Raw genomic sequence first — 56482 nt, forward strand, 5'->3', positions numbered from 1 at the left:
ATGACTTTTTGTCGATGCCGCGTGGCCAGGGTTATGCGTTTGTCGGGCCTGAGTTGAAGGATCCGAAGTACGTCGGCGAGGGCGCGGGGATTGCGGTGCGCAAGGGCAATGCCGAACTGGTCGGCCAGTTGAATGGCGCCATCGATGGCATTCGCGCGAGTGGTGAGTACCAGAAGATTTCCGAGAAGTATTTCAAGTCCGACATTTACGGCGACTGATAGTCCGTCATCGCTGGCAAGCCAGCTCCCACAGGGATTGAGTCGTACACAGATGTTGTGTGCAACAAAAAAAACTGTGGGAGCTGGCTTGCCAGCGATGGGGCCGGATCAATCACCGCAAATCTCTAGCCCTTCATTTCCTTCAGGTGTTTGTACACCGTCGCCCGCCCCATGTTCAGCACATTGGCCACATAGTTCGAGGCGCTCTTGCCCTTGAACGCGCCCTCGGCGTGCAGCGCCAGCACCAGTTCACGTTTGTGATCGCGAGTCAGCACATTCAAGCTCAATTGACGCTCGCGCAGCCAGGCGTGGAGGAAGGTGTTGATGCGTTCCTGCCAGTCATCGCGAAACAGTGAATCCGGTTGCGGGATCAGTTTGCTCGGTGAGAGGAACAGGTCCAGCGCTGCCTTGGCATTTTCGAACAGCGAAATATTCAGGTTGATGCACAGCACCGCCAGCGGCAGGCCTTCGCCGTCGCGCAGGACGCTGCTCAGGCTACGGATCTTCTGGCCATCCCAATTAAGCTTTTCGTACGGACCGATATTGCGGTCGCTGACATCCTCGCTGAGCATGTCTTCCAGTGACGAGTCGTCGCCGATCTCGCGCTTGGACAGGTTGTTGGCGATGTAGTCGACCTTTTGCGTGCGCAGGTCGTGCAGCACCACTTCGGCGTGGGGAAAGAACAGCGTGGCGATGGCGTCGGCGATGGCGCGGAAGTTATCCAGGGCCGGGTCGAATTCAGGGGCGGTCATGACAGTGGAGCTCCAGGCAGCGTCAACGCCCCCGTGATCAGGAGGCGCTGCGAGTGTGCCGCAATCCGTTGGGCGCGTCATCCGGGTGGACGATCAGGCGAGGCGGGCAGGCGAAAGCATGGCGCTGCTCAGGCCGAAGTTGCGCAAGTGCTCGGGCAGTGGCTCGCCGCGCACCAACGCCGCGCTGGCCTGGCCCATCGCTGGCGAAGTCTGAATGCCGTAACCGCCCTGCGCCGCCACCCAGAACAATCCCGGCACCTGCGGATCGAAACCGCTGAGCAGATCACCGTCGCCGACGAAACTGCGCAGGCCGGCCCAGGTGCGGGTCGGGCGGCGGATGGTCAGCGTGGTGGCTTCTTCAATCTGGTAAATGCCCATGGCGATGTCCAGTTCCTCCGGCTGCACGTCGTGGGGTTCGACCGGGTCGGCGTTGGCCGGTGAACCGAGGAACATGCCGGCATCAGGCTTCATATAGAAGGATTCGTCGAGACTGACCAGCATCGGCCAGTGATGAATGTCTACGCCTTCGGGCCCGGCGAAGATAAAAGCGGCGCGGCGTTTCGGTTGCAAACCCAACGGCCTGGCGCCGGCCAGTGCACCGATCTTGTCGGCCCAGGCCCCGGCGGCATTGATGATTACCGGTGCGCTGAAGGTCTGGCCGTTGGTTTGAACGTGCCATAGGCCGCCGGCGTCGCGGTTCAGGCCGAGCACTTCGCAATCGGTGTGCACTTCGCCGTGGTTACGGCGGATGCCGCGCAGGTAGCCCTGATGCAGGGCGTCGGTGTCGATGTCGCTGGCGCTCGGGTCATAGATCGCGCCGTGGACTTTTTCCCGGCGCAGGATCGGCAGTCGCGCACAGGCTTCATCGGCGCTGAGCAGTTGCATTTCCGGCACGGTGGCTTTGGCACTGAGGTATTGGTTGTTCAGTTCGGCGGCGTCACCGCTGAAGTCGACGGTCATTTCGCCGCGCGGGGTCAGCAGCGGGTGTTCGCAGAAACCGCTGGGCGGGTTGTCGAAAAACGCCCGGCTGGCCTGGGTCAGTGCGCGCACTTGCGGCGTGCCGTACGCGGCGGTGAACAACGCAGCAGAGCGGCCGGTGGAGTGATAGGCCGGGTGCGATTCGCGTTCGAGCACGATCACTTTGCCGTGCGGCGACAGCCAGAAACCACTGGAAGCGCCGGCAATCCCGCCGCCGATGATGATGAAATCTGCCTGGCTCATGAAAGGTCTCCAGTGGGTACGCAATATCAAGGCGTTCGCTATCCCCCCTTGTGGGAGCGAGCCTGCTCGCGAAAGCGGTATGTCAGTCGACATGTTCGGTGAGTGTCAGACCGCATTCGCGAGCAGGCTCGCTCCCATAGGGGATTTGTGGTGTCAGTGAGTCAAGTGGTAAACCGCATTGGCGAGGGCGATGTCTTCCAGGCCCAGGCCGATCGAGCGGAAAAATACGTGACGGTGGTATTCCGGGCGCTGCACTTTCTCGCTGAGCAGATCCGCCAGGTCGCCAACGATCGCATCCTTGCTCCAGCCCTGTTGTTCACTGGCAATCAACATCTCACCCGCCGACCCTGGCGTGGTCAGACGATAGTCGCAGAACACCTGCATGTCGTTGAGGCTCTGCGGTGGTACTTCGTGGGCGCGCGGGGCGTTGGTGCTGATCGAGGTGATCAGGGCCGGTTTGCTCAATGCGGCAGGATCGATGACCGGTCCGGCGGACGAGGTGCACAGCATGATCACATCGGCCTCGGCGATGGCCGCATCACGGCTGTCAGCAATCTTCAGATTGGGCGTGATGGCTTTCAACAGTGCCTGGGTCTGAGCGTCGGCGGACAGGCTTGGCGAATACAGGCTGATGCTTTGCCAGTCACGCAGAGACTTCACGTAATGGAGATGCGCCTGCGCAACCTTGCCGCTGCCGATGATCGCCAGTCGCGTGGCATTCAGCGGCGCGAGGGCGTCGACCGCCACGGCGGTGGTCGCAGCGGTGCGTGCGGTGGTCAGTTCACCGGCATCGCAGAGCAGCAGCGGTTGGCCGGTTTTCATCGACATCAGCAGCGTCCACGCCGTCACCAGCGCACCTTGCTCGCGAACGATGTAAGGCGAGGTCTTCACGCCGTAAACGCCGTCTTCAGCCAGCACGCCCAGATAATTGATGAAGTCACCTGCACCGTGAGGAAACTCCACCAGTTGCTGCGCAGGTTGCACGGCGTGTCCGGCGGCAAGGTCGCGAAACAGTTTGCGCAGGATCTGCGGCACATCGATGCGCGCCAGCAGCTCGCGGGCCTGATGCTGGTCGATCACGTAGGGCGTACTGGACATATCAGGCTCCGAAAACGAAATATAAACTTATTTGTCCATTATGGACTTTTTGTTTTCTCTCGCAAGCACCTGATGAAACGCCGGGCGAAAAAAAAGCGCAGTCCGTTGCCGGCTGCGCTTTTCTTTTAAACGTCGCTTACTGCGGACGCTTGCGCTCAACCGCACGCAACAGATGCGTCGGCGGCGTTTCACAGCTGATCTTGCGACCGAGCTTCTCTTCGATGGACGGCAACTGATAGGAGTCGTCCTCACCGGCGAAGCTGATCGAAACGCCATCGGCGCCAGCACGACCGGTCCGGCCGATGCGGTGCACGTAGTCGTCCGGGACTTCCGGCAGGGTGAAGTTGATCACGTGGCTGATACCGTCGATGTGGATGCCGCGACCGGCCACATCGGTGGCGACCAGTACGCGAATCTTGCCTTCGCGGAAACCTTCCAGGGTCTTGATGCGTTTGTGTTGCGGCACGTCGCCGGACAACTGCGCAGCATTCACACCGTCGCGCACCAGACGCTCTTCGATACGGCGCACTTCGTCCTTGCGGTTGGCGAAGACCATCACCCGCTCCCAGCCATTATCGTTGACCAGGTTGTAGAGCAGTTTGTACTTGTCGGCAGCGGCCACGGCGTAGATGTGTTGCTCGACGTTTTCGCTGGCGACATTGGTGACTTCGATTTCGACGATGGACGGATCGGTGGTCCATTGCTTGGCGAGGTTCATCACGTCTTCGGTGAAGGTCGCGGAGAACAGCAAGGTCTGGCGCTCGGACTTCGGCGGCGTCTGGCGAATGATCTGGCGTACTTGCGGGATGAAGCCCATGTCGAGCATGCGGTCGGCTTCGTCCAGCACCATCACTTCGACCATGTCCAGATGCACATCGCCGCGCTGGTTGAAGTCGAGCAGACGGCCCGGGGTTGCCACTAGAATGTCGCAGTGACGCGCTTCGAGGTGCTTGAGCTGCTTGTCGAAGTCCATGCCGCCGACGAATGTCATGACGTTGAGGCCGGTGTACTTGGTCAGGTCGGCGGCGTCCTTGGCGATCTGTACCACCAGCTCACGGGTCGGCGCGATGATCAGCGCACGGGGTTCGCCCATGTAGCGTTCTTTCGGCGGCGGTGTTTGCAGCAGCTGAGTGATGATCGAGATCAGGAATGCGGCAGTCTTGCCGGTACCCGTCTGCGCGCGGCCAATCGCATCTTTGCCGGCGAGGGTAAAGCCCAGCACCTGCGCCTGGATCGGCGTGCAGTACGGGAAGCCCAGATCCTGTATGGCGTGCATCAGTTCTGGCGAAAGTTTGAAATCGTGGAAGCGGGTTTTGCCTTCCTGTGGCTCGACAACGAAATCTTCGAGTTTCCACGGAATCACCGGTGCCTTGGGCTTCGGTTCGCGGCGCGGTCTGGCCGGTTTCGGCGCTTCGCTGCGGTCAGGTTCAGCGGCGACAGGGGCGGCCGGTGCAGGTTTCGGTGGCTGTTTCGGTGCCGCTACGGGAGCGGGGCGGTCGGCCTGTGGGGCATCGGTGCGATGACCGGGGGCGTGCGACGGCGCACTGGGAACTGGCGCGAGCTGCTCAGCCTCGCTTTTACCGAACATCTTCTTGAGTGCTTCGAGCACGGTCATCTCATCAATTGGTTAAGGAATGTACGCCGGCCAGTGTAATGCAAGAAACGGGCGCGGCGTAGGGGGAGGGATCAAAGGGTGGTTTTAATCTCGACGCTTAGCGCAAACGTTCGCCCAACCAGACACCGATGTCGCGAATTTCCTCGGGTAACACTTCGTGCTCCATTGGGTATTCCTGCCATGTCACGGTGACACCATGCTTCACCAAATGCTCATAGGCACTGCGCCCCATCGAGTTCTGCACCACGCCATCGAACTGGCCGTGCAGGCATATCGCGGGAATGCGCTGCTGACTGGCTGAAAGCTGCATCTCATCATTGAAGGTCGGCGCATACGTCGACAACGCCAGCACACCGCCCAACGGCCCCTGCCATTTCACAAAAGCGGTGTGCAAGACCACGGCGCCACCCTGGGAAAACCCGGCAAGGAAAATCCGCGAGGCGTCTATTCCGCTGGCGCGCTCGTTTTCAATCAATTCGATGATGCGATCGGCCGACGCTTCCAGCTCGTCACGGTCAATCGCCCGCGCAGGGCTCATGGCTTTGATGTCGTACCAGCTCGGCATGGCATATCCGCCATTTATCGTCACCGGACGCGTCGGCGCCTGCGGCAGCACGAAGCGTGTGCTCAACAGGCTTTCCTGCAACGCTTCCGCCACCGGCAAGAAGTCGTAGCGATCGGCGCCGAGGCCGTGCAGCCAGATCACGCAGGCGTCTGCGGGCTTAACAGGCTGAAGAATCAAGGGCTCGGTCATGGCTGCTCCAATTGTGTGCGGGCGCTCTCATTAAGTGCGTGATTCGAGTGCGCGCCCGGTTGATCCGTTAAGAAGATGTCGCAAGGTTACAAGTTTTGCTATTGACCTGTCGCCGAATCGATTCCGCGACAGGTGTGGTACGGGCTTTGCTATGGAAGGTTCTGTACGAAGCGTCCTACGCGTGGCGGTAACACTATCAGTGTACGACCCGCGACGGGATTGCAAAGAATCCGGTGATGGATGTTCGCCAATGGCCGCTACGGGCGCAGCGAACGTGAAAGGGCTACAGCCCGTTCGGCCGATTGGTGAGAAGTGAGTTGTCCATGATGTGGATTTTCTCCTACTAGACTCATAGCGAAGGTCTTACGTCGGTTGACCCCAAAAAAAGCCAACACGGGTCAACAACGCCTCAAAAGGGTGCGACTGGACTCAAGCTCCGACACAACAAGAGCAAAACTGGAGGTTTGAATGAAGATGTTGAAATCCACCCTGGCCATCGTGACTGCAGCAACAGTACTCGGTGTCAGCGGGTTCGCTCAGGCGGGTGCAACCCTGGATGCAGTGCAGAAGAAAGGTTTCGTGCAGTGTGGCGTGAGCGACGGTCTGCCGGGCTTCTCGGTACCGGACGCAACCGGCAAGATCCTCGGGATCGATGCTGACGTCTGCCGCGCTGTGGCCGCTGCCGTATTCGGCGACGCGACCAAGGTCAAGTTCAGTCAGTTGAACGCCAAGGAGCGCTTCACCGCGCTGCAATCGGGCGAGATCGACATCCTGTCGCGCAACACCACCATGACCAGTTCGCGTGACGCGGGCATGGGCCTGAAATTCCCGGGCTTCATTACCTACTACGACGGCATCGGCTTCCTGGTGAACAACAAGCTGGGCGTGAAGAGTGCCAAAGAGCTGGACGGTGCAACCATCTGCATCCAGGCCGGTACCACCACCGAGCTGAACGTTTCCGACTACTTCCGTGGCAACGGTCTGAAATACACCCCGATCACTTTCGACACCTCCGATGAAAGCGCCAAATCGCTGGAATCCGGTCGTTGCGACGTGCTGACCTCCGACAAGTCCCAGCTGTTCGCCCAGCGCAGCAAGCTGGCCTCGCCGAAGGACTATGTGGTTCTGCCGGAAACCATTTCCAAAGAACCGCTGGGCCCGGTCGTACGTAACGGCGACGACGAGTGGCTGGCCATCGTTCGTTGGGTTGGCTACGCGCTGCTCAACACCGAAGAAGCCGGCATCACTTCGAAGAACGTCGAAGCTGAAGCCAAGTCGACCAAAAACCCGGACGTTGCCCGTATGCTCGGCGCTGACGGCGAGTACGGCAAAGACCTGAAACTGCCGAAAGACTGGGTTGTGCAGATCGTCAAACAAGTCGGCAACTACGGCGAAATCTTCGAGAAAAACCTCGGTAAGAGCACTCCGCTGGAAATCGACCGCGGCTTGAACGCCCTGTGGAACAACGGCGGCATTCAGTACGCACCACCAGTGCGCTAATGGTTCTATCACCCGGCGGGCCAACCGCCGGGTGATGTTCTTGTTCCATTTTTTCCGGGGCACTTCATGCAAAATTCAATCGGCGCACCAAAGCAGAGGCTCAGCCTCAGCGATCCACGAGTGCGTGCGTGGCTATTCCAGATCATCACCGTTGTGGCGGTGGTCTCGCTGGGCTGGTACTTGTTCGACAACACGCAAACCAACCTTCAGCACCGGGGCATTACCTCCGGTTTCGGCTTTCTGGAGCGCAGTGCCGGATTCGGCATCGCTCAACATCTGATCGACTATACGGAAGCGGACAGCTATGCCCGCGTCTTTGTCATCGGTCTGCTCAACACCTTGCTGGTGACCGTGATCGGCGTGGTTCTGGCGACGATTCTCGGTTTCATCATCGGTGTAGCGCGGCTGTCGCAGAACTGGATCATCAGCAAACTGGCGACCGTGTATGTGGAAGTGTTCCGCAATATTCCGCCGCTGCTGCAAATCCTGTTCTGGTACTTCGCGGTATTCCTGACCATGCCGGGGCCGCGCAACAGCCACAACTTCGGCGACACTTTCTTTGTCAGCAGTCGAGGCCTGAACATGCCGGCCGCGCTGGCGGCTGATGGTTTCTGGGCGTTCGTGATCAGTATCGTGGTGGCCATCGTCGGCATCGTGCTGATGACCCGCTGGGCCAACAAGCGCTTTGAAGAAACCGGCGTGCCGTTTCACAAGTTCTGGGTCGGCCTGGCGATTCTGCTGGTGATCCCGGCGTTGTGCGCACTGATCTTCGGCGCGCCGCTGCACTGGGAAATGCCGAAGCTTTCAGGCTTCAACTTTGTTGGTGGCTGGGTACTGATCCCGGAACTGCTCGCGTTGACCCTCGCCCTGACCGTATACACCGCAGCGTTCATCGCCGAGATCGTGCGTTCCGGGATCAAGTCGGTCAGCCATGGCCAGACCGAAGCGGCGCGTTCGCTTGGCCTGCGCAACGGCCCGACCCTGCGCAAGGTGATCATTCCGCAAGCCCTGCGCGTGATCATTCCGCCGCTGACCAGCCAATACCTCAACCTGGCGAAAAACTCTTCGCTGGCGGCCGGTATCGGTTATCCGGAAATGGTGTCGCTGTTCGCCGGCACGGTGCTTAACCAGACCGGTCAGGCAATCGAGGTGATTGCCATCACCATGAGCGTGTACCTGGCGATCAGTATCAGCATTTCCCTGCTGATGAACTGGTACAACAAGCGCATTGCGCTGATCGAGCGGTAAGGAAAAGCGCATGAGTACTCATACTTTCAAACCCGACATGCCCCCACCGAACAGCAGCATCGGCGTGGTGGCGTGGATGCGCGCGAACATGTTCTCCAGCTGGCTCAACACCCTGCTGACGCTGTTTGCGTTCTACCTGATTTATCTCGTGGTGCCTCCGATCCTCAGCTGGGCGATTGTCGATGCCAACTGGGTCGGCACCACCCGCGCCGACTGCACCAAGGAGGGCGCCTGCTGGGTGTTCATTCAGCAGCGTTTCGGCCAGTTCATGTACGGCTACTACCCGACGGAGTTGCGCTGGCGCGTCGACCTGACCGTGTGGCTGGCGGTGATCGGCGCAGCGCCATTGTTCATCTCGCGTGTGCCGCGTAAAGCGATCTACGGGCTGAGCTTTCTGGTGCTGTACCCGATCATTGCCTTCACCCTGTTGCACGGCGGTTTCGGCCTGACCAACGTGGCAACCAGCCAATGGGGCGGCCTGATGCTGACCCTGGTGATTGCCACGGTCGGTATCGCTGGCGCCTTGCCGCTGGGGATTGTGTTGGCGCTGGGCCGTCGTTCGAACATGCCGGCGATTCGTGTGGTCTGCGTGACCTTCATCGAGTTCTGGCGCGGCGTGCCGTTGATCACGGTGTTGTTCATGTCTTCGGTGATGCTGCCGCTGTTCCTGCCCGAAGGCATGAACTTCGACAAGCTGCTGCGGGCGCTGATCGGCGTGATCCTGTTCCAGTCGGCCTATGTGGCTGAAGTGGTGCGTGGCGGTCTGCAAGCGATCCCCAAAGGCCAGTACGAAGCCGCCGCCGCGATGGGCCTCGGTTACTGGCGTTCGATGGGCCTGGTGATCCTGCCGCAAGCCCTGAAGCTGGTAATCCCCGGCATCGTCAACACCTTCATTGCGCTGTTCAAGGACACCAGTCTGGTGATCATCATCGGCCTGTTTGACCTGCTCAACAGCGTCAAGCAAGCCGCTGCCGACCCGAAATGGCTGGGCATGGCTACCGAAGGCTACGTGTTCGCCGCCCTGGTGTTCTGGATTTTCTGTTTTGGTATGTCGCGCTATTCCATGCATCTGGAACGCAAGCTCGACACTGGCCACAAGCGTTAGGAGTTGTGTAAATGAGTGAAGCAATCAAAAAGCCTGTAGGTCCTGAAGGCATTATTCAGATGCAGGGCGTCAACAAGTGGTACGGCCAGTTCCACGTGCTCAAAGACATCAACCTCAACGTCAAACAGGGGGAGCGTATCGTCCTGTGCGGCCCGTCGGGTTCCGGTAAATCGACGACGATTCGCTGCCTCAATCGTCTGGAAGAACACCAGCAGGGGCGCATCGTCGTCGACGGCGTGGAACTGACCAACGACCTCAAGCAGATCGAAGCGATCCGCCGCGAAGTCGGCATGGTGTTCCAGCACTTCAACCTGTTCCCGCATCTGACCATTCTGCAGAACTGCACGTTGGCACCGATGTGGGTGCGCAAAATGCCCAAGCGCAAGGCCGAGGAAATCGCCATGCATTACCTGGAACGCGTACGCATTCCAGAGCAGGCGCACAAATTCCCGGGGCAACTGTCCGGCGGTCAGCAACAGCGTGTGGCAATCGCTCGCGCCCTGTGCATGAAGCCGAAAATCATGCTGTTCGATGAGCCGACTTCAGCGCTCGATCCGGAGATGGTGAAAGAGGTTCTGGACACCATGATCGGTCTGGCGGAAGACGGCATGACCATGCTCTGCGTGACCCACGAAATGGGCTTTGCCCGCACCGTGGCCAACCGTGTGATCTTCATGGACAAGGGTGAGATCGTTGAACAGGCGGCGCCGAATGACTTCTTCGATAATCCGCAGAATGAGCGGACGAAGTTGTTCTTGAGTCAGATTTTGCATTGATGGTTTTTGCGTAAAAACAACCCGGCCTTGTGCCGGGTTTGTTTTTTGGTGGGTCAGGAGGTTGTCGCAGATTCCAGTTCAGGGTGACGGGTTGCCATGAGCCGTTTGAGGTCGTTGCCTTGGCTGAGTACCTGTATTTCCGCTAGTAAATGCGGGTGGCGATCCAGAAGCTGCATCAGCGTGAGCAACGGTTGCGGTGGAGAAAGATCTCCGCGTTCATAGCGCGAAAAAGCATTGTGCCCACCCCCGGATAGCAGCTTCACCGCGTTTCTTTGTGTGAGATGGAGCTTGCGGCGAATACGCTTTATTTCGGCACCGATTAGGCGAAGCGAGTCTTCGAGCAACCGGTCGCCGGCATCTACGTAGCGAGTCGCGCTGTCGGTGTCGTTGTCAAAAATGACTTCACCGCAAACCCGGCACTGCCAACCGGCAAGGTTGTGCACGAGCCGCGAAAACTGTTTGTAATTGACGGTCAGACTGCGATCTCGGAAATGACTCATTCCATCATCAGTACCACAGCTGATGCACTGTCTTGTGCTCATATGTTTTTCTCCTTGAAGGAGATCACCGGGGGCCCACCGCTGTGGCAGTAAGTCACTTTGATGTAAATCTCCAAGCCACGAAACGATGTGTGATAAACGTCGTGCCAGTTGCGATGGTTGGCATAGGAAGTCATGGATTTGTAGAGCATTCGACGCTCGAGCGAGCAGACGATCTGCGTCATTAATTCGTATGACATTCCCATGTTCCTGCCGGACTCAAGCGCCTGTCGGGTAAAGGCTTCTTTGCCTCGTCTAACGACATCCGCCTTGATCACCGCCAGCTCATAATGGGGTGTGTTCTTTTCCATAAGAAACCAAAACCCTGTCCCTGAAATTACCCTTAAAGGGTAATTTTGACCAATCGAAAATACCGCTTCATGTGTCTCCGATTGACCCTAGGTGGTTGCCGTCCTACACGGGTCTGACTAACATGTCAGAAAATTCATCCTATGATTGGATGAAAGGGCGAATCCTATGTCAGACATTTCTCCACTCATTAAGCGATCCCTGGTCGATCAGGCCTTGGATCAGCTCCGTCAGCGCATCAACAGCGGCGCTTGGCAGGTCGGCGAGCGTTTGCCGACCGAGCCCGAGCTCTGCGCCGAACTGGGCATCAGCCGCAATACCGTGCGCGAAGCCATGCGCGTGCTGGCGTTTTCCGGACTCATCGAGATTCGTCAGGGCGATGGCAGTTATCTGCGCGCAGTGGTCGATCCGATGGATACCCTGAAAGCGCTGTCGCAATGCTCGCTGGAACAGGCGCGGGAAACTCGCCACATCCTCGAAGTCGAGGCCATCGGCCTGGCGGCGTTACGTCGTACCGAAGAAGACCTCGTCGCATTGCGTGATGCCCTCGGCACCAGCGGCAGCCACTACCACGGCGATCTCGACACCTACATCGCCTGCGATCTGGTGTTCCACCGCCGTTTGGTCGACGCCGCGCACAACCCGACCCTCAGCGAGCTGTACCGCTATTTCTCCAGCATCGTCGGCGCGCAATTACGCCAGACCCTGAACATCGTCCCGCGCCGTCAGGAAGTGTTCGACCTGCACATCGAGTTGCTCGATGCGGTCGAGCAACGCGATCCGGAACGGGCCAAAGCCTTATCGAGGCAATTGATCAATGAACCTTGAAACCGAGAAGTCCATGTCCCGCAGTGAGATATCCACAACCCCCAAACGTACGGCAGAGCTTGAAGAGCTGTTGATCGACGCCGAGGCTGACGACGAGCAAGTGCAGCAAAGCCATCCGCTGATGCGCCGGCCGTGGTTGTTGCTGCTCGGCTTGATTCTGGTCGCGCTGAATTTGCGCCCGGCGCTGTCGAGCATGGCACCGCTGCTCAGTGACGTGTCGAAAAGCCTCGGCTTGTCAGCAGCTCAAGCCGGTCTGCTGACCACGTTGCCGGTGCTCTGCCTCGGTTTGTTTGCGCCACTGGCGCCGATTCTGGCACGCCGTTTTGGCGCTGAGCGGGTGGTGTTGGGGATTCTGCTGACACTGGCTGGCGGGATCATTTTGCGCAGCAACTTCGGTGAAGTCGGCCTGTTCGCTGGCAGCGTCTTGGGTGGCGCGAGCATCGGCATCATCGGTGTACTGCTACCCGGGATCGTCAAGCGCGACTTCGCCAAACACGCCGGCACCATGACCGGTGTCTACACCATGGCGTTGTGCCTGGGCGCGGCGATGGCAGCGGGCTCCAGCGTGCCGTTGAGCGAGCATTTTGGTGGCAACTGGACGATGGGCCTGGGCTTCTGGGTGATTCCAGCGCTGATTGCAGCGGTGTTCTGGCTGCCGCAAGTCGGGCAGAAACATGGCGCGCACAACGTCGCCTATCGCGTACGCGGTCTGCTGCGTGATCCGCTGGCCTGGCAGGTGACCTTGTACATGGGCCTGCAATCATCGCTGGCCTACATCGTGTTCGGCTGGTTGCCGTCGATCCTGATTGGTCGTGGCCTGACGCCGACTCAGGCCGGTCTGGTGTTGTCCGGTTCGGTGATCATCCAGCTTGCCAGCTCGCTGGCCGCACCATGGCTGGCCACTCGCGGCAAGGATCAGCGTCTGGCCATCGTCGTGGTCATGGCGCTGACCCTTGGCGGTCTGTTCGGCTGCCTGTATGCGCCGATCGAAGGTTTGTGGGGCTGGGCGATTCTGCTGGGGTTGGGGCAGGGCGGTACGTTCAGTCTGGCGCTGACGTTGATTGTGCTGCGTTCGCGGGATTCTCATGTCGCGGCGAACCTGTCGAGCATGTCCCAGGGCTTCGGTTATACGCTGGCGTCAATGGGGCCGTTAGCGGTCGGTGTGGTGCATGACTGGACCGGCGGCTGGAATGCGGTGGGCTGGATCTTTGGCATCATTGGCACCGGCGCGATCATCGCCGGGCTTGGCGCCGGGCGTGCGTTGTACGTGCAAGTGCAAAGCGAAAAGATCTGACGCGTAACCCTTTTTTGAGGGCTGTGATATCCAATGTGGGAGCGAGCTTGCTCGCGAAGACGGTGGTTCAGGCACAGATCATGTTGAAAGTGCCGGCCTCTTCGCGAGCAAGCTCGCTCCCACAGTTTTTTGGGGCGCCCTTAAGATCTTGCGTGGTATTCGGTTTGCGAATGCCGATAGTGTTTCTGCGCATTGCAGATTATCGTGCTGGCAATCTGTACCTATTTTGGAGATTGCCCATGAGCGAAGCCCACGCCGCGTTGATCACCCGCTTCTACCAGGCTTTCCAGCGCCTCGATGCCGAAGCCATGGCCGCCTGCTACACCGATGACGTAGTGTTCAGCGATCCTGCCTTCGGCGAACTGCGCGGGCGCGATGCCGGCGATATGTGGCGCATGCTCACCACTCGGGCCAAGGATTTCTCGCTGACCTTCGACAACGTCCGTGCCGATGAGCGCAGCGGCGGCGCGCATTGGGTGGCGACTTACCTGTTCAGTCAGACTGGCAACATCGTCATCAACGATATCCAGGCCCGTTTCGTCTTCCGTGACGGCAAGATCTGCGAGCACCACGACCACTTCGATTTGTGGCGCTGGTCGCGTCAGGCTCTCGGTTTCAAAGGTCTGCTGCTCGGCTGGACACCGCTGGTGCGTAACGCCGTTCGTGCCCAGGCGCTGAAGGGACTGAAGGCATTTCAGGCCGGTCGCTGATAAGATCGCCGCCTGTTTCCTACACGTCCTGATCCCGAAGTGACCAGCCTTAGCGAAAAATCTGTCGAAGTTGCCGAACCAGTGAGCAAGTCCTGGTTCGTCTACCTCGTGCGCGCCGCCAATGGCTCGTTGTACTGCGGAGTCAGCGACGACCCGGTGCGCCGCTTCGCCAAGCATCAAAGCGGCAAGGGCGCGCGGTTCTTCCTCTCCAGCCCGGCGATGGCGCTGGTCTACACCGAGCTGTGCCGAGACAAGAGCGATGCGTTGCGTCAGGAACGCTTGATCAAAAAACTCAGGAAAAGCGCCAAGGAATGTCTGGTTGCGTCTTATCAATCTGACTGATCAGTTCCCATCAGGCAGATCTGTAGGCTGCTAAGCAAATGCACGCTAAGCTGCTGGCTCACTATCTGAGCGGCGGAGCCGAGCATGTCCGAGTTGATTCTCCATCATTACCCGACCTCTCCATTTGCCGAGAAGGCCCGCCTGTTGCTGGGCTTCAAAGGCTTGTCGTGGCGCTCGGTGCATATCTCGCCGGTGATGCCGAAGCCGGATCTGACCGCGCTGACTGGCGGCTACCGCAAAACCCCGGTGTTGCAGATTGGCGCTGACATCTATTGCGACACTTCGCTGATCGCGCGTCGTCTGGAACAGGAAAAAGCCTTGCCGGCGTTCTTCCCCGAAGGTCAGGAATTTACAGCTGCCAGTTTTGCCACGTGGGCTGACTCGGTGGTGTTTCAACATGCGGTGAGTCTGGTGTTTCAGCCGGAATCGGTGGCGGTGCGTTTTGCCAAGTTGCCGCCGGAAGCGATCAAAGCTTTTATTGCCGACCGCGCCGGTCTGTTCAGTGGTGGCAGCGCCACGCGTTTGTCCGCTGAGCAGGCCAAGCATCAATGGCCGACGATCATGGCGCGGCTGGAGCAGCAGTTACAGCGTGAGCAGGGCGACTTCCTGTTTGGCGAGCCGTCGATTGCCGACTTCGCGCTGGCGCATCCGCTGTGGTTCCTCAAGGCCACGCATGTCACGGCTCCGCTGGTGGATGAGTATCCGGCTGTTGCGGCCTGGTTGGGCCGAGTATTGGGCTTCGGTCATGGCGCGGCGAGTGCGATGACTTCTGAAGAGGCGCTTGAGGTTGCACGCAACGCGACACCGGCGGCATTGCCGGATGAGCAGTTCGTAGATCCGAACGGCTTCAAGGCTGGTCAGCAGGTGGCGATCTCGGCGACGGATTACGGGGTCGATCCGGTGGTGGGTGAGTTGCTGTTTGCCGGTAGCGAAGAGTTGATCATTCGTCGCGAAGACGAACGTGGCGGTGTGGTGCATGTGCACTTCCCGCGTTTTGGTTTCCGCATCGAAGTCCGCTGATTCGAGTCTGTTGCAAAACCTGTGGGAGCGAGCTTGCTCCGGGCGGCGTTCCGACGAAGACGCTTGATCATTCAACATTGTTGTTGGCTGATGTACCGCTTTCGCGAGCAAGCTCGCTCCCACAGTTGGTTACTTCAGGGCGGCGAGGATTTCGTCCGGGTCAAACCCGCGAATCAATGTGCCGTTCACGTCGATCAACGGAATCCCGCGCCCACCCAATGCCTCGTACGCCTTGCGCGCCTCCGCATCCTTCTCGATATCGAACTCCTTGAACGGGATGCCCTTGCTGTCGAGAAAGCGTTTGGTCTGTTTGCAGTAGCCGCACCAGTCGGTGGCGTAGAGCACGACGTTGGCCTGCGCGCGCGTCTGCTCGGCAACCATCTGCGACGGGTTCAACACCCGCTCGATCTTGCCCCAGTTCTGATAGACCACGACCACCAGCAGAACCAGCGCAACCTTCTTCAGCACATTGCCGAGCATCAGTTACGGCGCTTCAGTTGATCGGTGAGCGACGTCGGCAAGCCTTTGATCACCAGGGTGCCAGCCTCTTCGTCATACTCGATCTTCGAGCCCAGCAGATGTGCTTCGAAGCTGATCGACAGGCCTTCAGCGCGGCCGGTGAAGCGGCGGAATTGATTCAGGGTGCGTTTGTCCGCCGGAATCTCCGGGGACAGGCCGTAGTCCTTGTTGCGGATGTGATCGTAAAAGGCTTTCGGGCGTTCTTCGTCGATCAGCTCGGACAACTCTTCCAGGCCCATCGGCTCGCCGAGTTTGGCTTGACTGCTGGCGTAATCGACCAGGGTCTTGGTTTTCTCGCGAGCGGAGTCTTCTGGCAGGTCTTCGCTCTCGACGAAGTCGCTGAACGCCTTGAGTAGCGTGCGCGTCTCGCCCGGGCCGTCGACACCTTCCTGGCAGCCGATAAAGTCACGGAAGTACTCCGAGACCTTTTTACCGTTCTTGCCCTTGATGAACGAGATGTACTGCTTGGACTGCTTATTGTTCTGCCACTCGGAGACGTTGATCCGCGCCGCCAGGTGCAATTGGCCGAGGTCGAGGTGGCGCGACGGGGTCACGTCCAGCTCATCGGTCACCGCCACGCCTTCGCTGTGGTGCAGCAGGGCGATGGCCAGGTAATCGGTCATGCCTTGCTGATAGTGGGCGAACAGCACGTGGCCGCCGACCGACAGGTTCGATTCTTCCATCAACTTTTGCAGGTGCTCGACCGCCACTTTGCTGAACGCGGTGAAGTCCTTGCCACCTTCCATGTATTCCTTCAGCCAGCCGCTGAACGGGAACGCTCCGGATTCCGGATGGAACAGGCCCCAGGCTTTGCCCTGTTTGGCGTTGTAGCTTTCGTTGAGGTCGGCGAGCATGTTCTCGATGGCTGCAGACTCGGCCAGTTCAGTGTCACGGGCGTGCAGAACTGCGGGCGTGCCGTCGGGTTTTTTGTCGATCAGGTGGACGATGCAATGACGGATCGGCATGGGCTTCTCGGCTGTTGGATGGGAGGAGGGCAGGCTCCCCCGAAAAAGCGCTAAGTGTACCGCAACCACTGGTTTTGGCGCGGGTTGTAGGGCGAAACCGGGGCGCGCGACCGGGCTTATGCAGTTTTTTAACGATTTAGAGCAATAAAGCTGACCAAATGGGTAGCTAGAGGCGGATATTTCCCCGTCTCTGTGCTAGTTTTGCCCGGTCTTACGCGAAGTCACTGCGTTAAGCGTGCAATCAGCATTTGTCAGGTCGAACCAAACCCTGATTTCGGCATCTATAACCCGACTCGTCGTGGTTATCGCCGAGGGTGCCAGATCCAGAAGATCGGGCTCGATGGCTGACACTGCACTCTGCAATCCATATGAATTTGATAGGGAAGGAACACTACATGGCTCTTACTAAAGACCAACTGATCGCCGACATCGCTGAAGCTATCGACGCGCCGAAAACCACCGCGCGTAACGCTCTGGACCAACTGGGCCAAATCGTTGCCGATCAGCTGGAAAACGGCGGCGAAATCACCTTGCCAGGTATCGGCAAGCTGAAAGTGACCGAGCGTCCTGCCCGCACTGGCCGTAACCCTTCGACTGGCGCTGCCATCGAAATCCCTGCTAAGAAAGTGATCAAGCTGGTTGTGGCCAAAGGCCTGACCGACGCTGTGAACAAGTAAGACGCAGCAATAAAAAACCGTGCACCGGAGCGATCCAGGCACGGTTTTTTTGCGTCTGCGATTTGGTGGCGGACTCATGACCACCATAAACCATTGTGGGAGCGAGCTTGCTCGCGAAGGCGGTGTGTCAGTCAGAGTTGAATTGACTGATGCGCCGCATTCGCGAGCAAGCTCGCTCCCACAATTGATCTGTGTCCGTCGGTGCAGTGTTTAGCGAACCCAGCGCTCGCGGCGCCAGATCTGCTGTTCGGATTTGGTCTGGAAGGTCCAGGCCACAAAGCGGCTCTGCTTCTGGCCCTGAGACATCTCCACGACCTGGCTTTCCAGCACGCCGGCCTTTTTCAGTGCGGTTTCGATGGCTGGCAGGTTCGACGCCTTCGACACCAGCGTGCTGAACCACAGCACTTTGTGCTGGAAGTTCGCGCTCTCGGCGATCAGTTGCGTCACGAAACGCGCCTCGCCTCCTTCACACCACAACTCTGCCGACTGACCGCCGAAGTTCAGCACAGGCAATTTGCGTTTCGGGTCGGCCTTGCCCAGTGCGCGCCATTTGCGCTCGCTGCCCTTGGTCGCCTCATCCATCGAGGCGTGGAACGGCGGGTTGCACATGGTCAGGTCAAAGCGTTCACCCGGCTCCAGCAGACCGATCAGGATGTGCTTGCGGTTTTCCTGCTGACGCAACTGGATGACCTTGTTCAGGTCGTTGGACTGAACGATGGCGCGGGCAGCGGCCACGGCGGTCGGGTCGATTTCCGAGCCGAGGAAGTGCCAGCGGTATTCGCTGTTACCGATCAGCGGATACACGCAGTTGGCGCCCATGCCGATGTCCAGCACATTGACGATCGCGCCGCGTGGCACCTTGCCGTCGTTCATGCTCGCCAGCAAATCCGCGAGGAAGTGCACGTAATCGGCACGGCCCGGAACAGGCGGGCAGAGGTAATCCGCCGGGATGTCCCAATGCTGGATGCCATAAAACGACTTGAGCAGCGCCCGGTTGAACACGCGCACCGCATCGGGGCTGGCGAAATCGATGCTTTCCTTGCCGTACGGGTTGGTGATCACGAACTTAGCCAGTTCCGGCGTGGTCTTGATCAGCGCCGGGAAGTCGTAACGACCCTGATGGCGATTGCGCGGGTGCAGGCTGGCCTTTTCACGCGGCTCGACGGTCTTGGCCGGGGTCGCGGAGTCAGGCTTCTTGCGCGCAGGTTTGGGTGTGCGGGGGGCGTTCATGGGCGTGGTCGATTCGGGTATGGCTGAAAGTGGGGGGTATTGTCCCACATCCAGCCGCTGCGAACTCAATATCAGCAACACCACTGATCTCTGTGGGAGCGAGCTTGCTCGCGAAAGCGTCCTCTCAGTCAACATCACTTTCGCCTGACACGGCCTCTTCGCGAGCAAGCTCGCTCCCACAGGGATTGGCAGTGGATGAAGGAAAGTAGGCAATAAAAAAGGCGCGTCACCCAATCGGGTGGCGCGCCTTTTTAATGCGATTTACCGTTACAGGCTGGCAATCCGCGCGTGCTGCTCGGCCAGTTTGCCCAGGGCCTGTTCAGCCTCGGCCAGCTTGGCGCGTTCCTTTTCGATGACTTCGGCCGGGGCCTTGTCGACGAAACCGGCGTTGGACAGCTTGCCGCCAACGCGCTGGACTTCGCTCTGCAGACGCAGGATTTCCTTGTCCAGACGGGCCAGTTCGGCGCCCTTGTCGATCAGCCCGGCCATCGGCACCAGCACTTCCATCTCGCCAACCAGCGCGGTGGCGGACAGCGGTGCTTCTTCGCCAGCCTTCAGAACAGTGATCGATTCCAGACGCGCCAGCTTCTTCAGCAGCGCTTCGTTCTCGGTCAGACGACGCTGGTCTTCAGCGCTGACGTTCTTCAGGTAGATCGGCAGTGGCTTGCCCGGGCCGATGTTCATTTCGCCACGGATGTTGCGCGTGCCGAGCATCAGTTCCTTGAGCCATTCGATGTCGTTTTCGGCGGCCGGATCAATGCGTTCTTCATTGGCCACTGGCCACGCTTGCAGCATGATCGTCTTGCCCTGAATACCGGCCAGCGGCGCGATGCGCTGCCAGATTTCTTCAGTGATGAACGGCATGAACGGATGCGCCAGGCGCAACGCCACTTCCAGTACCCGCACCAGCGTACGGCGAGTGCCGCGCTGACGTTCAACCGGCGCGTTCTCGTCCCACAGCACTGGCTTGGACAGTTCCAGGTACCAGTCGCAGTACTGGTTCCAGATGAACTCGTACAGCGCTTGCGCGGCGAGGTCGAAACGGAACTGATCCAGCTGACGGGTCACTTCGGCTTCGGTGCGTTGCAGTTGCGAGATGATCCAGCGGTCCGCCAGCGACAGCTCGTAGGCTTCGCCGTTCTGGCCGCAGTCTTCGCCCTTGTCCAGAACGTAACGTGCGGCGTTCCAGATCTTGTTGCAGAAGTTGCGATAGCCTTCAACGCGGCCCATGTCGAACTTGATGTCGCGACCGGTCGAGGCCAGCGAGCAGAAGGTGAAGCGCAGGGCGTCGGTGCCGTAGCTGGCAATACCGTCGGCGAACTCGTCGCGGGTCTGCTTCTCGATCTTCTTCGCCAGTTTCGGCTGCATCAGGCCGGAGGTGCGCTTCTGCACCAGCTCTTCCAGTTCGATACCGTCGATGATGTCCAGCGGGTCCAGGACGTTGCCCTTGGACTTGGACATCTTCTGGCCCTGGCCATCGCGCACCAGACCGTGCACATAAACGGTCTTGAACGGCACCTGCGGCGTGCCGTCTTCGTTCTTGATCAGGTGCATGGTCAGCATGATCATCCGGGCAACCCAGAAGAAAATGATGTCGAAGCCCGTCACCAGCACGTCGGTGGAGTGGAATTTCTTCAGGAACTCGGTCTGCTCAGGCCAGCCGAGAGTGGAGAAGGTCCACAGGCCGGAACTGAACCAGGTGTCGAGTACGTCGTTGTCCTGTTGCAGCGCAACGTCCGGGCCGAGGTTGTGCTTGGCACGCACTTCGGCTTCGTCGCGACCGACGTAGACCTTGCCCGACTCGTCGTACCAGGCCGGAATCCGGTGGCCCCACCACAGCTGACGGCTGATGCACCAGTCCTGGATGTCGCGCATCCACGAGAAGTACATGTTTTCGTACTGCTTGGGCACGAACTGGATGCGACCGTCTTCAACGGCGGCAATCGCAGGCTCGGCCAGCGGTTTGGTCGACACGTACCACTGGTCGGTCAGCCACGGCTCAATGATGGTGCCGGAGCGGTCGCCTTTCGGCACTTTCAGGCCGTGGTCGTTGACGCTGACCAACAGGCCGGCGGCATCGAACGCAGCAACAATCTGCTTGCGTGCTTCGAAACGCTCAAGACCGGCGTATTCAGCCGGAATCGCGCCGTCGATGCTGTCGTTCAGCGTACCGTCGAGGTTGAACACCTGGGCTGCAGGCAGCACGTTGGCGTTCTTGTCGAAGATGTTCAGCAGCGGCAGGTTGTGGCGCTTGCCGACTTCGTAGTCGTTGAAATCGTGGGCCGGGGTGATTTTCACGCAGCCGGTGCCGAATTCAGGATCGCAGTAATCGTCGGCGATGATCGGGATGCGGCGGCCAACCAGTGGCAGCTCGACAAACTTGCCGATCAGGGCTTTGTAGCGTTCGTCGTTCGGGTTCACCGCGACGGCGGAGTCACCGAGCATGGTTTCCGGACGGGTGGTCGCGACGATCAGGAAATCGTTGCCATCAGCGGTTTTCGCGCCGTCGGCCAGCGGGTACTTCAGGTTCCACAGGAAACCTTTCTCGTCGTGGTTTTCCACTTCGAGGTCGGAAATCGCCGTGTGCAGCTTGGTGTCCCAGTTGACCAGGCGTTTGCCGCGGTAGATCAGGCCGTCTTCGTGCAGGCGCACGAACGCTTCTTTAACCGCTTCCGAGAGGCCGTCGTCCATGGTGAAGCGCTCGCGGCTCCAGTCGACGGACGAGCCGAGGCGGCGGATCTGACGGCTGATGTTGCCGCCGGACTGATCCTTCCATTCCCAGACTTTCTCGAGAAATTTTTCGCGGCCCAGATCATGGCGATTCTGGCCCTGGGCTTCGAGTTGACGCTCCACCAGCATCTGCGTGGCGATACCGGCGTGGTCGGTGCCCGGTTGCCACAGGGTGTTGCGACCCTGCATGCGGCGGAAACGGATCAGGGCGTCCATGATCGCGTTGTTGAAACCGTGACCCATGTGCAGGCTGCCGGTGACGTTCGGCGGCGGGATCATGATGGTGTAGGAGTCGCCCGCGCCTTGCGGGGCGAAGTAGTTCTCGGACTCCCAAGTGTTGTACCAGGAAGTTTCAATGGCGTGCGGCTGGTAGGTCTTATCCATGCGCGGCGGGACCCTATTGGCATTAATTCAGGAAAAGCCGACGAGTATAGCGGGGCATGGGGCCGAGGGCGAGCGGGGGAGGCCCGGAGGAGATCTAAATGTAGGAGTGAGCCTGCTCGCGATGCAGGCACTGCGGTTTTTCAGAAAAACCGAGGTGCTGCTATCGCCAGCAGGCTGGCTCCCACAGGGGATTGGGGGTTATTCGTATTGGCTGAGGAGGCGTTCCATTCGCGCATCGAGGCGGCGTTTGATTTCGGTTTCGATGTGCGGCGCGAAGTCATCGATCACGTCTTGCATGATCAATTGCGCGGCGGCGCGCAGTTCGCTGTCGAGGTGGAGCAGGGCGTCCGGGCCTTTGGCGGCGGTCGCAGCCGGTTGCGCGGCGGGTGCCGGGGCAGGCGCGGGTGGTGGTTCGACAGCGGCCGGCTCGTTGCCGACCGAATCGAACAACATCGGAATCTGTTCCTGTTCGCCGTCATCGACCGTGTCGGTCAGCAGTGGCGGTTGCAGGTTATCGTCGCCGAGCAACTGGCGGATCGATTCAAGATCATCCAACAGGTGTGCGGACTTTTGTTGCGGTTTCGGAGTGTCCATTGGAGTGCTCAGAGTCGCTGTAAACGGTGATCTTGCAGAGGATAGCCCTGTTCGCGGTAGAAACGGAAACTCTCCCGCGCGGCCGCTCGAATCGTCGGATCTTCCACCACCACTTCCGCCACCCGGGCGAATTTGTTGGCGAAGGCCGGGACTTTCAGGTCGAGATTGACCAGCAAATCCTGATGCTGACCGCAGTCGTCACCCAATCCCAGCACAATCAAGCCATCCGGTTCGCTGTCAGCCGGGCCGTGAGGCACGAACGTTTCGCCCTTGAACGCCCACAGGCGCGCATCGAGGTCGTCACGCTGGGCGGCATCGCTGCAATGCAGGTAGATGCGATGGCCCATGCGCCAGGCTTTCTCGGTGAGCTTGCAGGCAAAATCCAGGCGAGCCGAAGGATCGGCGCTGGGCAGGATATAGAAGTCGACTTTGGTCATTGCGGTTCCAGAGCAGCAAGCGGCGTCACTCGAAAATGACGCCGCTCGTCAGCGGGTTCAGGCTTTGGCGCGATCCAGCAGGTACTGGGTCAGCAGAGGCACCGGACGGCCAGTGGCGCCCTTGTCCTTGCCGCCGCTGGTCCACGCGGTGCCCGCGATGTCCAGGTGCGCCCAGTTGAGGTTTTTGGTGAAGCGCGACAGGAAGCACGCAGCGGTGATGGTGCCGGCTTTCGGGCCACCGATGTTGGCGATGTCGGCGAACGGGCTGTCCAGTTGCTCCTGGTATTCGTCGAACAGCGGCAATTGCCAGGCGCGGTCGTCAGCAGCTTTACCAGCGCTGAGCAGTTGGCCGATCAGTTCGTCGTTGTTGCCCAGCAGGCCCGAGGTGTGGGCGCCCAAGGCAACGACGCAAGCGCCGGTCAGGGTGGCGATGTCGATGACCGCTTGTGGCTTGAAGCGCTCGGAGTAGGTCAGCGCATCGCACAGCACCAGACGGCCTTCGGCGTCGGTGTTGAGGATTTCCACAGTCTGGCCGCTCATGGTGGTGACGATGTCGCCCGGGCGCGAGGCGTTGCCGCTTGGCATGTTCTCGGCGCAGGCGAGGATGCACACCAGGTTGATCGGCAACTTCAGCTCAAGCACGGCACGCAGGGTACCGAATACGGAGGCAGCGCCGCCCATGTCGTATTTCATTTCGTCCATGCCGGCGCCCGGTTTCAGGCTGATACCGCCAGTGTCGAAGGTGATGCCTTTACCGACCAGGGCGTACGGCTTCTCGGATTTCTTGCCGCCGTTGTATTGCATGACGATCAGGCGCGGTGGCTGGGCGCTGCCCTGGCCGACGGCATAGAACGAACCCATGCCCAAGGATTTGATTTTCTTCTCGTCGAGGACTTCGACTTTCAGATCCTTGAACTCTTTGCCCAGATTCTTCGCTTGTTCGCCGAGGAACGTCGGGTGGCAGATGTTCGGCGGCAGGTTGCCCAGATCGCGGGTGAACGCCATGCCGTTGGCGATCGCAGTGGCGTGATTCACCGCGCGCTGCACTTCGGCTTGCGCTGCCTTGATGGTCAGCAGGGTGATTTTCTTCAGGGCGCGCGGTTCGGCTTTCTGGCTCTTGAACTGGTCGAAGGTGTATTCGCCATCCACCAGGGTTTCCGCCAGCAGACGGGTTTTGCCGTAGCTGTCGCGGTTTTTGACAATAACTTCATCCAGCGCCAGCACGGCATCGCTGCCGCCCAGACCCTTCAGGGTGTTGAGGATGCCGGCAACGATTTTGCGGAACGGACGGTCACCCAGTTCCTCATCCTTGCCCACGCCGACCAGCAGCACACGTTCGGCTTTGAGGTTTGGCAGGCTGTGCAGCAACAGGCTCTGGCCAACCTTGCCGGCCAGATCGCCACGCTTGAGTACGGCGCTGATTGCACCACCGCTCAGTTCGTCGACTTGTTTGGCCGCGACCCCGAGTTTGCGGCCTTCACCGACGGCAACCACCAGGGTGGCGGTTTTCAACGTTTCTGGGCTAACGCTTTTTACAACCAGTTCCATGTCCGGATCCCTGAATGAATGGTCAACACGCAGGCGTTCGACGGTATCCGCAGTCGCCTGCTTATAAAGAGAAGAGGCGCAGGCCAAAGCCTGCGACAAGGGCCGCAGTTTGAACCTCGCTCCCCGCGCCTGACAACCCTAGGGGGCGTTCTCAATTAGTTTTCACACCGCGTTGTCGCCTTAAAGCCAGCCAGGCAAGGCGCGGGCCGCTGGGAATGGTTGTTCCCTTTCCAAGGCCTGCAACGCAGACTGGCCGGCTTTAAGGCACAACCCGAAGGGCCGGGCCTGCTGTTGTGCAGGGCTGCGTTGCTCGAAGCTTATTTGGAATGACCAAACCACGCTTCTCGCGCCTTGCCCTGCACAACAGCAGACCCGGCGCGGTGTGAAAACTAATTGAGAACGCCCCCTAGGTTGTACGATCTGCAAAGGATTACAGACATGGATGAGTGTGCGCAGTGACAGGCGCCCCCAATCACAGGATAATGCCGCATCTTTTTTCGACGGCTCTGCGTTGCGGGCCGGTCGATGTGTTTGCTTGTTTGGCCGCCTTAGCCTGACAACCCTGGAGTGTCTGGTTTGATCGTCTTCCGTTATCTGTCCCGCGAAGTCCTGCTGACCCTCAGCGCCGTGAGTGCCGTGCTGCTGGTCATCATCATGAGCGGTCGCTTCATCAAATACCTCGCTCAGGCCGCTGCCGGCCAGCTCGATCCGGGCTCGCTGTTCCTGATCATGGGCTTTCGTCTGCCGGGGTTTCTGCAACTGATTCTGCCGCTGGGCCTGTTCCTTGGCATCCTGCTGGCGTACGGTCGCCTGTACCTGGAAAGCGAGATGACGGTGCTCTCGGCCACCGGCATGAGTCAGCAGAAGCTGTTTCGCATGACCTTGTTTCCAGCGACGCTGGTCGCTCTGGTCGTGGCATGGCTGAGTCTGGGCCTGGCCCCGCAAGGCGCCAATCAATTCCAGTTGCTGCTGAACAAGCAGGACGCGCTGACCGAGTTCGATACCCTCGAACCAGGGCGTTTCCAGGCCCTGCGTGACGGTACGCGGGTGACCTACACCGAGACGTTGAGCGACGATCGCGTCAATCTGGGCAGCGTATTCATTTCGCAGAAGAACCTCGGAGCCGATCAAAAGGATCGCGGGATTTCCGTGCTGGTGGCGGAAAAGGGCCGTCAGGAAGTGCGTCCTGATGGCAATCGCTACCTGATCCTCGATAACGGCTATCGTTACGACGGCAGTCCGGGTCAGGCCGATTATCGCGCTATTCACTACGAAACCTACGGTGTGCTGTTGCCCAAGCCAGACGTCAGCGAAGAAGTCACCGACCGTGACGCCATGCCGACTTCGTCTCTGCTGGGCAGCGATGACATCCGCTCCAAAACCGAACTGCAATGGCGTTTGTCCCTGCCGCTGCTGGTATTTATCGTGACCCTGATGGCGGTGCCGCTGTCGCGCGTCAATCCGCGCCAAGGGCGTTTCCTCAAGCTGCTGCCGGCGATTCTTCTTTATATGGCTTACCTGACCATCCTGATTGCCGCCCGCGGCGCCCTCGAGAAGGGCAAGATCCCGCCGGCCCTCGGCCTGTGGTGGGTGCACGCGATCTTCCTGGTCATCGGTCTCGGCCTGCTCTATTGGGAGCCGCTACGCCTGAAAATGGCCAGCCGTCGTTCCGCTGCGCTGGAGGTGGCCCGTGGTTAAACTCGACCGCTACATCGGCAGCAGCGTATTCATGGCGATCATCGCCGTGCTGGCCATCATTCTCGGCCTGGCAACCTTGTTTGCCTTCATCGATGAAATGGGGGACGTCAGCGACACTTACACCCTGGTCGATGTCCTCAGCTTCGTTCTGCTGACAGCGCCACGTCGACTCTACGAAATGCTGCCGATGGCGGCGTTGATCGGCTGCCTGATCGGCCTCGGCAGTCTGGCCAGCAGCAGTGAGCTGACGGTCATGCGCGCCGCAGGTGTTTCCATCGGTCGTATCGTCTGGGCGGTCATGAAGCCAATGCTGGTGCTGATGCTGGCCGGTGTGCTGATCGGCGAATACGTCGCTCCGGCGACCGAAAGCATGGCCCAGGCCAATCGCTCGCTGGCGCAGGGCAGTGGCGACGCGCAAAGCGCCAAGCACGGTATGTGGCACCGTCAGGGTGAGGAGTTCATCCACATCAACGCCGTGCAACCGAACGGTCTGTTGTATGGCGTGACTCGCTATCACTTCGACAAGGAGCGCCATCTGCTGAGTTCAAGCTTCGCCAAGAAGGCCGAGTTTGACGGCACCAAGTGGCAACTCACCGACGTTGCCACCACGCTGTTCCATGAGCGCAGCACTGAAGTCGTCAATGCCCCGAGCGAGCAATGGGATGTGGCGTTGAGCCCGCAACTGCTCAGTACCGTGGTCATGGCCCCTGAATCGCTGTCGATCAGCGGTCTGTGGGGTTACATCCACTATCTGTCCGAGCAAGGCCTGAGCAACGGTCGTTACTGGCTGGCATTTTGGGTCAAGGTGTTGCAGCCGCTGGTAACCGCTGCACTGGTGCTGATGGCGATCTCCTTCATCTTCGGCCCGCTACGCTCGGTGACCCTTGGCCAGCGCGTGTTCACCGGCGTGCTGGTGGGCTTCACCTTCCGTATCGTTCAGGATTTGCTTGGCCCGTCGAGCCTGGTGTTCGGTTTCTCGCCGCTGTTCGCGGTGCTGGTGCCGGCCGGTGTCTGTGCACTGGCAGGTGTCTGGCTGCTGCGAAGAGCCGGTTGATGACAGCCGATTGACCTGTGCTTTAAACCTCGAAAACGCCTCGGTCGACAGACCGGGGCGTTTTTGCATGCAATCCGGGTGACAGGCGAACGTGACGCTTGCGCCGTGTATCAGGTACAATTCCCGGCTATTTTTCGGCGGGCTATGCCTGCAGCCTTTTTGAGTGTTGATCCGTGAGTGATTTGAGTCATATCCGCAATTTCTCCATCATCGCCCACATTGACCATGGCAAGTCGACGCTGGCCGATCGCTTCATCCAGATGTGCGGCGGCCTGGCCGAGCGTGAAATGGAAGCCCAGGTACTGGATTCCATGGATCTGGAGCGTGAACGCGGGATCACCATCAAGGCCCACAGCGTTACCCTCTATTACACCGCCAAAGACGGCATCAAGTATCAGCTGAACTTCATTGACACCCCGGGCCACGTCGACTTCACCTATGAAGTCAGCCGTTCCCTGGCCGCGTGTGAAGGTGCTTTGCTGGTAGTCGATGCCGGTCAGGGCGTTGAAGCTCAGTCCGTGGCCAACTGCTACACCGCCATCGAGCAAGGCCTCGAGGTCATGCCGGTGCTGAACAAGATCGACCTGCCGCAGGCCGATCCTGATCGCGTCAAGGACGAGATCGAGAAGATCATCGGCATCGACGCCACCGATGCCGTCACCTGTAGCGCCAAGACCGGCCTGGGTGTCGACGAAGTGCTCGAGCGTCTGGTGCACACCATTCCTGCGCCAACCGGCAACATCGAAGATCCGCTGCAAGCGTTGATCATCGACTCCTGGTTCGACAACTACCTGGGCGTTGTCTCCCTGGTGCGTGTACGTCATGGCCGCGTGAAGAAGGGCGACAAGATCCTCGTCAAGTCCACCGGCAAGATCCATCTGGTCGACAGCGTTGGCGTGTTCAACCCTAAGCACACCGCTACTTCGGATCTGAAGGCCGGCGAAGTGGGCTTCATCATCGCCAGCATCAAGGACATTCACGGTGCACCGGTCGGTGACACCTTGACCCTGAGTTCGACCCCGGACGTTGAAGTGCTGCCCGGCTTCAAACGCATCCAGCCACAGGTTTACGCCGGTCTGTTCCCGGTCAGCTCCGACGACTTCGAGGATTTCCGCGAAGCGCTGCAGAAGCTGACGCTGAACGACTCGTCGCTGCAATACACCCCGGAAAGCTCCGACGCACTGGGCTTCGGCTTCCGTTGCGGCTTCCTCGGCATGCTGCACATGGAAATCATCCAGGAGCGCCTCGAGCGCGAGTACGACCTGGACCTGATCACCACGGCACCGACGGTAATTTTCGAACTGGTGCTGAAAACCGGTGAAACGATTTACGTCGACAACCCATCCAAGCTTCCGGATGTGTCGTCGATCGAAGACATGCGCGAGCCAATCGTGCGGGCCAATATCCTGGTGCCGCAAGAACACCTGGGCAACGTCATCACCCTGTGCATCGAGAAGCGTGGCGTTCAAGTCGACATGCTGTTCCTCGGCAATCAGGTGCAAGTCACTTACGACCTGCCGATGAACGAAGTGGTCCTGGACTTCTTCGACCGTCTCAAATCCACCAGTCGCGGCTATGCTTCGCTGGATTACCATTTCGACCGTTACCAATCGGCTAATCTGGTGAAACTGGACGTGCTGATCAACGGCGACAAGGTCGATGCCCTCGCATTGATCGTGCACCGTGACAACTCGCACTACAAAGGTCGCCAGTTGACCGAGAAGATGAAAGAACTGATTCCTCGTCAGATGTTCGACGTAGCGATTCAGGCCGCCATCGGTGGTCAGATCGTTGCCCGGACGACTGTCAAGGCGCTCAGAAAGAACGTATTGGCCAAATGCTACGGTGGTGACGTCAGCCGTAAGAAGAAACTGCTCGAGAAGCAAAAGGCCGGTAAGAAACGCATGAAGCAGGTCGGCAACGTGGAAATTCCACAAGAAGCCTTCCTTGCCGTGCTCAGGTTGGATAGTTAGGTCCTATGTCACTAAATTTCCCGCTGTTGCTGGTCATCGCCGTGTTCGTCTGCGGCCTGTTGGCGTTGCTTGATCTGTTGATCCTGGCTCCGCGTCGGCGTGCTGCCATTGCCTCTTATCAAGGCAGTGTCAGCCAGCCTGACGGCGTGGTCGTTGAAAAACTGAACAAAGAACCGCTGCTGGTTGAATACGGCAAGTCGTTCTTCCCGGTGTTGTTCATCGTGCTGGTGCTGCGTTCGTTCCTCGTGGAGCCGTTCCAGATTCCTTCGGGCTCGATGAAACCAACTCTGGACGTCGGCGACTTCATTCTGGTGAACAAGTTTTCTTACGGGATCCGCCTGCCGGTGATCGACAAGAAAATCATCGAGGTCGGTGATCCGCAGCGCGGCGATGTGATGGTGTTCCGCTATCCGAGCGATCCGAACGTCAACTACATCAAGCGTGTGGTCGGTCTGCCGGGTGACACGGTGCGTTACACCGCCGACAAGCGTCTGTTTGTGAATGGCGAGTCGATTGCCGAGCAGATGGTCGGCGCCGAGCCGGGCACGCTGGGCAGCGCCGAACTGTACAAAGAAAAACTGGGTGCCGCCGAGCATCTGATCCGCAAGGAAATGAGCCGCTACCGCGCCACGCCGGACCGCTCGTGGACAGTGCCTGCCGGGCACTACTTCATGATGGGCGACAACCGCGACAACTCGAATGACAGTCGCTATTGGGATGATCCGAACATTCCCAAGGACCTGCTGGGCATGGTTCCCGACCAGAATATCGTCGGCAAGGCCTTCGCGGTCTGGATGAGCTGGCCGGAACCGAAACTCAGTCACCTGCCGAATTTCTCGCGGGTTGGCCTGATCAAGTAATCACACACGGCGCTGTTGACCACAGCGCCGAATGCATTTCTGGAGCCGGCACAATCGGCTTCGCAATCGCCAGGATTTAATTTTTGAACACAGCGTTAATTGTCCCAGGCCTGCGCCGCATCCCGGCGATGGCAGTGGAATCCAGCCACGAACTCAGCGTGGGTAAACCGTGAGCGTTTCTCTAAGCCGTCTCGAGCGCCAGCTCGGTTACACCTTCAAGGATCAGGAGCTGATGCTGCTGGCCCTGACGCACCGCAGTTTTGCCGGGCGCAACAACGAACGCCTGGAATTCCTCGGCGATGCCATCCTCAACTTCGTCGCTGGCGAGGCGCTGTTCGATCGCTTCCCGCTGGCCCGCGAAGGCCAGTTGTCGCGTTTGCGCGCACGTTTGGTAAAGGGTGAGACGCTGGCCGTACTGGCGCGTGGTTTCGACCTTGGCGATTACCTGCGACTCGGTTCCGGCGAGTTGAAAAGCGGCGGTTTCCGTCGCGAATCGATTCTGGCCGATGCCCTCGAAGCCTTGATCGGCGCGATCTACCTCGATGCCGGCATGGACATGGCGCGTGAGCGCGTGCTGGCCTGGCTGGCTGGTGAGTTCGAAGGCCTGACGCTGGTCGACACCAACAAGGATCCGAAAACCCGCCTGCAGGAACACCTGCAATCGCGCGGTTGCGATCTGCCACGCTATGAAGTGGTGGATATCCAGGGCGAGCCGCACTGCCGAACCTTCTTCGTCGAGTGCGAAGTTGTCTTACTGAATGAAAAAAGCCGAGGTCAGGGTGTGAGTCGTCGTATTGCCGAACAGGTAGCGGCCGCCGCAGCACTGATTGCCCTGGGCGTGGAGAATGGCAATGACTGATACAAACGCAACTCGCTGTGGCTATGTTGCCATCGTCGGCCGTCCCAACGTCGGTAAGTCGACGTTGCTGAACCACATCCTTGGCCAGAAGCTCGCGATCACTTCGCGCAAGCCGCAGACCACTCGCCACAACATGCTCGGGATCAAGACCGAAGGTGACGTGCAAGCGATCTACGTCGACACCCCCGGCATGCACAAGGGTGGCGAAAAGGCTCTGAACCGTTACATGAACAAGACCGCTTCGGCGGCGTTGAAAGACGTCGACGTGGTGATCTTTGTCGTCGACCGCACCAAGTGGACCGACGAAGACCAGATGGTCCTGGAGCGCGTGCAGTACGTGACCGGCCCGCTGATCGTCGCGCTGAACAAGACCGACCGCATCGAAGACAAAGCCGAGCTGATGCCGCACCTCAGCTGGTTGCAGGAACAACTGCCGAACGCGCAGATCATTCCGATCTCCGCACAGCACGGGCATAACCTCGAAGCGCTGGAAAAGGTTATCGCCGATCACCTGCCGGAGAACGATCACTTCTTCCCGGAAGACCAGATCACCGACCGCAGCAGCCGTTTCCTCGCCGCGGAACTGGTACGCGAGAAAATCATGCGCCAGATGGGCGCCGAGCTGCCGTACCAGATCACTGTGGAAATCGAAGAGTTCAAGCAGCAGGGCAAGACCCTGCACATCCACGCTCTGATCCTCGTTGAGCGTGACGGCCAGAAGAAGATCATCATTGGCGACAAGGGCGAGCGCATCAAGCGTATCGGCACCGAAGCGCGCAAGGATATGGAGCTGCTGTTCGACTCCAAGATCATGCTCAACCTGTGGGTCAAGGTGAAGGGCGGCTGGTCTGACGACGAGCGTGCATTGCGTTCGCTGGGTTACGGCGACCTGTAAATACGCGGTTGTCGCAACACCGAAAAAACCTGTGGGAGCGAGCTTGCTCGCGAAGGGGATGTAACATTCAGCATTGATGTTGACTGTCACACCGAATTCGCGAGCAAGCTCGCTCCCACAGTGGTTTTGGGGTGAATATAAAACCGCGTTTTATCCATGAGAGTTCCATGTCCTCAAACCCGCCTCCCGCCCAACCCGCCTACGTCCTGCACTCCCGCGCCTACCGAGAAACCAGCGCGCTGGTCGACTTCCTCACGCCGCAAGGTCGGCTGCGGGCGGTGTTGCGCAGTGCACGGGGCAAGGCCGGGACATTGGCGCGACCGTTTGTGGCGCTGGAAGTCGAGTTCCGTGGCAAGGGCGAGTTGAAGAATGTCGGGCGCATGGAAAGCTCCGGCACTTCAGCGTGGCTCAATGGTGAAGCGTTGTTCAGCGGTCTCTATCTGAATGAATTGCTGATCCGTCTGCTGCCCGCTGAAGATCCCCATCCGGGCGTATTCGATCACTACGCCGCGACTCTGCTGGCACTGGCAGAGGGTCGACCGCTGGAGCCGCTGCTGCGCTCTTTCGAATGGCGCCTGCTGGACGATCTCGGTTATGGCTTCTCGCTGAACACCGATATCCATGGCGAACCCGTCGCGGCAGACGGTCTCTATCGCCTGCAAGTGGATGCGGGACTTGAACGGGTCTTCCTGCTGCAACCGGGCCTGTTCAACGGCGTTGAACTGCTGGCTATGGCCGAAGCCGACTGGACCGCCCCCGGCGCGCTGTCCGCCGCCAAGCGCCTGATGCGTCAGGCACTGGCCGTTCACCTGGGCGGTCGCCCCCTCGTAAGTCGCGAGCTGTTTCGCAAGCCCTGATATGCTGTGCGCCGAATCTCTCAATTCAGGAGCGCATCCGTGACCACCAGCAATCGCATTCTTCTTGGCGTGAACATCGACCACGTCGCCACCCTGCGTCAGGCCCGTGGCACGCGCTATCCGGATCCGGTCAAGGCTGCGCTGGACGCGGAAGAGGCGGGTGCCGACGGCATCACCGTGCACCTGCGCGAAGACCGTCGGCACATTCAGGAGCGCGACGTTCTGCTGCTCAAGGATGTGCTGCAAACCCGCATGAACTTCGAAATGGGCGTCACTGAAGAAATGATGGCGTTCGCCGAGCGCATCCGGCCGGCGCACATCTGCCTGGTCCCGGAAACCCGTCAGGAGCTGACCACTGAAGGTGGCCTGGATGTCGCGGGGCAGGAAGAGCGGATCAAGGCTGCGGTTGAGCGTCTGTCGAAGATCGGCAGCGAAGTGTCGCTGTTCATCGATGCCGACGAGCGGCAGATTGCGGCGTCGAAGCGTGTCGGTGCGCCGGCCATCGAACTGCACACCGGGCGTTACGCCGATGCAGAAACGCCGACTGAAGTCGCTGAAGAGCTAAAGCGTGTGGCGGATGGCGTAGCGTTTGGTCTGGCCCAGGGTCTGATCGTCAATGCCGGTCATGGCTTGCATTACCACAACGTTGAAGCGGTGGCGGCGATCAAGGGCATCAACGAACTGAACATCGGCCACGCGCTGGTGGCGCATGCGTTGTTCGTGGGCTTCAAGTCTGCGGTATCCGAGATGAAAGCGCTGATCCTGGCCGCTGCGTTGAAAGGCTAAAGGTCAACGCATGACCCCTGTGGGAGCGAGCTTGCTCGCGAAGGCGCAGTGTCAGCCGACATATTCGTTGACTGACACACTGCATTCGCGAGCAAGCTCGCTCCCACATTTGATTTTGGGTGTTAATTAGAGCGGGGCAGGCTCTTGCGCGGGTTTTGATTTGTCGATGCCCGGCACATGCAGATTGCCCTCAGCCACCTGATCACCCTCAAGTTGCGGCTGCGTCACCCAAGTCAGAATGTCGTAATAACGACGAATGTTCGCCACAAAGTGCACCGGCTCGCCGCCCCGGGCGTAGCCATAGCGAGTTTTGCTGTACCACTGCTTTTGCGACAGGCGCGGCAGGATCTTCTTCACGTCCAGCCACTTGTCCGGATTCAACCCTTCCTTGGCCGTCAGCTTGCGCGCGTCATCCAGATGGCCGCTGCCGACGTTGTACGCCGCCAGGGCGAACCAGGTGCGATCCGGTTCCTTGATCGAATCGTCGAGCTGATCCTTCATGTAAGCCAGGTATTTCGCCCCGCCCATGATGCTTTGCTTTGGATCGAGACGGTTGGATACGCCCATCGCCTGCGCGGTGTTCTGGGTCAGCATCATCAGCCCGCGCACACCGGTTTTCGAGGTGACGGTCGGTTGCCACAACGATTCCTGGTAGCCGATTGCAGCCAGCAGGCGCCAGTCGACTTTCTCTTTTTTCGCGTAGTTCTTGAAGTGCTGTTCGTATTTCGGCAGGCGCTGCTGCAAGTGCTGGGCGAAGGTCGTAGCGCCCATATAGCCAAGCACATCGACGTGGCCGTAATAACGATCCTTCAAGCGTTGCAACGTGCCGTTCTTCTGCACTTTGTCGAGATACGCGTTGATTTCGTTGAGCAGGCTGTTGTCTTCGCCCGGGCCAACCGCCCAGCTCTGACTGCGCGCATCGCCGAGGTCGAAGGCCACGCGAATGTTGGTGAAGTACACCTGATTCATCGCCACTTCGTTGGAATCGACCAGAGTCAGGTCAATCTGACCTTCATCGACCATGCGCAGCAGGTCGACCACTTCAACCGCGTCGGACTCTTCGTATTCAATACCGGGGAATTTCTTTTTCAGCTCGGCCAATTGCTCGGCGTGGGTGCTGCCTTTAAGCACCATGATCTTTTTGCCGGCCAGATCACCGGGCTCGGTCGGCCGCGACTGGCCATTGCGATAGATGATCTGCGGGGTGACTTCAAGGTAGGAGTGCGAGAAGCGCACCTGCTGCTTGCGCTGTTCGCTGCTGACCAGACCCGCGGCGGCCAGCACCGGGCCGTTCGGCTTGCCGATCTGGTCGAACAGGTCGTCGAGGTTGTCGGCGGTCTCGATCTTCAGCTCGACACCCAAATCGTCGGCGAAGCGCTTCACCAGCTCGTATTCGAAGCCGGTTTCACCGCTGCGATCCTGAAAGTAGGTGGCGGGGCTGTTACGGGTAATCACCCGCAGCACACCATCCTCCTTTACGCGCTCGAGTGTGTTGGGTTTATCAACACAGCCACCGAGCATCAGGAAGAGTCCGGTTGCGATCAGCCATTTGGCGTACCGCGGACGCAAAGCCGTTGGGAAAAACATCTGCGCAGTATACGCAAACGGCCACGGGCGCCATATCTCGACAGTGCAGGGCGAGTCTGCTAGCGATCACAAAACCGAGCTAAACCCCGCAGAAACGGGCCTTTACGGCTTTTTGTTACAGTAAAAATAAGCGGCCTCTGAATAGCTGATTTACCTGACTCTGAAGTCGGAAACACAGATTGATACCCGAGTGCAACCGTGCGTAGCGTTTCGGGTGATGTTGAGGGCGGTTTAGGCTAGAATGCACGGCCTCAAAGCACACCCCTTCCCGAGGCTGTCCCGAAGATGTTGATCCTGCGCGGCGCTCCTGCCCTTTCTGCCTTTCGCCACAGCAAACTCCTTGAGCAACTGAGCCAGAAGGTTCCAGCTGTCAGCGGCCTGTATGCTGAATTCGCTCACTTCGCCGAAGTCACCGGCGTCCTGACCGGCGACGAACAGCAGGTGCTAGCGCGCCTTCTGAAGTACGGCCCAAGCGTTCCGGTACAAGAGCCGACCGGTCGTCTGTTTCTGGTGTTGCCGCGTTTCGGCACCATCTCGCCATGGTCGAGCAAGGCCAGCGACATCGCCCGCAACTGCGGCCTGAGCAAGATCCAGCGTCTGGAGCGCGGTATCGCGTTCTACGTGGCCGGTCAGTTCAGCGACGCCGAAGCCCAGCAGATTGCCGACGTATTGCATGACCGCATGACCCAGATCGTGCTGGCCAACCTCGAACAGGCCGCCGGTCTGTTCAGCCACGCCGAGCCGAAGCCGCTGACTGCGATTGATATCCTCGGTGGCGGTCGCGCTGCGCTGGAAAAAGCCAACACCGAGCTGGGCCTGGCCCTGGCCGAAGACGAGATCGACTATCTGGTCGACGCCTTCAATGGCTTGAAGCGCAACCCGCACGACATCGAACTGATGATGTTCGCCCAGGCCAACTCCGAGCATTGCCGCCACAAGATCTTCAACGCCAGTTGGGATATTGATGGTGAGAACCAGGAAAAAAGCCTGTTCGGCATGATCAAGAACACCTACGTGATGCACAGCGAAGGCGTTCTGTCGGCTTATAAGGACAACGCCTCGGTGATCGTCGGCAACGTCGCTGGCCGTTTCTTCCCGAACCCTGAAACCCGCCAGTACGGCGCGGTGCAGGAGCCGGTGCACATCCTGATGAAGGTTGAAACCCACAACCACCCGACCGCGATCGCCCCGTTCCCGGGCGCGTCGACCGGTTCCGGCGGCGAGATCCGTGACGAAGGTGCAACCGGCCGTGGCGCCAAGCCAAAGGCTGGCCTGACCGGTTTCACCGTGTCGAACCTGCAGATCCCAGGCTTTGAACAGCCGTGGGAAGTGCCGTACGGCAAGCCTGAGCGCATCGTCACCGCGCTGGACATCATGATTGAAGGCCCGCTCGGCGGCGCCGCGTTCAACAACGAATTCGGTCGTCCGGCCCTGACCGGCTACTTCCGTACCTTCGAACAGTCGATCACCACCCCGCACGGTGACGAAGTTCGCGGTTACCACAAGCCAATCATGCTTGCTGGCGGCATGGGCAACATCCGTGAAGAACACGTCAAGAAAGGCGAGATCGTGGTTGGCTCCAAGCTGATCGTCCTCGGCGGCCCGGCGATGTTGATCGGCCTGGGTGGCGGCGCCGCTTCCTCGATGGCCACCGGCACCAGCTCGGCGGATCTCGACTTCGCTTCCGTACAGCGTGAAAACCCTGAAATGGAGCGTCGCTGCCAGGAAGTCATCGACCGTTGCTGGCAACTGGGTGACAAGAACCCGATCAGCTTCATTCACGACGTCGGCGCGGGCGGCCTGTCCAACGCGTTCCCGGAACTGGTCAACGACGGCGACCGCGGTGGCCGTTTCGAACTGCGCAACATTCCAAACGACGAGCCGGGCATGGCCCCGCACGAAATCTGGTCCAACGAATCCCAGGAACGTTACGTTCTGGCAGTCGGCCCGGAAGACTTCGAGCGCTTCCAGGCCATCTGCGAACGTGAGCGTTGCCCGTTTGCCGTTGTCGGTGAAGCCACCGCTGAACCGCAACTGACCGTGACCGACAGCCACTTCGGCAACAACCCGGTGGACATGCCACTGGAAGTGTTGCTGGGCAAGGCTCCACGCATGCACCGTTCGGTGGTTCGTGAAGCGGAGCTGGGCGATGACTTCGATCCGTCGAACCTCGACATCAGCGAAAGCATCGAGCGCGTTCTGCATCACCCGGCCGTGGCGAGCAAGAGCTTCCTGATCACCATCGGCGACCGCACCATCACCGGTCTCGTGGCCCGTGACCAAATGGTCGGCCCGTGGCAGGTTCCGGTGGCCGACGTTGCTGTCACCGCCACCAGCTTCGACGTCTACACCGGTGAAGCGATGGCGATGGGCGAGCGGACTCCGCTGGCACTGCTGGACGCTCCGGCGTCGGGCCGCATGGCCATCGGCGAAACCCTGACCAACATTGCTGCTTCGCGCATCAACAAGATCTCCGACATCAAACTGTCGGCGAACTGGATGTCCGCTGCCGGTCACCCGGGCGAAGACGCGCGTCTGTACGACACCGTGAAAGCGGTCGGTATGGAACTGTGCCCTGAGCTGGGCATTACCATTCCGGTGGGCAAGGACTCGATGTCCATGGCCACTCGCTGGAACGACAACGGCGAAGAAAAAACCGTGACCTCGCCGATGTCGCTGATCGTGACCGGTTTCGCGCCAGTGGCTGACATCCGTCAGACCCTGACCCCGGAACTGCGCATGGACAAGGGCACCACCGACCTGATCCTGATCGACCTCGGTCGTGGTCAGAACCGCATGGGTGCTTCGATCCTTGCTCAGGTTCACGGCAAACTCGGCAAGCACGCGCCGGACGTCGATGACGCTGAAGACCTGAAAGCCTTCTTCGCGGTAATCCAGGGCTTGAACGCCGACGGTCATCTGCTGGCGTACCACGACCGTTCCGACGGTGGTCTGCTGACCTCCGTTGTGGAAATGGCCTTCGCCGGTCATTGCGGTCTGAGCCTGAACCTCGACGGTCTGGCTGAAACCACCGCCGATATCGCCGCCATTCTGTTCAACGAAGAGCTGGGTGCGGTCATCCAGGTTCGTCAGGACGCCACGCCAGACATCCTCGCGCAATTCAGCGCGGCCGGTCTGGGTGACTGTGTGTCGGTGATCGGTCAGCCGATCAACAATGGCCAGATCAACATCACCTTCAACGGTGACACCGTGTTCGAAGGCCAGCGTCGTCTGCTGCAACGTCAGTGGGCCGAGACCAGCTACCAGATCCAGCGCCTGCGCGACAACGCCGATTGCGCCGAGCAAGAGTTCGACGTGCTGCTGGAAGAAGACAATCCGGGCCTGAGCGTCAAGCTCAGCTACGACGTCAACCAGGACATCGCCGCGCCTTACATCAAGAAAGGCATCCGCCCTCAGGTTGCTGTGCTGCGTGAGCAGGGCGTCAACGGTCAGGTGGAAATGGCGGCTGCGTTCGACCGCGCCGGTTTCAACGCGATCGATGTGCACATGAGCGACATTCTCGCCGGCCGTGTCGACCTGAACGAGTTCAAAGGTCTGGTGGCGTGCGGTGGTTTCTCCTACGGCGACGTGCTCGGCGCCGGTGAAGGCTGGGCCAAGTCGGCACTGTTCAATAGCCGTGCCCGCGATGCGTTCCAGGGTTTCTTCGAGCGTAACGACAGCTTTACCCTTGGCGTGTGCAACGGTTGCCAGATGATGTCCAACCTGCACGAGCTGATCCCGGGCAGCGAGTTCTGGCCGCACTTCGTGCGTAACCGCTCCGAGCAGTTCGAAGCGCGCGTGGCGATGGTGCAGATCCAGGAATCGAACTCGATCTTCCTGCAGGGCATGGCCGGTTCGCGTATGCCGATCGCCATTGCTCACGGTGAAGGTCACGCCGAGTTCTCCAGCGAAGAGGCATTGCTGGAAGCTGATCTGTCGGGTTGTGTGGCGATGCGTTTTGTCGACAACCATGGCAAGGTCACCGAGCGTTATCCGGCCAACCCGAACGGTTCGCCGCGCGGGATTACCGGTCTCACCAGCCGCGATGGCCGTGTGACGATCATGATGCCGCACCCGGAGCGTGTGTTCCGCGCGGTGCAGAACTCGTGGCGTTCGGAAGACTGGAACGAGGACGCACCCTGGATGCGTATGTTCCGTAATGCGCGTGTGTGGGTTAACTGAGGCCTGTGTACAAGCTGGCGTTTTTTGTTCCTGACAGTCATGTCGAGGTGGTCAAAGGGGCTGTGTTCGCTGCGGGTGGTGGGCGGATCGGTGACTATGACCACTGTGCCTGGCAGGTGCTCGGTCTGGGCCAGTTTCGACCTCTGGACGGGAGTCAGCCGTTCATTGGCGAGGCGGGGCAGGTTGAGCGGGTTGAGGAATGGAAGGTTGAGCTGGTGGTGGCGGATGAGTTGATCGTTGCCGTTGTGGCGGCGTTGAAGCTGAGTCACCCGTATGAGACACCGGCTTATGAGGTGTGGCGGCTGGAAGATTTCTGATCTTTTTTGCTGCTGAAACGGGAAACCCGTAGATGAGTGATTGTCTGCGGGTTTTTTGTTGCCTGCGATTTGTTTTTCTGTAGGAGTGAGCCTGCTCGCGATGGCGCCCTGACAGGCGACCATGTTCTGGCTGGCTGGGTGCATATCCGTTTCTTCGGGCGTTGCCGCTGGCGGTTTCGCTCTTACAGCGAGTCCCTTTGGCAAACGCCCCAAAGGAACCAAAGGTCTGTGCCCCAACGTTCGGCCCGCTCGCTAAAGCTCGGGGTTCCTTCGCTCCGGAATTCATCCGGGCGCATCGCCTACGGTTTGCTTCGCTGCACCTCCTCTCGATGCATTTGGCTGCGCCAAACGGTCGCTGCGCTCCCACCCCCGGATAAATCCCTCCACTCAGCCTGCCGACGGGGCCTGTGGATCAAGATCAAGAGCAGGCGAGCTGACACTCGGCCTATTGAGTGGTGAAGAGCACGGAGTGTTCGGCGTTGGTTTTGTGGTGGATTCGGCCCTCATCGGAACGCCGCCCGCCCAGCCCTCTCCTGAGGGAGAGGGAGAGGGAGCTGATTTGTGGGCTTTTCAGGATCTGAATTCGACTCGGTATTTCACGTCTGCGTACATCCACCAAACACCTTGTTCGGTCCCCTCTCCCTTTGGGTGAGGGGAGGGTGATGGCTTTTGATCTGTTTCAGAAGCTGAATTCGACTCGGTCTTTCACGTCGGCGTACATTTACCAAACACCTCGGTCAGTCCTATTGCCCTCTGGGTGAGGGGAGGGTGAGGGGCTTTTGATCTGTTTGAGAATCTGAGTTCGGCTCGGTATTTCACGTCGGCGTACATCCACCAAACACCTCGGTCAGTCCCCTCTCCCTCTGGGAGAGGGCTAGGGTGAGGGTTTGCTTTTGACTGTTTAAAGCTGTGTCGAAATAGCAGAACCTTCCCACAAGGTTTTCAGGTTGTCCGTCGGACGTGCGGTCTCTAGTCTTTGGCTGTCACCGCGAATCGGTGATCGGGTGTGAGAACCCGGTAAGAGGTTTTAATCAAACGTCAGTAGCACCATAATCGCCACCAGCTCATTTGCTGCCGGTGATGTTCTATGGCGGCTGTGTGCGGGCGGACTTCGGTTCGGCCGGGTTGATCTCTTACCGGTTTCTCACTCCGCACATAGCTGCCACCTCTGCGTCGCGTGAGAAACGACCAGTGATGGCTTCAATCATTAATTAGAGATCATTGCAATGACTAAGCCCGTACCCGATCCACCCGAAACCCAAACCCCACTCGAAGAAGCCCTCCGCGCCGAAGACTAGGCCCGAAACCGCGAAGCCATCAAACGCGCCCTCGACTTCTACCTGTGCCCCGAACCCGCAAAGCCACGCCGGCCTAGCACCATGTTCATGGTCTGTCCGCAGGTCGACACCGAAAGCCTGCTCGCCCACGCTTGCGAGTCATTAGCCTCTGCAAGTACCGCGGCCGGCAACTTCGCCAATGAGCTAAACGGTTCTCAGCGCAGCACCGTATTAGGCATCCAGCAAATCGTCATGCTCGCCGAACTGGCGGTAAATCGCGCACTGGATCGGGTAGACCCGCAAACCTGATCCATACCGGGACATCGCAAACAAGCTGGCCCCATTGGGATAGGGGCGAGCCTGCTCAAGCGCATGACTTTGGAGATTGACGTTCGCGGCTCAACTCAGTGGCAGATGTGGCATTGACCGTTTATCGGAAACACCCCTTAACCTGTAATTTCTGACAGTGGCGCGATACCTCCAACTCCTGTCAGATAAGTCTTCCATCCAAACGGGTAAGAAGGAACTTGACTATGTCTGCTGAAAAAAAAGTTGTGCCAGTCATCACCTCTGTGAGAGACGATAAGGGAGAGATTCCCAACGGTGGCGCCACCTCGGCAACTTCTGTGCTATTGAGCGGGGTTGCAGTTGCTGGAGAAAAAGTTGAAATCTTCGATGGTGCTGTTTTGAGGGGGCAAGTAGTTGTCAGTGCTGCAGGACGCTGGGATTTTCACCTGACGGGTCTGATGCTGGGTACTCATTCGGTTATGGCCAAAGGAAGCGCCGGTATGTCATCTACTCGTACGTTTACTGTTGTTGCAGCGAAGTAACTGCCGATAAAAAAGCCGCTGTGCTTCATAGCCCGGCGGCTTTTCATGGGTCAGTAAGGCTGTTGGACTTTTATTGCGGGTAAAACCTTCGCACTTGGCTCACTGCGATTGAGCAGAGCTTCAAGTGCTCCACTCAAACTCGCAGCTTTGTCACCCACTAACAAGTGCCAAACCCCACCCTCCAACTGGCTGACACCCTGACAACCCAGCTCTTTCAACTGCGCGTCGGACAGAGCATTGCCATCTGCTAGCAACAAGCGAATCCGGCTCATGGCAATGCAATCCAGTTGCAGCACGTTGTCGCCGCCACCCAGTGCATTCAGCCATTGCTGCGCTTCCGAACTCGCGACTACAAAAGCTTTCGGCTCTTCAGCAACAACAGCGGTTTCAACCAGTACCGCACGCCCCAGTGAAGGCATGGCGAGGCGAATCTCATCCGCAATGCTGTCCGCCATCGGCCCCACCACCACCTGCAAACTACCGCCCTTGCCCGGTCGCACAACCGCCATCGCCCCCAACGCTTTCAAATCAGCATCGGACGCTTTGTTGCGATCGACCATTTCCAAGCGCAACCGCGTGGTGCAGGCGCCAACCGTCAGCAGATTTTCAGCACCGCCCAACGCCTTGATGTAGGCACTGGCGCGCTCGTTCTCAGTCAACACGGCTTTTTCACTGACAGCGACGTCCTCACGCCCCGGCGTCTTCAAATTGAAACGACGAATACAGAAATCAAACACCGCGTAATACACCACGGCATAGGCCAGCCCGACCGGGATCACCAGCCAGCCATTGGTCGAGCGCCCCCAGCCCAACACCATGTCGATGAAGCCGCCGGAGAAGGTGAAACCGAGGTGAATGTTCAGCGCGTTGGTGATCGCCATCGACAACCCGGTCAGCAGCGCATGCAGCAGATACAACAACGGCGCCAAAAACATGAAGGCGAATTCAATCGGCTCAGTCACCCCGGTCAGAAACGAGGTCAGTGCCATCGACAGGAAAATCCCGCCCATGACTTTGCGGCGCTCCGGCAGCGCATTGCGGTACATCGCCAGGCATGCCGCCGGCAGGCCGAAGATCATCATCGGGAACATGCCGGTCATGAACTGGCCGCCCTTCGGGTCGCCGGCGAAGTAGCGCGACAGGTCGCCGGTCACCAGAGCGCCTGTGGTTGGATCGGTGAAGTTGCCGAACACGAACCACGCCATGTTGTTGAGGATGTGGTGCAGGCCGGTGACGATCAGCAGGCGGTTGAACACGCCAAAGACGAACGCGCCGATGCTGCCGCTTTCCATCATCAGCGCGCCGAAGCTGTTGATGCCGTGCTGGATTGGCGGCCAGATATAGCCGAACACCACGCCCAGGCCGACCGCCGCAAACCCGGTGACGATCGGCACAAAGCGTCGCCCACCAAAGAACGCCAGATACTCCGGCAACTTTATGTCCTTGAAGCGGTTGTACAGCGCGCCCGCCATCAGGCCGCTGACGATACCGGCGAGCATGCCCATGTTGATGCTCGCGTCGAGCACCTTCAGTGTGGAGATCATCACCAGATAACCGATTACCCCGGCGAGGCCGGCGGTGCCGTTGTTGTCCTTGGCGAAACCGACGGCGATGCCGATGGCGAAGATCATTGCCAGGTTGGCAAAGATCACTTGGCCGGCATCGTGAATGATCGCGATGTTCAGCAGATCAGTGTCACCCAGACGCAGCAGCAGGCCGGCAATCGGCAGGATCGCGATCGGCAGCATCAGCGCGCGGCCGAGGCGTTGCAGGCCTTCAATAAAGAGTTGGTACATGGCGTTTGTCCTTGTTGTTTTTGTTAGCGCAGAGGCCAATGTTGATGACAGGCGTGACGCACGGCAGCGGCGCTGCTCAGCTTGAGCAGGTCACGGCTGAGGCGCTGGCATTCGGCTTCCTGCACCTGGCGCACGCGATCCTTGATTTCACCGATCTGTACCGGGCTCACGGAGAGTTCGGTAACGCCCAGACCGATCAACACTGGTGTGGCCAGCGGATCAGAGGCGAGGGCGCCGCAGACACCGACCCAGCGTTTGTGCACCGCCGCGCCTTCGCAGGTCATGGCGATCAGGCGCAGCAGCGCCGGGTGCAGGGCGTCGACGCGGGCGGCCAGACCGGCGTGATCGCGGTCCATGGCCAGGGTGTATTGCGACAAATCGTTGGTGCCTATCGACAGGAAGTCGGCGTGTTCGGCGAGTTGTTCGGCTTGCAGCGCGGCGGCGGGGACTTCGATCATCACACCGATTTCCGGGCGCTGCGTGATGTTCATCTCCAGGCACAACGCATTGACGCGTTGGCGGATGTGCAGCAGCTCCTCGACTTCGGTGACCATCGGCAACAGGATTCGGCAGCGGTGCAGCGGGCTGACTTGCAGCAGCGCACGCAGTTGCTGATCGAGGATTTCCGGACGCGCCTGAGCCAGACGAATACCGCGCAGGCCGAGCACCGGGTTGGCTTCGATCGGCAGCGGCAGGTAGTCGAGTTGCTTGTCGCCGCCGACGTCGATGGTGCGGATGATCACTGATTTGTCGCCCATCGCATCGATCACAGCTTGATAGGCGCTGCGCTGTTCTTCAACATCCGGAGCGGTTTGACGATCGACGAACAAAAACTCAGTGCGCAGCAGACCGACGCCATCGGCACCGTTGGTAAAGGCATCAGCCGCTTCAGCGCTGGAGGCGACGTTGGCGACGACTTCGATGAGCACGCCATTTCGGGTTTCGGCGGGCAAGTGCGCTTTGGCTTGTTGCGCGTCGCGGCGCTGCTGACGGTCGATTTGCGCCTGTTTAACTTCAGCCAAGCGTTCAGCGTTGGGCGTCAGTTCGAGACGACCGCTGTCGGCGTCGAGTACCACAGCTACGCCTTGCGGCTGATCAAGCAGCGCTGAACCCAACGCCACGATGCACGGTAGACCTTTGCCGCGAGCGAGAATCGCCACATGTGAAGTCGCGCCACCCTCGGCCATGCACAACCCGGCGACACCTTGCGCGCTCAGTTGCAGCAGATCCGACGGTGTCAGCTCATGAGCGGCAACAATTGCGCCCGCTGGCACGTCGTAATTCCAAGCCTCCCCGAGCAACGCACGCAGCACGCGTTGTTTGAGATCGCGCAAATCGTTGGCACGTTCAGCCAACAGCGCGCTGCCGGTGTGCTGCAGGATTTCGCACTGCACATCGATCGACTGGCTCCAGGCGTGAGTCGCCGCACAACCTTGTTCGATGGATTGCTGTGCCGCATCGAGCAGTGCCGGGTCTTCAAGCAACGCCAAATGCGCAGCGAAGATCGCTTCTTCATCGGCATTCTTGTGGCTCTTCGCTTGGGCGAGGGTGCCGTCGATTTCGCTGCTGACCTGTTGCAGTGCAGCTTCAAGCACTTGCTGTTGCTGCAGCGGATCGTGATTGCCCGCATCCACCGGCAAGCTGATCGCGTTCAAGCGAAACAGTGGCCCAACGACGAATCCCGGCGCAGCGCAAACGCCGTGCAACACGCCAGCCTCGGCCGGGCGCTTAAGTGGCGCAACACTCACCGGCGCCGCAGCGTGGTGATCATCCGGCAATGCCGTGGCCAATGCCGTGAGCAACGCTTGCAGCGCCGCTTCAGCATCCGGCCCCTGACTGCTGACCTGCACTTCATCTTGCTCGCCAACTGCCAGGCCCATCAAACCGATCAGGCTGTTGCACGGCGCCGATTTACCGGCGAAGTGCAGTTGCGACTGGCTTTTGAAACCTTGCGCCGTCTGCCGAATCAGCGCTGCCGGGCGCGCGTGCAAACCGCCGCGATGCGCCACCAACACATGACCATGAACCTCTGGTCCGCCGACTTCCGCGACATTCGCCGCCACGCTGTTGCGCGCAACAATGTGCAACAACGGCTCGCCAACCTTCACCGCTTTCAGCGTGATCGGTCGTACCTGAAAATCCTGGCTGTTGGTCAGGATCAACAGGCTGACGAGGCTTTTGCATTGCTGGCCAACCTTGTCCAGGTCATAGCGCAGCAACGGCTGGCCCTTGCTGACGCGGGTTCCATCCTTGACCAGCATCGAGAAGCCTTCGCCGTTCAACTCAACGGTGTCGAGGCCCAGATGCAGGAGGATTTCCGCGCCGTTGTCGGCACGTACGGTGAGAGCGTGGCCGGTGCGCGCGACGTGAATGATCACCCCGGCGCACGGCGAGTACAGCGTGTCGTTGATCGGGTCGATGGCGATGCCGTCGCCCATGGCGCCGCTGGCGAACACCGCGTCCGGGACTTTGGCGAGCGTGAGCACCGGGCCGCTGAGCGGGGCGCTGAGGGTCAGCTCTTTATTGTTGTTGTGCATGGCTCGGTCTCATCAGGTGTGCGGTCATTCGGACTTAGTGCGTGCGGGTTACTTTGCTCAGGTGGCGCGGCTGATCCGGATCCATGCCACGGGCCACGGCCAAACCTGCGGCCATCACGTAGAAACTCTGAATTGCCAGAATCGGATCGAGGGCCGGGTGCTCGGCGCGGGTCAGGGTCAGGTCGCGCTCGCTCACATCATCCGGCGCGGCCAGCAGCACGCGGGCACCGCGTTGACGCATTTCTGCGGCGAGGCTCAACAAGCCAGCCTGCTCGGCGCCGCGCGGTGCGAACACCAACAATGGATAGTGTTCATCGATCAGCGCCATCGGGCCGTGACGCACTTCGGCGCTGCTGAATGCTTCGGCCTGAATCGCCGAGGTTTCCTTGAATTTCAGCGCCGCTTCCTGGGCGATGGCAAAACCGGCGCCACGGCCGATGACCATCAAACGCTCGCAATCGCGCAGTGCTTCGATGGCCACGCTCCAGTCCTGTTTCGCCGCTTCACGCAGACCTTCAGGCAAGGCGTTACCGGCTTCGAGCAATTCGCTGTCCTCTTTCCAGTGCGCGATCAAACGAGCGCTGGCGCTGAGAGTGGCGATAAAACTCTTGGTCGCGGCGACGCTGCTTTCAGTGCCAGCGAGTAGCGGCAGGCTGAATTCGCACGCGGCTTCCAGTGGCGAATCGGCGGCGTTGACCATCGACACGCTCAGCGCGCCACGTTTGCGCAACAGACGCAGGCTATTGACCAGATCCGGGCTCTGTCCCGACTGCGAGAACGCGAACGCCACCTGACCGCTGACCTTCAACGGCGCCTGCTGCATGGTCACCACCGACATCGGCAACGACGCTACCGGCACGCCTAGTTGCTGCATGGTCAGGTAGGCGAAGTAGCTCGCCGCGTGGTCGGAGCTGCCGCGTGCGACGGTCATCGCCACTTGCGGTGGCTGACGGCGCAGGCGTCCGGCGATCTCGATCATTGCCGGGTCGAGCTGTTGCAGTTGGGCTTGCACGGCCTCGAAGGAGGACAGCGCCTCCTCAAGCATTTTTGAAGTCAATGTCTTCTCCTTCGACCATGACAGCGGTCAGTGTGAGTGAGCGATCCAGCCGCACGCAGTCGGCCCAGGCCCCCGGTTGCAGGCGCCCGCGTTCGTTGATGCCGAGGTAGTCGGCGGGGAATTGCGACAGACGCTGCGAGGCTTCGGCGATCGGCAAACCGATCTTCACCAGGTTGCGCAGGGCCTGATCCATGGTCAGCGTGCTACCGGCCAACGTGCCGTCGGGCAGGCGCACGCCGCCCAGGCATTTGGTCACGGTGTGGCTGCCGAGCTTGTACTCACCGTCGGGCATGCCGGCGGCGGCGGTCGAATCGGTCACGCAATACAGGCACGGGATCGAGCGCAGGGCGACACGAATGGCGCCTGGATGCACATGCAGTAGATCCGGAATCAGCTCGGCGAATTTGGCGTGAGCCAGCGCCGCGCCAACGATGCCCGGCTCGCGGTGATGCAGCGGGCTCATGGCGTTGTAGAGGTGGGTGAAACTGGTCGCGCCGGCCTCCATTGCGGCAACGCCTTCCTCGTAACTACCGAGGGTGTGGCCGATCTGCATGCGCACGCCACGGCTGCTCAGTTCGCGGATCAACGCGTCGTGACCGGCGATTTCCGGGGCGATGGTGATCACGCGGATCGGTGCCAGCGCCAGATACTCTTCGACTTCGGCCATCAACGCGGTGTGGGCGAAATTCGGTTGCGCGCCAAGTTTGCCGGGGTTGATGTACGGGCCTTCGAGGTGGACGCCGAGGACCCGCGCGGCGCCTTTCGGACGCTGTTCGCAGAATTCTCCGACTTCTTTCAATACGCTGGAGATCTCGCTACTCGGTGCGGTCATGGTGGTGGCCAACAGCGAGGTGGTGCCGAAACGCACGTGGGTTCTGGTGATGGTTTCGAAGGCGCTGGCGCCTTCCATGATGTCTTTGCCGCCGCCGCCGTGGACGTGCAAATCGATGAAGCCCGGCAGCAGATACGGCAAATCATTGCTCGCCGGATCGCAAGGCACGCCTTCGATCGACACGACTTTGCCGTGTTCGTGGACCAGCCGGCCGCGAATCCAGCCGCTGGCGGTGAGGATATTGTCTTCGGACATTTTGGTTCTCGCTTGTGGCTGCGCTTATCGACGCAGCTCTGCAACAAAGTCGTAGTAGTCGTTGCGGCAATAGGTGTCGGTGACTTCGATCGGTGTGTTGTCTTCGAGGTAGCCGACCCGGGTCATCAGCAGCATCGCGGTGCCGGGGGCGATGCCGACCAGCGCGGCAAATTCGTCAGACGCGTTGATTGCCTGGATGTGTTGCAAGGCGCGGACGATCGGTTTGCCAATGCCGTCAAGGTATTCGTAGAGCGAATCGCCGACCAGCTGCGGTTTCGGCATGATCGAGGCGGGCAGGGTGCTCATCTCGATGGCCATCACCGTGTCATCGGCTTTGCGCAGACGCTTCATGCGCGCGACCTTGTCGTTTGGCGACAGGCTGAGGCGGATCAGTTCTTCGTGGGTCGGCAGGGTGATTTCGCGTTCCAGCCATTTCGAGCTAGGCACGAAACCCTTCAAACGCAGCATCTCGCTGAATCCGGAGAGGCGTGACAGCGGTTGTTCCAGGCGTGGGGTGATGAAGGTGCCGGAACCTTGCAGGCGCCGGATCAGGCCTTGATCGAGAAGGACTTCCAGTGCTTTGCGCGCGGTAACCCGGGAGATACCGAGCATTTCGCTGAGATTACGTTCGGACGGCATCGCTTGTTCGGCTTTCCACTGCCCGGCATGAATAGCCGCTTCCAGATTGCGCGCCAGTTGCAGGTACAGCGGCGTCGGCTGGGAGTCATCGGGACGTAGGGCGTGGAGGTCGTTCATGTAGGGCATTTCCGTCGCGAGTATAGGATTGTTGTGGCTCGCTTGTGGGGCGGAAATTAATACCACTTGAATACCATGTCAACGCAGGTAATTGGCCTGTTACCCAATGAAATGGCGGGTTGTAGCGGGTCTGGTTTGAAGTGGTATTAAGGGGTGGCTTTAAACAACAAAAGATCGCAGCCTGCGGCAGCTTCTACAGTGGGAAGTGGTATCACCTCTGTAGGCGCTGCCGCAGGCTGCGATCTTTTGATTTATTTTTTTGTGGGTGACCAGCGGTCGCTGGTTAAGGGCGGATTTCGACCATCGTGCCGTCCGGCACCAGATTCCACACTTCGCGCATATCAACGTTGCGCATGGCGACGCAGCCATCAGTCCAGTCGAGGGTGTGGAACAGGTCTTCCGGGGTTTCTTCCGAATCCGGCGTGCCGTGGATCATGATCATCCCGCCGGGCTCGACACCTTCGCGACGGGCGCGGGCCGAGTCGCTGATGTTCGGGTAGGAAATGTGCATCGACAGATTGAATTTGTCGCTGGTCTTGCGCCAGTCGATCCAATAGAAACCTTCCGGTGTGCGTTTGTCGCCTTCTATCAGTTTCGGGCCTTTTTTCGCGCCCTTGCCCAAGGAAATGCGATAGGTCTTCAGCGGCTTGCCATCGGCGATCAACTGCAGTTGATGAGCCGACTTAAGCACCAGAACTTTTTCGATAAGAGGCGTATTAGACGGCGTCACGGTGGTCACGAATGACGCTTGGGAGACGGTAACGACCGACAGGCAAAACAGGGCAAGCAACCAGCGCATTGAAACGATTCCCCAGGAATGACGCAGATACATGATTTACAGGTGTTGTGCAGACGTGTTCGGGTTATCGGCTGGCCGGCGAAGAAATCAAGTAATTGCAGGCTGAGCAAGCGGCGGAATCGACTCCGAACGAACCGGATACACCTCAACACGCCGATCAGCGAAGAAGCATTCTAAGGTACGCCCCACTGTGCGGAAAGCCAGCTCGTCCCAGGGAATGTCGGCTTCGTCGAATAGTTGTACTTCGAGGCTCTCGGGGCCGGCGGCAAAGTCCAGATCGACCAGCTCAGCGCGGAAGAACACATGCACCTGACTGATGTGCGGCACGTCGATCAATGTGTAGATGCTCAGGTTGCGCACCCGGGCGCAGGCTTCTTCGGCAGTCTCGCGCACGGCGGCCTGCTCAATGGTCTCGCCGTTCTCCATGAAACCGGCGGGCAAGGTCCAGTAACCGAGGCGCGGCTCGATGGCGCGACGGCAGAGCAAGACTTTCGTGCCCCAGGTCGGCACACAGCCGGCGACAATATTGGGGTTCTGATAGTGAATGGTCTGACAGCTGTCGCAGACAAATCGCAGCCGCGAATCGCCTTCGGGAATGCGCTGGGTGACCGGGTTACCGCAGTGGCTGCAAAATTTCATGCTGGGCTTCCTGAATGCTGCGCCTATCTTGGCGTGCAGCGGTGTCGGTCGGCAAGTTGTCGTTTCGCGACATGGCGAGATTCGGGGGCTTGGGCGGCTGCAATGATTGGTGCATGATGCAGGGTAAGGCACTGATCGAGAACACTCATGCTGGACGAGCTACTGCATAGGGTAAGCAACCACACACCGCGCACGCTGGAAACCGACACACGTTTCCCTGAGGCCGCCGTTCTGGTGCCGATCACCCGCAGTGACGAGCCGGAACTGGTGCTGACCTTGCGTGCCAGCGGGCTCTCGACCCACGGCGGCGAAGTCGCCTTCCCCGGTGGTCGCCGCGATCCGGAAGACCCGGACCTGATCTTTACCGCGCTGCGTGAAGCCGAGGAAGAAATCGGTCTGCCGCCCGGACTGGTCGAAGTCATTGGCCCGCTCAGCCCACTGATTTCCCTGCACGGCATCAAGGTCACGCCGTATGTCGGCGTCATCCCCGACTTCGTCGAATACCGCGCCAACGATGCCGAGATCGCCGCCGTCTTCAGCGTGCCGCTGGAATTCTTCCGCAAAGACCCTCGTGAACATACTCACCGCATCGACTATCAGGGCCGCAGTTGGTATGTGCCGAGTTATCGATATGGTGAATACAAGATCTGGGGCCTGACCGCGATCATGATCGTCGAGTTGATCAATCTGCTCTATGACGCCAAGATCAGTCTGCATCAACCACCGAAAAGCTTTATTGATACCTAAGCCATCGCTCGAATGGCCATCACACCGTGAGCCCTGAGGAAAACAAGATGAAATACCGCTTGGGCGACGCCCGTGTCGAGACCCACCCACAGAGCTGGGTCGCACCCAATGCTGTGCTGGTGGGCAAGGTCAAACTGGAAGAGGGCGCTAACGTCTGGTTCAACGCCGTGCTACGCGGTGACAATGAACTGATCCTGATCGGCAAGAACAGCAACGTGCAGGACGGCACCGTGATGCACACCGACATGGGCTATCCGCTGACCATCGGCACCGGCGTGACCATCGGCCACAACGCGATGCTACATGGCTGCACCGTTGGCGATTACAGCCTGATCGGCATTAATGCAGTGATTCTCAACGGCGCGAAGATCGGCAAGAACTGCATCATCGGCGCCAACTCGCTGATCGGTGAGGGCAAGGAAATTCCCGATGGTTCGCTGGTGATGGGCTCGCCGGGCAAGGTCGTGCGTGAGCTGACCGAGTCCCAGAAAAAAATGCTTGAGGCCAGCGCCGCGCACTATGTGCATAACTCGCAGCGTTATGCGCGCGATCTCGTTGAGCAGGAAGAATGACTACGCCCGAAAGACCGGTCGCCTCGCCGTGCGTGAATATTTGTGCGCTGGATGAGGCCGACATCTGTACTGGCTGCCAGCGTACGGTCGAGGAGATCACCCGCTGGGGCCGCATGACCAACGACGAGCGCCGCGTGGTGTTGGGGTTGTGTCATGAGCGGGCGAAGGCGAGTGGGTTGGTGTGGATGATCCCTTCGAAGTCGTGATCGGCATGTGATTGCCCTCACCCTAACCCTCCCCCAGGGGGAGAGGGGACAGACCGGGTTGTTTGGACGAGTCACGCCGACCTGAAAATACCGCGTCGAACTCAGGTCATGAACATCATGGAGATCTGCTCCCTTTCCCCCTCGCCCCCATGGGGGAGAGGGCTGGTGAGGGGGTGGCTCTTGATCTGCGGGTCCAGTAATCTGTGCGCCAATCTGCCAGGTCGCTCCCATGATTTTCCTCATCGCCTACATCAGCAGCGTCGTGCTGATCAACTTCGCCTTCTCCACCGCGCCGCACCTGGACATCATCTGGTCGGCCTGGGGCGGTTTGGTGTTCGTGCTGCGCGACATGGTGCAAACCCGCTTCGGCCACGGCGCGCTCGTGGCGATGCTGGCGGCGTTGGTGCTGTCCTACGTAACCTCCGATCCCTCCATCGCTTTGGCCAGCGCCACGGCGTTCGCGGTGTCGGAAATCATCGACTGGCTGGTGTTCAGCGTCACCAAGCGGCCACTGCGCGACCGCTTGTGGATCAGTTCGGCGCTGAGCATTCCCCTTGATACCTTCATCTTCTTCGGCATGATCGACCTGCTGACGCCACCGGTGATCATCACTGCGCTGCTGTCGAAATTCGCCGGCGTCACCGCCGTCTGGCTGATCATGGCCTGGCGCGATCGTAAACAGGCCGTCGCCGGCTGAAGCCAAACCCTCAGGTTCATGTAAAATGCCGCGCTTTCTCCCCATGGAAAGCGCGTCTGGCGTTGCTTTCCTCGATGATCCGCTTCTTTGAGGACCTGAGATGACCCGTATCGGAACTCCATTGTCGCCAACCGCGACCCGCGTATTGCTGTGTGGCTGTGGTGAGTTGGGCAAGGAAGTGGTGATCGAGCTGCAACGCCTGGGCGTTGAAGTGATTGCCGTCGACCGTTACGCCAACGCGCCGGCCATGCAAGTCGCGCATCGCAGCCACGTGATCAACATGCTCGACGGCGCCGCCCTGCGTGCGGTGATCGAAGCCGAGAAGCCGCACTTCATCGTGCCGGAAATCGAAGCCATCGCCACCGCCACCCTGGTCGAACTCGAAGCCGAAGGCTTCACGGTGATCCCGACCGCTCGCGCTGCGCAATTGACCATGAACCGTGAAGGCATCCGTCGTCTGGCCGCTGAAGAGCTGGACCTGCCGACCTCGCCGTACCACTTTGCCGACACCTTCGAGGACTACAGCAAAGCCGTTGAAGACTTGGGCTTCCCATGCGTCGTCAAACCGGTAATGAGCTCGTCGGGCAAAGGCCAAAGCCTGCTGCGCAGCGCTGATGACGTGCAGAAAGCCTGGGATTACGCGCAAGAGGGCGGTCGTGCCGGCAAGGGTCGGGTGATCATCGAAGGCTTTATCGATTTCGACTATGAAATCACCCTGCTGACCGTTCGCCACATCGGCGGTACCACGTTCTGTGCGCCAGTCGGCCACCGTCAGGAGAAGGGCGACTACCAGGAATCGTGGCAGCCGCAAGCCATGAGCCCGATTGCCCTGGCTGAGTCCGAGCGCGTTGCCAAAGCGGTGACTGAAGCGCTGGGTGGCCGTGGTCTGTTCGGCGTTGAGCTGTTCATCAAGGGTGATCAGGTGTGGTTCAGCGAAGTCTCGCCGCGTCCGCATGACACCGGTCTGGTGACGCTGATTTCCCAGGATCTGTCGCAGTTCGCGCTGCACGCCCGCGCGATTCTGGGCCTGCCGGTACCGTTGATCCGTCAGTTCGGGCCTTCGGCTTCGGCGGTGATTCTGGTGGAAGGGCAGTCGACCCAGACCGCATTCGCAAATCTGGGGGCTGCGTTGAGCGAGCCGGACACGGCGTTGCGTCTGTTCGGCAAGCCGCAAGTGAATGGCCAGCGCCGCATGGGCGTGGCGCTGGCGCGGGATGAGTCGATCGAGGCTGCTCGAGCCAAGGCGACCCGTGCTGCTCAGGCGGTTGTTGTAGAGCTGTAAACCGAGTCGCGTCCATCGCGAGCAGGCTCGCTCCCACATTGGTTTTGTGTATGCCACAGACCTAATGTGGGAGCGAGCCTGCTCGCGAAGCTTTTGATCTTCTGTCAGGCAACCCGATTCAGATCGTTATCCCTCGTCTCTTTCAGACACAGCACTGCAATCAGACTCAGCACCGCCGCCCCCGACACATACCCGCCGACATAACTCAAACCGCCCATCGCCACCAGTTTCTGCGCAAAGAACGGCGCCGCCGAGGCTCCGACAATGCCGCCCAGGTTATACGCCGCCGAAGCGCCGGTGTAACGCACGTGGGTCGGAAACAACTCAGGCAACAGTGCCCCCATCGGCGCAAACGTCACGCCCATCAAGAACAGCTCGATGCACAGAAACAGCGCCACACCCCAGGTCGAGCCCTGAGTCAGCAACGGTTCCATCAGAAATCCGGAGAGAATCGCCAGCACGCCACCGATGATCAGCACCGGTTTGCGCCCGTAGCGGTCGCTGGCCCAGGCTGAAAGTGGCGTCGCAGCGGCCATGAACAATACGGCAAAGCACAGCAAGCCAAGGAACGTTTCGCGGCTATAACCGAGCGTTGAAACGCCATAGCTCAGGGAAAACACCGTCGAGATATAGAACAGCGCATAACACACCACCATCGCCGCCGCGCCCAGCAGCGTCGGTGCCCAGTACTGGCTGAACAGCTCGACCAGAGGGATTTTTACCCGCTCCTGACGGGCGATGGCGTTAGCGAATACCGGCGTTTCGTGCAGCTTCAGTCGTACGTACAGACCGACCATCACCAGCACGGCGCTGAGCAGAAATGGAATACGCCAGCCCCAACTGCGGAATTGCTCATCATCGAGCGTCATGGCCAAGGTCAGAAACAAACCGTTGGCGGCGAGAAAGCCAATTGAAGGGCCTAGCTGCGGGAACATGCCAAACCAGGCACGTTTGCCTTTCGGCGCGTTTTCCGTGGCCAGCAGGGCGGCACCGCCCCATTCACCTCCCAATCCCAGGCCCTGACCAAAACGCAGCACACACAGCAAGATCGGGGCCCAGGCGCCGATGGTGGCGTACCCCGGCAGCACGCCGATCAGCGTCGTACACACGCCCATCAATAGCAGTGAAGCGACCAGCGTCGATTTGCGCCCGATGCGGTCACCGAAGTGGCCGAACAGTGCCGAGCCCAGCGGCCGGGCAAGAAACGCGATGCCGAAAGTGAGAAACGCAGAAAGCATCTGCGCGGTGCCGGACGTCTGCGGAAAGAACACCGGCCCGATCACCAGCGCAGCTGCCGTGGCATACACATAAAAGTCGTAGAACTCGATCGCGGTGCCGATAAAGCTCGCCGTCGCCACGCGCGTGGCAGAGTTGGTCGGTTGGGCAGGCGCGGTGGCGCTGTAAGCGGTACTGGTCGTCATGCGGTGATCCCTGACAGTCATGAGCTCCGTTGGAGCGAATTATTATGGTCGAACACCCAGGGATGTGGGATGAGGCGCGGTCGCTGTTTCAGGTAGGAACAGTCGCCGGAGTGCAGCTGAAATGGCCGAAGCCTGTCGGGTGCGGGGTAAGCACAAGGTTCGGCGGCGCTTGGGTAAGCGCCTCGATTATAGGAAGGAGGCTAACAATCAAACAAGAGCAAAAAGATCGTCTATCGAGCAGGCACCAAAGCAGGCACAGAAGAGGTATGCCAGATCAGCACCTTGCTTACCCGGTTCTCCTCAGTCTCGAGAATCTCCAGCCGATAACGCCCGATCTTCAAACAAACGGCACTTTCGGGAATAGTCTCCAGCGCCTCAGTCACCAACCCGTTCAGCGTTTTCGGCCCGTCACTCGGCAAATGCCAGCCCAGGCACTTGTTCAACTCGCGGATCGACGCAGCACCGTCAATCACCATGCGGCCATCAGACTGCGGATGAATATGCGGATTATCGAGGCTGTGCTCGCTTTCAAACTCGCCGACAATTTCTTCGAGAATGTCTTCCAGCGTGACGATACCGAGCACTTCGCCGTATTCGTCGACCACCATGCCGAGGCGCCGCTGTTGCTTGTGGAAATTCAGCAACTGCAGTTGCAGCGGCGTGCTTTCAGGGACGAAGTATGGTTCGTAACTGGCCGCCAGCAACGCTTCGCGGGTCAAGTCACCGTTGTTCAACAGATGACGGATCTGCCGTGTATTGAGTACTGCTTCGACCTGGTTGATGTCGCTATGAAACACCGGCAGGCGTGTGCGCTTGTTGTGGCGCAGTTGCTCGATGATTTCTTCGATCGAGTCGTCAAGGTTGATGCCGTCGACGTCACTGCGCGGTACCAGAATGTCGTTGACTGTAATGTTGTCCAGCGCATGAATACCTGAAACCGGGTGTGCACGGACCGGGTGTTCTGGATCGTCGTAACGGTCGGCAGGCGCGTTATCTTCGCTTTGCTGCACAACCTGAGCCTTGCGTGCAAACGGGCTCATCAGCAGTCCGCTGCTACGACTGAACAGCCAGGCAAACGGGTAAACAATCTTCAGCGGCACCGCCAGCAAGGTATTGCCGAATGCCAGCACGGCATCGGGATAACGCTGGGCGACGGTGCGCGGGAAGTAATCGGCAAACACCAGCAGGATTGCCCCAGCGCCTAGGCATGCTGCCCAAGGCCCGTTTTCTTCGCAGAGGAAAATCGCCAACAACGTCGCGATAACCACCGCGAGTGCCCGGCACAGCGTATTGCAAAG

The 56482-nt window shown here is 59.6% G+C and carries 51 protein-coding genes and 1 pseudogene (1 of these 52 cut by a window edge); 28 read left to right on the plus strand and 24 right to left on the minus strand.

The window, feature by feature from the left end; all coding sequences use genetic code 11:
* The coding region (locus tag ACZ0A4_RS00005) for a transporter substrate-binding domain-containing protein (protein ID WP_463572569.1) at nt 1-218 on the plus strand (218 nt) is incomplete at its 5' end.
* A gap of 125 nt (nt 219-343) precedes the next feature.
* Here ACZ0A4_RS00005 and ACZ0A4_RS00010 read toward each other — a convergent pair.
* From ACZ0A4_RS00010 to ACZ0A4_RS00030, 5 genes are all read right to left on the minus strand, one after another.
* The gene (locus ACZ0A4_RS00010; RefSeq protein WP_064118408.1) at nt 344-970 is read right to left on the minus strand and encodes a helix-turn-helix transcriptional regulator; all 627 of its coding nucleotides are present in this window, start codon (nt 968-970) and stop codon (nt 344-346) included.
* A gap of 93 nt (nt 971-1063) precedes the next feature.
* On the minus strand, nt 1064-2191 hold the full coding sequence (locus ACZ0A4_RS00015) for an NAD(P)/FAD-dependent oxidoreductase (protein ID WP_463572570.1): 1128 nt from the start codon (nt 2189-2191) through the stop codon (nt 1064-1066).
* A gap of 153 nt (nt 2192-2344) precedes the next feature.
* On the minus strand, nt 2345-3289 hold the full coding sequence (locus ACZ0A4_RS00020; protein WP_463572572.1) for an ornithine cyclodeaminase family protein: 945 nt from the start codon (nt 3287-3289) through the stop codon (nt 2345-2347).
* A 136-nt stretch (nt 3290-3425) separates the two neighbouring features.
* Complete coding sequence (gene rhlB, locus ACZ0A4_RS00025) at nt 3426-4904, minus strand: ATP-dependent RNA helicase RhlB (RefSeq protein WP_463572573.1); 1479 nt, start codon at nt 4902-4904, stop codon at nt 3426-3428.
* A 97-nt stretch (nt 4905-5001) separates the two neighbouring features.
* Nucleotides 5002-5658: an alpha/beta hydrolase gene (locus tag ACZ0A4_RS00030; RefSeq protein ID WP_463572575.1), complete on the minus strand. Its 657-nt coding sequence runs from the start codon at nt 5656-5658 to the stop codon at nt 5002-5004.
* A 468-nt stretch (nt 5659-6126) separates the two neighbouring features.
* Here ACZ0A4_RS00030 and ACZ0A4_RS00035 point away from each other — a divergent pair, with 468 nt between their 5' ends.
* From ACZ0A4_RS00035 to ACZ0A4_RS00050, 4 genes are all read left to right on the plus strand, one after another.
* Entirely contained in the window at nt 6127-7158 is a 1032-nt protein-coding gene (locus tag ACZ0A4_RS00035; protein ID WP_007914328.1) for an amino acid ABC transporter substrate-binding protein, read from the plus strand.
* A gap of 66 nt (nt 7159-7224) precedes the next feature.
* Nucleotides 7225-8406, plus strand: a complete 1182-nt coding sequence (locus tag ACZ0A4_RS00040) for an amino acid ABC transporter permease (RefSeq protein WP_463572576.1) — start codon at nt 7225-7227, stop codon at nt 8404-8406.
* A 10-nt stretch (nt 8407-8416) separates the two neighbouring features.
* A complete protein-coding gene (locus tag ACZ0A4_RS00045) occupies nt 8417-9511 on the plus strand; it encodes an amino acid ABC transporter permease (RefSeq protein WP_095112603.1) in 1095 nt (364 codons plus the stop codon).
* An 11-nt stretch (nt 9512-9522) separates the two neighbouring features.
* Nucleotides 9523-10287: an amino acid ABC transporter ATP-binding protein gene (locus tag ACZ0A4_RS00050; RefSeq protein ID WP_008080191.1), complete on the plus strand. Its 765-nt coding sequence runs from the start codon at nt 9523-9525 to the stop codon at nt 10285-10287.
* 53 nt (nt 10288-10340) lie between these two features.
* Here the strand turns inward: ACZ0A4_RS00050 and ACZ0A4_RS00055 are convergent, their stop codons facing one another.
* Complete coding sequence (locus ACZ0A4_RS00055; protein ID WP_463572577.1) at nt 10341-10829, minus strand: type II toxin-antitoxin system MqsA family antitoxin; 489 nt, start codon at nt 10827-10829, stop codon at nt 10341-10343.
* Complete coding sequence (locus tag ACZ0A4_RS00060; RefSeq protein WP_463572579.1) at nt 10826-11137, minus strand: type II toxin-antitoxin system MqsR family toxin; 312 nt, start codon at nt 11135-11137, stop codon at nt 10826-10828. The genes ACZ0A4_RS00055 and ACZ0A4_RS00060 overlap by 4 nt, the downstream gene beginning before the upstream one ends.
* Before the next feature lie 166 nt (nt 11138-11303).
* On the opposite strand from ACZ0A4_RS00060, the gene ACZ0A4_RS00065 reads away from it, so the two are divergent.
* From ACZ0A4_RS00065 to ACZ0A4_RS00085, 5 genes are all read left to right on the plus strand, one after another.
* A complete protein-coding gene (locus ACZ0A4_RS00065) occupies nt 11304-11963 on the plus strand; it encodes a FadR/GntR family transcriptional regulator (protein WP_141128909.1) in 660 nt (219 codons plus the stop codon).
* A complete protein-coding gene (locus ACZ0A4_RS00070; RefSeq protein WP_463572581.1) occupies nt 11953-13257 on the plus strand; it encodes a CynX/NimT family MFS transporter in 1305 nt (434 codons plus the stop codon). The genes ACZ0A4_RS00065 and ACZ0A4_RS00070 overlap by 11 nt, the downstream gene beginning before the upstream one ends.
* Nucleotides 13258-13496: 239 nt before the next feature.
* Nucleotides 13497-13967 (plus strand): nuclear transport factor 2 family protein, encoded by a 471-nt coding sequence (locus ACZ0A4_RS00075; RefSeq protein WP_077571232.1) that lies wholly within the window; start codon nt 13497-13499, stop codon nt 13965-13967.
* Nucleotides 13968-14006: 39 nt separating this feature from the next.
* Nucleotides 14007-14309 carry a GIY-YIG nuclease family protein gene (locus ACZ0A4_RS00080; protein ID WP_463572582.1) on the plus strand — a complete coding sequence of 101 codons (303 nt, stop codon included), beginning with the start codon at nt 14007-14009 and terminating at the stop codon, nt 14307-14309.
* 84 nt (nt 14310-14393) lie between these two features.
* Nucleotides 14394-15329, plus strand: coding sequence for a glutathione S-transferase family protein (locus ACZ0A4_RS00085; RefSeq protein WP_463572583.1), 936 nt, complete (start codon nt 14394-14396; stop codon nt 15327-15329).
* Between the two features lie 129 nt (nt 15330-15458).
* Here ACZ0A4_RS00085 and ACZ0A4_RS00090 read toward each other — a convergent pair whose 3' ends face one another.
* Together ACZ0A4_RS00090 and yejK are read right to left on the minus strand one after the other, a co-directional pair.
* Entirely contained in the window at nt 15459-15809 is a 351-nt protein-coding gene (locus ACZ0A4_RS00090) for a glutaredoxin family protein (RefSeq protein WP_463572584.1), read from the minus strand.
* On the minus strand, nt 15809-16813 hold the full coding sequence (gene yejK, locus ACZ0A4_RS00095) for a nucleoid-associated protein YejK (RefSeq protein WP_016984999.1): 1005 nt from the start codon (nt 16811-16813) through the stop codon (nt 15809-15811). The genes ACZ0A4_RS00090 and yejK overlap by 1 nt, the downstream gene beginning before the upstream one ends.
* A 395-nt stretch (nt 16814-17208) precedes the next feature.
* Between yejK and ACZ0A4_RS00100 the strand changes: the two genes are divergently transcribed.
* A complete protein-coding gene (locus tag ACZ0A4_RS00100; RefSeq protein ID WP_003221909.1) occupies nt 17209-17490 on the plus strand; it encodes an HU family DNA-binding protein in 282 nt (93 codons plus the stop codon).
* A gap of 210 nt (nt 17491-17700) precedes the next feature.
* Here ACZ0A4_RS00100 and rlmF read toward each other — a convergent pair whose 3' ends face one another.
* The 5 genes from rlmF to ACZ0A4_RS00125 all read right to left on the minus strand — a co-directional run bounded on the left by rlmF (nt 17701) and on the right by ACZ0A4_RS00125 (nt 24413).
* Nucleotides 17701-18720 carry a 23S rRNA (adenine(1618)-N(6))-methyltransferase RlmF gene (rlmF, locus tag ACZ0A4_RS00105; protein ID WP_095119373.1) on the minus strand — a complete coding sequence of 340 codons (1020 nt, stop codon included), beginning with the start codon at nt 18718-18720 and terminating at the stop codon, nt 17701-17703.
* 267 nt (nt 18721-18987) lie between these two features.
* A complete protein-coding gene (locus ACZ0A4_RS00110; RefSeq protein ID WP_463572586.1) occupies nt 18988-21834 on the minus strand; it encodes a valine--tRNA ligase in 2847 nt (948 codons plus the stop codon).
* A 198-nt stretch (nt 21835-22032) separates the two neighbouring features.
* A complete protein-coding gene (locus ACZ0A4_RS00115) occupies nt 22033-22428 on the minus strand; it encodes a DNA polymerase III subunit chi (RefSeq protein WP_463572587.1) in 396 nt (131 codons plus the stop codon).
* Between the two features lie 8 nt (nt 22429-22436).
* Nucleotides 22437-22865 carry a DNA polymerase III subunit chi gene (locus tag ACZ0A4_RS00120; RefSeq protein ID WP_064118423.1) on the minus strand — a complete coding sequence of 143 codons (429 nt, stop codon included), beginning with the start codon at nt 22863-22865 and terminating at the stop codon, nt 22437-22439.
* A gap of 57 nt (nt 22866-22922) precedes the next feature.
* Nucleotides 22923-24413 carry a leucyl aminopeptidase gene (locus ACZ0A4_RS00125; RefSeq protein WP_463572588.1) on the minus strand — a complete coding sequence of 497 codons (1491 nt, stop codon included), beginning with the start codon at nt 24411-24413 and terminating at the stop codon, nt 22923-22925.
* A gap of 576 nt (nt 24414-24989) precedes the next feature.
* Here ACZ0A4_RS00125 and lptF point away from each other — a divergent pair.
* The 8 genes from lptF (at nt 24990) to pdxJ (ending at nt 33395) form a co-directional block, all read left to right on the plus strand.
* Nucleotides 24990-26111, plus strand: coding sequence for an LPS export ABC transporter permease LptF (lptF, locus tag ACZ0A4_RS00130; RefSeq protein ID WP_463572589.1), 1122 nt, complete (start codon nt 24990-24992; stop codon nt 26109-26111).
* Nucleotides 26104-27165: an LPS export ABC transporter permease LptG gene (lptG, locus tag ACZ0A4_RS00135; protein WP_141128896.1), complete on the plus strand. Its 1062-nt coding sequence runs from the start codon at nt 26104-26106 to the stop codon at nt 27163-27165. The genes lptF and lptG overlap by 8 nt, the downstream gene beginning before the upstream one ends.
* Before the next feature lie 173 nt (nt 27166-27338).
* Entirely contained in the window at nt 27339-29138 is a 1800-nt protein-coding gene (gene lepA / locus ACZ0A4_RS00140) for a translation elongation factor 4 (protein ID WP_038357686.1), read from the plus strand.
* Between the two features lie 5 nt (nt 29139-29143).
* Nucleotides 29144-29998 carry a signal peptidase I gene (gene lepB / locus ACZ0A4_RS00145; RefSeq protein ID WP_007909027.1) on the plus strand — a complete coding sequence of 285 codons (855 nt, stop codon included), beginning with the start codon at nt 29144-29146 and terminating at the stop codon, nt 29996-29998.
* Between the two features lie 169 nt (nt 29999-30167).
* The gene (gene rnc, locus ACZ0A4_RS00150) at nt 30168-30857 is read left to right on the plus strand and encodes a ribonuclease III (RefSeq protein WP_016986099.1); all 690 of its coding nucleotides are present in this window, start codon (nt 30168-30170) and stop codon (nt 30855-30857) included.
* Nucleotides 30850-31752: a GTPase Era gene (gene era / locus ACZ0A4_RS00155; protein WP_016771562.1), complete on the plus strand. Its 903-nt coding sequence runs from the start codon at nt 30850-30852 to the stop codon at nt 31750-31752. The genes rnc and era overlap by 8 nt, the downstream gene beginning before the upstream one ends.
* 167 nt (nt 31753-31919) lie before the next feature.
* Nucleotides 31920-32609 carry a DNA repair protein RecO gene (gene recO, locus ACZ0A4_RS00160; RefSeq protein WP_463572591.1) on the plus strand — a complete coding sequence of 230 codons (690 nt, stop codon included), beginning with the start codon at nt 31920-31922 and terminating at the stop codon, nt 32607-32609.
* A 39-nt stretch (nt 32610-32648) separates the two neighbouring features.
* The gene (pdxJ, locus tag ACZ0A4_RS00165) at nt 32649-33395 is read left to right on the plus strand and encodes a pyridoxine 5'-phosphate synthase (RefSeq protein ID WP_047292711.1); all 747 of its coding nucleotides are present in this window, start codon (nt 32649-32651) and stop codon (nt 33393-33395) included.
* Between the two features lie 126 nt (nt 33396-33521).
* Here the strand turns inward: pdxJ and mltF are convergent, their stop codons facing one another.
* Nucleotides 33522-34982, minus strand: coding sequence for a membrane-bound lytic murein transglycosylase MltF (gene mltF / locus ACZ0A4_RS00170; protein ID WP_463572592.1), 1461 nt, complete (start codon nt 34980-34982; stop codon nt 33522-33524).
* 285 nt (nt 34983-35267) lie between these two features.
* Here mltF and purL point away from each other — a divergent pair, with 285 nt between their 5' ends.
* The 4 genes and pseudogenes from purL (at nt 35268) to ACZ0A4_RS00190 (ending at nt 41588) form a co-directional block, all read left to right on the plus strand.
* A complete protein-coding gene (purL, locus tag ACZ0A4_RS00175) occupies nt 35268-39164 on the plus strand; it encodes a phosphoribosylformylglycinamidine synthase (RefSeq protein WP_463572593.1) in 3897 nt (1298 codons plus the stop codon).
* Nucleotides 39165-39169: 5 nt separating this feature from the next.
* A complete protein-coding gene (locus ACZ0A4_RS00180; RefSeq protein ID WP_042607740.1) occupies nt 39170-39481 on the plus strand; it encodes a YqfO family protein in 312 nt (103 codons plus the stop codon).
* A gap of 1226 nt (nt 39482-40707) precedes the next feature.
* Nucleotides 40708-41067: pseudogene (locus tag ACZ0A4_RS00185) on the plus strand (DUF6124 family protein).
* 224 nt (nt 41068-41291) lie between these two features.
* Nucleotides 41292-41588 (plus strand): hypothetical protein, encoded by a 297-nt coding sequence (locus tag ACZ0A4_RS00190; protein ID WP_463572594.1) that lies wholly within the window; start codon nt 41292-41294, stop codon nt 41586-41588.
* Nucleotides 41589-41638: 50 nt separating this feature from the next.
* Here the strand turns inward: ACZ0A4_RS00190 and nagE are convergent, their stop codons facing one another.
* From nagE to ACZ0A4_RS00225, 7 genes are all read right to left on the minus strand, one after another.
* Nucleotides 41639-43384, minus strand: coding sequence for an N-acetylglucosamine-specific PTS transporter subunit IIBC (gene nagE, locus ACZ0A4_RS00195; RefSeq protein WP_463572595.1), 1746 nt, complete (start codon nt 43382-43384; stop codon nt 41639-41641).
* Nucleotides 43385-43407: 23 nt separating this feature from the next.
* Nucleotides 43408-45921 carry a phosphoenolpyruvate--protein phosphotransferase gene (gene ptsP, locus ACZ0A4_RS00200; protein WP_463572597.1) on the minus strand — a complete coding sequence of 838 codons (2514 nt, stop codon included), beginning with the start codon at nt 45919-45921 and terminating at the stop codon, nt 43408-43410.
* Between the two features lie 34 nt (nt 45922-45955).
* Complete coding sequence (locus tag ACZ0A4_RS00205; protein WP_141128889.1) at nt 45956-46978, minus strand: SIS domain-containing protein; 1023 nt, start codon at nt 46976-46978, stop codon at nt 45956-45958.
* Complete coding sequence (nagA, locus tag ACZ0A4_RS00210; RefSeq protein ID WP_463572598.1) at nt 46959-48065, minus strand: N-acetylglucosamine-6-phosphate deacetylase; 1107 nt, start codon at nt 48063-48065, stop codon at nt 46959-46961. Before nagA ends, ACZ0A4_RS00205 begins: the two co-directional genes overlap by 20 nt.
* A gap of 24 nt (nt 48066-48089) precedes the next feature.
* Nucleotides 48090-48821 carry a GntR family transcriptional regulator gene (locus tag ACZ0A4_RS00215; RefSeq protein WP_463572599.1) on the minus strand — a complete coding sequence of 244 codons (732 nt, stop codon included), beginning with the start codon at nt 48819-48821 and terminating at the stop codon, nt 48090-48092.
* A 283-nt stretch (nt 48822-49104) separates the two neighbouring features.
* The gene (locus ACZ0A4_RS00220; protein WP_141128886.1) at nt 49105-49620 is read right to left on the minus strand and encodes a L,D-transpeptidase family protein; all 516 of its coding nucleotides are present in this window, start codon (nt 49618-49620) and stop codon (nt 49105-49107) included.
* An 87-nt stretch (nt 49621-49707) separates the two neighbouring features.
* Nucleotides 49708-50259: an NUDIX hydrolase gene (locus tag ACZ0A4_RS00225; RefSeq protein ID WP_095119357.1), complete on the minus strand. Its 552-nt coding sequence runs from the start codon at nt 50257-50259 to the stop codon at nt 49708-49710.
* A gap of 147 nt (nt 50260-50406) precedes the next feature.
* Between ACZ0A4_RS00225 and ACZ0A4_RS00230 the strand changes: the two genes are divergently transcribed.
* The 5 genes from ACZ0A4_RS00230 (at nt 50407) to purT (ending at nt 53763) form a co-directional block, all read left to right on the plus strand.
* Entirely contained in the window at nt 50407-51006 is a 600-nt protein-coding gene (locus ACZ0A4_RS00230; RefSeq protein WP_141128884.1) for a CoA pyrophosphatase, read from the plus strand.
* 47 nt (nt 51007-51053) lie between these two features.
* Complete coding sequence (locus ACZ0A4_RS00235) at nt 51054-51578, plus strand: gamma carbonic anhydrase family protein (protein WP_141128883.1); 525 nt, start codon at nt 51054-51056, stop codon at nt 51576-51578.
* Nucleotides 51575-51784 carry a DUF1289 domain-containing protein gene (locus tag ACZ0A4_RS00240; RefSeq protein ID WP_077571254.1) on the plus strand — a complete coding sequence of 70 codons (210 nt, stop codon included), beginning with the start codon at nt 51575-51577 and terminating at the stop codon, nt 51782-51784. The genes ACZ0A4_RS00235 and ACZ0A4_RS00240 overlap by 4 nt, the downstream gene beginning before the upstream one ends.
* Nucleotides 51785-52013: 229 nt before the next feature.
* Nucleotides 52014-52481, plus strand: a complete 468-nt coding sequence (locus tag ACZ0A4_RS00245) for a VUT family protein (RefSeq protein WP_122595013.1) — start codon at nt 52014-52016, stop codon at nt 52479-52481.
* Nucleotides 52482-52581: 100 nt separating this feature from the next.
* Nucleotides 52582-53763 (plus strand): formate-dependent phosphoribosylglycinamide formyltransferase, encoded by a 1182-nt coding sequence (gene purT, locus ACZ0A4_RS00250; protein WP_422607698.1) that lies wholly within the window; start codon nt 52582-52584, stop codon nt 53761-53763.
* A gap of 104 nt (nt 53764-53867) precedes the next feature.
* Here purT and ACZ0A4_RS00255 read toward each other — a convergent pair whose 3' ends face one another.
* Entirely contained in the window at nt 53868-55184 is a 1317-nt protein-coding gene (locus ACZ0A4_RS00255; protein ID WP_463572601.1) for an MFS transporter, read from the minus strand.
* Between the two features lie 230 nt (nt 55185-55414).
* A protein-coding gene (locus ACZ0A4_RS00260) for a transporter associated domain-containing protein (protein ID WP_463572603.1) crosses the window boundary here: on the minus strand, nt 55415-56482 show its 3' portion. It continues 174 nt past the right edge of the window; the window shows 1068 of its 1242 coding nt (coding positions 175-1242); the start codon falls outside the window, past its right edge; the stop codon is at nt 55415-55417.

The sequence above is a fragment of the Pseudomonas sp. AC172 genome (assembly GCF_979258595.1).

What these genes read in the sequence shown, in the direction of transcription:
- ACZ0A4_RS00110 (WP_463572586.1), bottom strand. Translation starts at nt 21,834, where the DNA reads ATGGATAAGACCTACCAGCCGCACGCCATTGAAACTTCCTGGTACAAC.
- ACZ0A4_RS00085 (WP_463572583.1), top strand. Translation starts at nt 14,394, where the DNA reads ATGTCCGAGTTGATTCTCCATCATTACCCGACCTCTCCATTTGCCGAG.
- ACZ0A4_RS00075 (WP_077571232.1), top strand. Translation starts at nt 13,497, where the DNA reads ATGAGCGAAGCCCACGCCGCGTTGATCACCCGCTTCTACCAGGCTTTC.
- ACZ0A4_RS00055 (WP_463572577.1), bottom strand. Translation starts at nt 10,829, where the DNA reads ATGAGCACAAGACAGTGCATCAGCTGTGGTACTGATGATGGAATGAGT.
- ACZ0A4_RS00120 (WP_064118423.1), bottom strand. Translation starts at nt 22,865, where the DNA reads ATGACCAAAGTCGACTTCTATATCCTGCCCAGCGCCGATCCTTCGGCT.
- ACZ0A4_RS00240 (WP_077571254.1), top strand. Translation starts at nt 51,575, where the DNA reads ATGACTACGCCCGAAAGACCGGTCGCCTCGCCGTGCGTGAATATTTGT.
- rhlB (WP_463572573.1), bottom strand. Translation starts at nt 4,904, where the DNA reads ATGACCGTGCTCGAAGCACTCAAGAAGATGTTCGGTAAAAGCGAGGCT.
- ACZ0A4_RS00015 (WP_463572570.1), bottom strand. Translation starts at nt 2,191, where the DNA reads ATGAGCCAGGCAGATTTCATCATCATCGGCGGCGGGATTGCCGGCGCT.
- ACZ0A4_RS00220 (WP_141128886.1), bottom strand. Translation starts at nt 49,620, where the DNA reads ATGCGCTGGTTGCTTGCCCTGTTTTGCCTGTCGGTCGTTACCGTCTCC.
- ACZ0A4_RS00235 (WP_141128883.1), top strand. Translation starts at nt 51,054, where the DNA reads ATGAAATACCGCTTGGGCGACGCCCGTGTCGAGACCCACCCACAGAGC.
- rlmF (WP_095119373.1), bottom strand. Translation starts at nt 18,720, where the DNA reads ATGAACGCCCCCCGCACACCCAAACCTGCGCGCAAGAAGCCTGACTCC.
- ACZ0A4_RS00215 (WP_463572599.1), bottom strand. Translation starts at nt 48,821, where the DNA reads ATGAACGACCTCCACGCCCTACGTCCCGATGACTCCCAGCCGACGCCG.
- ACZ0A4_RS00060 (WP_463572579.1), bottom strand. Translation starts at nt 11,137, where the DNA reads ATGGAAAAGAACACACCCCATTATGAGCTGGCGGTGATCAAGGCGGAT.
- ACZ0A4_RS00245 (WP_122595013.1), top strand. Translation starts at nt 52,014, where the DNA reads ATGATTTTCCTCATCGCCTACATCAGCAGCGTCGTGCTGATCAACTTC.
- ACZ0A4_RS00010 (WP_064118408.1), bottom strand. Translation starts at nt 970, where the DNA reads ATGACCGCCCCTGAATTCGACCCGGCCCTGGATAACTTCCGCGCCATC.
- ptsP (WP_463572597.1), bottom strand. Translation starts at nt 45,921, where the DNA reads ATGCACAACAACAATAAAGAGCTGACCCTCAGCGCCCCGCTCAGCGGC.
- nagE (WP_463572595.1), bottom strand. Translation starts at nt 43,384, where the DNA reads ATGTACCAACTCTTTATTGAAGGCCTGCAACGCCTCGGCCGCGCGCTG.
- ACZ0A4_RS00030 (WP_463572575.1), bottom strand. Translation starts at nt 5,658, where the DNA reads ATGACCGAGCCCTTGATTCTTCAGCCTGTTAAGCCCGCAGACGCCTGC.
- ACZ0A4_RS00020 (WP_463572572.1), bottom strand. Translation starts at nt 3,289, where the DNA reads ATGTCCAGTACGCCCTACGTGATCGACCAGCATCAGGCCCGCGAGCTG.
- ACZ0A4_RS00100 (WP_003221909.1), top strand. Translation starts at nt 17,209, where the DNA reads ATGGCTCTTACTAAAGACCAACTGATCGCCGACATCGCTGAAGCTATC.
- purL (WP_463572593.1), top strand. Translation starts at nt 35,268, where the DNA reads ATGTTGATCCTGCGCGGCGCTCCTGCCCTTTCTGCCTTTCGCCACAGC.
- purT (WP_422607698.1), top strand. Translation starts at nt 52,582, where the DNA reads ATGACCCGTATCGGAACTCCATTGTCGCCAACCGCGACCCGCGTATTG.
- lepB (WP_007909027.1), top strand. Translation starts at nt 29,144, where the DNA reads ATGTCACTAAATTTCCCGCTGTTGCTGGTCATCGCCGTGTTCGTCTGC.
- mltF (WP_463572592.1), bottom strand. Translation starts at nt 34,982, where the DNA reads ATGTTTTTCCCAACGGCTTTGCGTCCGCGGTACGCCAAATGGCTGATC.
- yejK (WP_016984999.1), bottom strand. Translation starts at nt 16,813, where the DNA reads ATGCCGATCCGTCATTGCATCGTCCACCTGATCGACAAAAAACCCGAC.
- ACZ0A4_RS00230 (WP_141128884.1), top strand. Translation starts at nt 50,407, where the DNA reads ATGCTGGACGAGCTACTGCATAGGGTAAGCAACCACACACCGCGCACG.
- ACZ0A4_RS00125 (WP_463572588.1), bottom strand. Translation starts at nt 24,413, where the DNA reads ATGGAACTGGTTGTAAAAAGCGTTAGCCCAGAAACGTTGAAAACCGCC.
- ACZ0A4_RS00040 (WP_463572576.1), top strand. Translation starts at nt 7,225, where the DNA reads ATGCAAAATTCAATCGGCGCACCAAAGCAGAGGCTCAGCCTCAGCGAT.
- ACZ0A4_RS00190 (WP_463572594.1), top strand. Translation starts at nt 41,292, where the DNA reads ATGTCTGCTGAAAAAAAAGTTGTGCCAGTCATCACCTCTGTGAGAGAC.
- ACZ0A4_RS00045 (WP_095112603.1), top strand. Translation starts at nt 8,417, where the DNA reads ATGAGTACTCATACTTTCAAACCCGACATGCCCCCACCGAACAGCAGC.
- nagA (WP_463572598.1), bottom strand. Translation starts at nt 48,065, where the DNA reads ATGTCCGAAGACAATATCCTCACCGCCAGCGGCTGGATTCGCGGCCGG.
- ACZ0A4_RS00255 (WP_463572601.1), bottom strand. Translation starts at nt 55,184, where the DNA reads ATGACGACCAGTACCGCTTACAGCGCCACCGCGCCTGCCCAACCGACC.
- era (WP_016771562.1), top strand. Translation starts at nt 30,850, where the DNA reads ATGACTGATACAAACGCAACTCGCTGTGGCTATGTTGCCATCGTCGGC.
- ACZ0A4_RS00115 (WP_463572587.1), bottom strand. Translation starts at nt 22,428, where the DNA reads ATGGACACTCCGAAACCGCAACAAAAGTCCGCACACCTGTTGGATGAT.
- ACZ0A4_RS00090 (WP_463572584.1), bottom strand. Translation starts at nt 15,809, where the DNA reads ATGCTCGGCAATGTGCTGAAGAAGGTTGCGCTGGTTCTGCTGGTGGTC.
- ACZ0A4_RS00050 (WP_008080191.1), top strand. Translation starts at nt 9,523, where the DNA reads ATGAGTGAAGCAATCAAAAAGCCTGTAGGTCCTGAAGGCATTATTCAG.
- ACZ0A4_RS00225 (WP_095119357.1), bottom strand. Translation starts at nt 50,259, where the DNA reads ATGAAATTTTGCAGCCACTGCGGTAACCCGGTCACCCAGCGCATTCCC.
- ACZ0A4_RS00065 (WP_141128909.1), top strand. Translation starts at nt 11,304, where the DNA reads ATGTCAGACATTTCTCCACTCATTAAGCGATCCCTGGTCGATCAGGCC.
- ACZ0A4_RS00035 (WP_007914328.1), top strand. Translation starts at nt 6,127, where the DNA reads ATGAAGATGTTGAAATCCACCCTGGCCATCGTGACTGCAGCAACAGTA.
- recO (WP_463572591.1), top strand. Translation starts at nt 31,920, where the DNA reads ATGTCCTCAAACCCGCCTCCCGCCCAACCCGCCTACGTCCTGCACTCC.
- ACZ0A4_RS00070 (WP_463572581.1), top strand. Translation starts at nt 11,953, where the DNA reads ATGAACCTTGAAACCGAGAAGTCCATGTCCCGCAGTGAGATATCCACA.